Here is a 57671-nt window from a genome sequence, read left to right on the forward strand (position 1 = left end):
TTAGATTAACCTGATAAATTCAACTTTTGTGAAGTTATACACTTCATATTAATAAAAATTATAGAATAAATTGATCTTTGACACTTGAATATGTGAGTTACTTGGCCATTTTTGACCTTCAGGCCATTAATTTGGCTGCTTGCCGTAGATTATGGGCAAAGATACCCAGACCAGTCCACATTTGTGTTTTCCGGTATCCACTGAGCATGCTGCGATTTAAACCAAACCGACGCTTCAAACAACTGATTCGTCCTTCAATGCCTGAACGCCATTGTTTTAACCGTCGGAATGCTGATGTTTTTTCAAAGGCTTCCCGTTCCTTGGATTTTCTTCCGATTTTGGGTATACAGACATTTTTGACTCCTGCTGAATATGCCAACTTTTCGTTTCCTGAATCGTAATAACCTCGGTCAAGACTAATTTCCAAGGGGGTTTTCCCAAATACATCTACATGCTTTTTTAATGCATCGTTTACCAGGGTTTTATCGCAAGGATTGCCTTTGTATACTTGATAACCAGTTACTATGCCGCTTTCTGTTTCTTGTATTTGAAGCTTGTATCCAAACTCTACACGCTTGCCCAGCTTTCCTTTGACAATTGGTCGGGCATCAGGGTCCCTTAAACTGATGAGACGGTCTGAAAGTTTTGTATTGCCGTTGTTGACTGCTTCGCTTTGATTAATGATTTTCTGAACCTTATTGACGGTGTCTAGAAGAGTTCCTCTGAGTTTGATGTCTTTTTCTGTCTCAGGAATAAGCTTCTTTGCCAAGCTGGTTGCTTTGCTTAATACCTTGCGAGCTTCCTCTGCAATCATTCCAGTAATTTTACGAACTTCAGTGCGTGAATCCTCTGATCTTCGGCGAAGAACTTTGTTAATTGAAAGCATATGCTCCTTCATTTTACGGTTCGATTTCGTACTTTGTTGGGAAGCCTTTCCACATGCTCGTTTTATGCGGGTGACTGCTTTTGTTAGCTTTTTTACACCTTCGTAAAGCAGGCCCGCATCCGTGGGGTGGACGATATTTGACTCCACTACGGTTGTATCAATGCGAGTTTTTCTTCCTTTAAGAAGTTTTTTCTGTACTAATGATTTTAATAGTCGCTGATTCATTTCATCGATGACTTCTTCTCCATATTTGGTGGTGATTTTCATCAGTGCAGTTGCATCGGGCACCTTTTGTTCGATGGGTATACGGCAGAAAAAACGAAACATTAGATTATGAGTTACTTCCGGAACAATATCTTCATAACTCAGGCCTGTATAATGCTTAAGAAACATCAATCGAATATAAACCCTGACGGGAACCGTAGGACGGCCTCTTTGAGTATTAAAGCTGCCTACAATGGGTTCTTCAAAGGATTCGTCTTTGAGCAATTTGTCTATTTGTTCAAGTTCAGGGGTCAATTTATACGCCACTTTAGGAATAAAAACTTCTGCAACAGATGGCTGCGTCCATTCTGGATAATCGAGTATAAGCATAAGATATCACCTATTGTAAATTTTGTATTATGCTGTATATTTCGACATTCAGCATGCTAATTCCTGCCACAAACTCACTATATTCAAGCTTTTCAAGGAACAATTTATCAGGTGAATCTAGTTAATAATTAGTTTACAAATTTTGAATTTCAGGGCATATAAAAAAGGTTATGGTCAGATTTTTTTAATCTGTCCATAACCTTTTAATAAAAACGGCTGAAACCACGTCTTTAAGAGGTTTGTTTCTTATTCTGGATCCAGAGTCTTGTAATCCTGTTATTATTTACAGCCACGCTCCCGACTATGGTGCCGTCGGCGTCCTTTAAAGCTATGTATGCATCGCTGCCTGCAGGATCTGTGGTACCTGTATTATCTGCGTTACCTGTATTACCTGTGGCAATTATTTCACCATCTGCATCCTTTACGGTAACTTTTCCGTTTTGGCCGATTTCGGCACGGTACAAGGGGGGCCTGGCAGCCTTCCCGTATTTCAGAATCTCAGGAACGGCAACCTCCAGTTTCTTAATGACATTTCCGTCGGCATCGGTCAAATCAGCCTTGCCGTCACTGCCAAGAACTGCTGTGCTTACCACTTTGCCCCCGGCATTTTTCACGGTAATTCTGCCATTTTCACCAAGCTGGTAACTGTACCTGCCGCCTTCTGCAGTACTGAATTCTCCGTTTAATTTGAAAATGAAATTCGCCGTGCTCTTTATAAAAACAGAGGCCGCACCTGTAATCAGCAGCAGAGACAATATTATACTTATTACTGAGGTCTTCCGGAATTTCATAATTGAAATTATTCTTTCTTCTGTGGCATTTCTGCTGAAATTGCTGTAAAGCGGAGTAAACCCGGATTTCCTTTGGGCCATTTCAATTAATGACATGGCGTAGTCCGTTTTTTTATTCTTACCGTATATCCTGATTACCTTTTCATCGCAGGCAATCTCCATATCCCTGTTCGACATTACATACATAACCCATACCAAAGGGTTGAACCAGTGAAAGCAAAGCGTAAAAACAAGTACGAATTTCCACAGGGCATCAAACCGTCTGATATGTACCAGTTCATGGGTGAGTATAAAATTCAGCTGTGCTTCATTATTAAAGTCCATCCGCTTTGGAAGTATGATCCTGGGCTTTATAACTCCATAAGTAAGAGGTGTTGATATTTTATCGGATATTAAGATTCTTATTTTCCGCTTAAGCTTTTGCTTACTCAGCCACTTATCAACAAAAAACTTGTCCCTGGCAGGCAGGGCGGTTCTTACCTCCCTGTGGCCCCTGTAAAGGAAAAAGGCGAATATGACGGCTGTAACAGCTGCTCCCGCCAGCCACACAAATATATATGCATCAAACAGTCGGGCGGTATTAATACCAAAATGCTCGGTACCCTGGAAAAAAAACACCCTTTTAATTTGATCTCCATTTGGCAGTTCAGTGGGTTTAAGGAAAATTCCGGTCAGATATTTTTTTAATATATTATTAATACCAAAATTCAAAGGAATTGAAAAAGGGATGATCAGCCTTAGCAAAGCTATACCCCAGAGCATTATGAACATGGTTTTCGGCAGTCTGTTAATGGTAAACAGCCTGATTAAAACTATTAATATAATAAGAATTCCGGCCGAAGCACTCATTTGCAGTATATCCATAAATAACCTCACTTCAGCTTCTCAACAAGCTGCTTTAGCTTGCCGATCTGTTCTTTTGTAAAGTTTTTGCTGTTAATAAAGGTTGAAAAGAATAATTCAGGAGAGCCGGAAAACATTTTATTTATCAATTCGGCGGTTTCCTGTTCCTGAACTTCTTCCTGGGTAATCAGGGCCCTGCATGTGAAATTTGGCTCCAGCCTTTCAATGGCTCCTTTATCTATGCACTTTTTTATTACGGTATATGTCGTGTTCCTGTTCCAGCCTGTTTCTTCCTTTAAAACCAGTGCAAGCTGCCCGGCGGTTAAATTGCCTTCTCTCCACAGTACTTCCATAACTTTTAATTCTGAATCAAAGAGTTTTATTTTCATAAAATAATCTCCGCATGACTATCGTAATAGTTTATTTATAGATAAATAATATATCTTTAGCTACGGGCTGTCAATGACTAATTGAGCAGTTTGGCTTCAAAACATATGAATATTCTTTCATATGTATGTTGACATTTTTAAAGGAGGAACATATAATAATATATGAACAGTTATTCATATATTCATTCTACTTAACTAAAAAAGTAACCGGGAAAGAAGGGATTTTAAAATGTCTGCAACAATAAAGAAAGAACTGCTGCTGGAAGGACTGGACTGTGCAAATTGTGCTGCCAAAATTGAACATAAGGTTAAAAGTCTGGATTCGGTAAGCACTGCTACGATGAATTTCATGACCAAGACCCTGACAATTGAAACCGCCGCCACAGCAGAAGTTCATGATGTCATAAATGAAGCCGTATCCATTATAAAAAAACTCGAACCGGATGTTACGGTGAAAGAAAAAAGAATGGCAAATGCCGAAAAGAAAACCTTGATGCTGAACGGACTGGACTGCTCCAACTGCGCTGCCAAAATTGAAAAGGAAGTCGGTAATATTGCCGGTGTGAAATCTGCAAATGTGGATTTTGTTTCAAAAAGACTGATTATAGAGTTTAACAGCAAACATGATGAAAAAAGGATTGTTGATGAGGTTTCGAAAATTGCCAGGCGCATCGAATCAGGTATAAAAGTTGCCGAGGAGGATAAAAATAGCAAAAAAGGAGATGAAGACGGTATCAACAGGTTGGAAATAGTCAAGCTTGCAATAGGAGCCCTCTTTTTCGGAGTGGGAGTGATATTCAGCTTCCCCTTTTGGGCAGAGCTTTCCCTGTTTTTGATAAGCTATGTGCTGGTGGGCGGCCAGGTTGTATTAAAGGCTGTAAAGAATATAATACGAGGCCAGGTGTTTGACGAGAACTTTTTAATGGGTGTAGCTACCATCGGAGCCTTTGCCATCCGGGAATTTCCCGAAGGTGTGGCCGTTATGCTGTTTTACCAGATTGGAGAACTGTTTCAGAATATTGCTGTAAACCGTTCCAGAAGGTCCATTAAAGCGTTGATGGACATCCGCCCCGACTATGCCAATCTGAAAGTCGGCAGTGAAGAAAAGACAGTATCCCCCGAAGAAGTGAAAATCGGTGATATTATCATAATAAAACCCGGTGAAAGGGTTCCTCTGGACGGTAAGGTACTGGAAGGCAAATCCATGCTGGATACTTCGGCCCTCACCGGTGAGTCGGTTCCACGGGAGGTGGAAGCAGGCAGCGACATATTATCCGGCTTTATCAACAAGAATGGTTTGCTCACAGTTGAGGTTACAAAAGAATTCGGTGAATCCACAGTTGCCAAAATCCTTGATCTGGTGCAGAATGCCAGCAGCAAAAAAGCTCCTACCGAAAACTTCATAACCAGATTTGCAAGATATTATACCCCTGTGGTGGTTTTTGCGGCACTTGCACTGGCAGTAATTCCCCCGCTTATAATTTCCGGAGCAGCTTTTTCAGACTGGATTTACCGAGCCCTGGTATTCCTGGTTATCTCCTGCCCCTGTGCATTGGTTATATCTATCCCCCTTGGCTTCTTCGGAGGAATCGGCGGAGCTTCAAAAAACGGTATACTGATCAAGGGAAGCAATTATCTTGAGGCATTGAACGCCGTGGATACCGTGGTGTTTGACAAAACCGGCACACTTACAAAGGGTGTATTCAAGGTAACAAAAGTTACCGACCACGGCATTATACCGGATATGACCATTTTGGAAGCTGCCGCCTATGCCGAGAGCTATTCAAACCACCCCATTTCCCAGTCCATTCTTCAGGCATACAATAATGCCTATGATAAGGAAATCAACAAGGATGAGATAGAAAATTATGAGGAAATTTCAGGACACGGCATCAGTGTTAAAGTCCGGGATTGCATAATTCTGGCAGGCAATGCCGGATTAATGAAGAAGGAAGCTATCGCTTATGAGGAAGTTGACGCTGCCGGAACTGTCGTCCATGTTGCCGTAGACGGTAAATACGCAGGACATATGGTTATCTCAGACGAAGTCAAGGACGATGCGGCAAATGCATTGAAGTCATTAAAAACCATCGGGATCAAAAAGCTGGTCATGCTGACCGGAGACAGCAAGGCTGTGGGTACAAAGGTGGGCCAGGCCCTCGGATTGGATGAAGTTCACGCCGAGCTCCTCCCCCATCAAAAGGTTGAAAAGCTGGAGGAACTTGAAAAAAACAAGTCACCTAAAGGGAAGCTTGTATTCGTGGGTGACGGCATAAATGATGCTCCGGTACTTGCCAGAGCGGATATCGGCGTAGCAATGGGCGGACTGGGTTCGGACGCGGCCATTGAAGCGGCAGACGTGGTCCTGATGACCGATGAGCCCGCCAAGCTTGTCACTGCCATAAAGATTGCCAGGAGAACCAGGGTTATTGTATGGCAAAACATCATCTTCGCACTGGGAGTAAAAGGAATTGTGCTCCTGCTTGGTGCGGGAGGCATCGCCACCATGTGGGAAGCGGTTTTTGCCGATGTAGGTGTGGCTGTTATTGCCATACTCAATGCCATGCGGGTTATGAAGGCTGAAAAGCTTTGATTCCCCCTCCCTGATCACTTTATTGTTGACAGCCGCAGTATTAAACAATATAATAATTATTTAAAATACACACTTAGGAGGGATCAAATGGATAGTAATTACCGGGATGATGATAATCAGAATATAGTCAGATGTGATTGCAACATTATTCATAATGATATTGTCGATAGGGTAAAAGAAATTATCCCCCAGGAAGAAACCCTTTATGATCTGGCAGAGCTTTTTAAAACCTTTGGTGATACAACCCGGATAAAGATTCTCTATGCCCTTTTTGCTTCTGAAATGTGTGTGTGCGATATTGCAGCACTTCTCAACATGACACAGTCGGCAATCTCCCACCAGCTCAGAGTTTTAAAGCAGGCAAGGCTTGTTAAATTCAGGAAGGACGGAAAGGTTGTCTACTATTCACTTGATGATGAACATGTAAAACACATATTCGATCAGGGTCTTCATCACATTTCAGAATAATGGTTTTAGCACGTCATTTGAGTAAATTTATCATTTTTCATGCACCGGTACAAATAGCACTCAGGCTTCTTCTTTAAACTGAAAAAGCTGTTATTCTTGTATTGGGTGCCATGGGTATAGCCACCATGTGGGAAGCCGTATTCGGTGATGTGGGAGTAACGGTTATCGCAATTCTCAATGCCATGAGAGCTATGAGAGTTGTAAAATAAAAATGAGTATCTCCATTCAAACGCAGAATTCAACGGCTGATCATAAATTATTTGACCCTAACCGCAGCAGCCTCCTGCTCCGGCCGGAGGTGTATAATTTTCAACTTCACCCTTTACCTCCTCCATGTCAACATTATTTATGTCATCAACCACCTTTACATAGCCATGAAGCATTCCCATCCAGCACTGGAAGGTAAAATCCTGTTCAGGCGTCAATAAGGGAGTCTCCTTCTGATTCTGCAGATCAAGCTGCCCCTGGTACTCAGGAAATACTACAACGTTATTACAGGAATTTAACTGTTCGGTATTGAATTTAATTTTTGCGGGAACACCCTTTTGTAAAATTACAACTGCCGGGGAATATCCATAGTCATTTACGGTAACTGTTACTTCCTGCCGGTTATCGGTTATTTTTGCAAGCTGTATATCGTCAGTGGGGATTTTCCCTCCTGCAAACTTTGTGGCTTTGGAACCGGCAGCACAGCATCCGCCGCCCCCCAGGGCTCCCAGGGAATTATCACCGGCTGCAACATCACTTGCATCTGCACCCGAGATATCACTGACCACCTTTATGTTGCTGGTGATCATACCCATCCAGCAGGTATAAACAAAGGTACCCTCCTTGTCGGGTGTGAACTCTATAACATTTTCTCCTGCAGCAAGCTTCTTATTTTCAATGCCGTATTCCGGAATGTTTATGCTGTTATTGCAGCCGTTCAGTTCACTTTGAGCAGCAGAAATCGTCCATTTTACGGGTATGCCTTTCTGAACGATTATGGGGGCGTACCGTCCTGATTCAAGCTGGGTATTCACTATCTGCACATCGCCTTCTAGCTTTGCTATCCCACCGGTGGCAGGCGTTGCTCCAAAAACGATGTTTGTATTGAAGCCCGAAAGCGCCAGGCCCCTGTTCAGCATTACAATTCCCAATATCAGCACAAGAGCTGCGCTCACTTTCATCATTCTGTGCGTAAACTTGCCGCTCAAAAATGAACTGACTGCTCCGAAGCCGAACATGAGCGGAACCGTTCCAAGGCTGAACAGGAACATTGATAAAGCACCTGCCATTATGCTGCCTGTGCCGAGGGCATATATCTGCATGGCCTGCAGCGGTCCGCAGGGCATCAGTCCATTTAGCAGTCCAACTACCAGCGGACCGCGGCTCCCGCTGTTTTCGTGAACTTTTTTGGCAAATATCTTTGGCATTCTGGGGTTCAGTTTTCTGAGCGCAGGGAAAATATTCAGCATATTCAAGCCCATGATAACCATAAAAACACCTGACAATATGGCAACTATGCCCTTGGCTGTCCCCGAGAAGCTGATAACAGAACCAAGGCCGCCCACAATACCGCCTACCAGGGTATAAGATATTACCCTGCCTGCATTGTACAATAAACTTGGTTTTAGTTTCGCATATTTGGAATCCCCGCCTGAAGCCTTATACTGGACACAGACAGACAGGTTAATGCCCCCGCACATGGCTACACAGTGCAGAGAGGTCAGCAGCCCTATAAAAAACAATATGCCGTATCCCATGGATTGGTCAACCTGTGGGATAAAATTAAAACCAACGGTATTCTTAACAAGCATGTATAGAGCAAAAATAATTACTACAATACCGGCTATTTGTCCAATTCCCGTTTTGCCGGTGTTTTTGCCCGGCACTTTGGCACCTGCGGTATTTATAGTAATATCCTCCGGCTTGTTTTTTACACTGTAATCCAGTTTTTCAACAGCCTCGATTATTTTATTTAAATTGGTTATATTCAGATCATAAGTAACATACACGTTTGAACTGCTGTAAATAGCTTTTACATCAACTATTCCGTCAAGTTTTTTCAGGGTATTTTCTATCCTTGTTTCACAACCTGTACAGGTCATACCGCCAACTTGAAGAATCTTTCTCATTGTCTTTTGTTCCATACGGTACCTCCATTCCTTCCTGCTTACTTTAACTGTAATTATTTTAGCACTAAGTTATGAAGATTTTATGGAGAGAAAAGAATTTCAGTTTAAGACAGTTACAAAGCCTTGAATAAGGCCGTACCTCTTCCCTTTAAATAACTTAAAGCCGCCGCATCTGCCGCCGCAACCGCAATAAACCAAAAAGCCTGGAAAACAACCGGGTTTGCCGGATTTACCATTGCAAAAATACCGAATGGCAGCAATATTGACAAAAAACCTGTCGCCAATGCCAGCATTACACTGGCGCTCTGCTTCACCGCTGCAACCTGAGTGTTCCATTCCAGCTTCGGAAAGTGAAGATTGATTATAAGTCCGGCAACTGCTATGAATACACAATAGCTGCAGCCCACGGCAACTATGAGCAGGTACTCCAAAATGCTAAATCCCAATACTGCCGTAAACACTGTCGAGCAGATTACCAGTATTGGCGCCGTTATAACCAGATTCAGCAATATTTTGCTCCTGAATATATCCATAGCCTTTAACGGCAGTGATTTGACAATCCACAGGTTTTTTCCCTCCAGTGAGATTGAAGGAGCAGTTGTACAGGTAAGCGCCACACAAAACACCATTGCCATGGTCACTATGAGGTCCATGGACATGTTAACCGGCAGCGCTGCTGTTAATTCATCGAGCTTTGATCTGCTGAAAATAAACATTACCAGTATAAGAACCATCATTACAGCTCCAAAGCCTGTATTTATCACATATATATAAGATGAGAAATATAAACTCACCTCTTTTTTAAACAAAGCCATTGCGGTGGTCCGTACCTGCAAATCAGTCATTTTATAATCGGAGGCTTTATATTTCTCCTGCATTTGTGAGTTTACCGCTTTAAAACTCCGTGCAAACAGCCAGACAAATATTATAAAAACTATAATTGAAATCACGGCAAATACCAGAATTGAAATAATGTCCATGCGCAGGGCGGCAGTTATCAATCCAAAGGGATAATAAATTGCCTTTAATGAGCTGATAATGTTTACCATGTTCTCAATATTGGCAGTCGTCAATGAATTGAGTGAAAACATTCCTCCCATAAACAATATGAGCAGAACAAAGGTTCCGACAATTAAAAAAAGATTTGTATGTCTGGATCTGGAGGATAACCTGCCAATGAACAGCGACAGGACTGCTCCTGCAATCACCGGGATCAGGCTGGCTAAAATCAGCAGCAATATTGCTGCAAAATAATAAGCCATTCCCACCGAAGTTTTTATTCCATATACCATCAGATACGGAAAACCTAAAAGTACGGCTAATCCGGCATTTGTTGAAACTATCATAAACAGTTTGCTGACTAATACTGCCCCCTGTGATACCGGCAGTGACATGAGCATGTCAAAATCCCTGAATGCAAACAAATATCCCGGTGCCTTGTATATGGACATAAAGAGGCAAACCAGCATGGACAGGGCCGTACCTGCAATAATCAGTATATCCAGAGCACCCTTCCCGGTCAGGAAATCCGATGTTACCCAGGCATACATACTCATTTGCACAAAAATCATGAGTATTACAAAAATTACCAGTCCCGACAAAAGACCGGCCTTCAGCTTTTCACCCTTTGTGGAGCTTTTGAGCAGTTTATTTATGCCTGATGAATTTATCAATTGTGCTTTAATAAGAAGTATTGTCCTATTCATTGTCAATCAACTCCATAAATATTTCTTCCAGTGTGCTGTCCCCTTTTACTTCGGCTGTATCTCCGCAGGCTATGAGCCTTCCGGCCTTGATAATGGCTATTTTATTGCATAGCTTTTCGGCCACTTCAAGTACATGTGTGGAAAAGAATACTGCTCCGCCATTGTCGCAGAGCTCTTTCAGAAATCCTTTCAAGGTGTGGGATGCTTTTGGGTCAAGACCTACGAAGGGTTCATCCAGAACAAGCAGGCCTGGCCTGTGAATAAAAGCCGATATCAAAGCCAGCTTCTGCTTCATGCCATGGGAATAGGCCGATATGATATCCCCAAGGCTTGAGGTTATCTCAAAGGCATCGGCATATTCTTTAATTGCCTCTTCCCTTTCCTTTTTGGAAACTGTAAAAATATCCGCAATAAAGTTCAGATACTGGATTCCTGTCATATTTTCGTACAGGTCGGGATTGTCGGGTATAAATGCCATTGTCTTCTTGCACTCCAAATCCTCGGTTTTAATTGATTTGCCGTTGATGAAGATTTCCCCTTCATTGAAGTCCAGAAGGCCTGTGGCACATTTTAGGGTTGTGGTCTTGCCTGCGCCGTTATGTCCTATGAACCCGAATATATCTCCCGGCTTCACTTCAAGAGACAGGTTATCTACAGCCTTCTTTCCATTTTTATATATCTTTGAAAGCTTTTCTATCCTAAGCATTTTTACTATCCTTTCTATCGCGTCTGATGACTGCAAAATAATAGACTATAAGCGGTGTCGGAAAGTTGGATATACCCCAAATTCCCCAAAGCCAGGGAAACCTTCCTCTTTTCTGAGCGTCTCTGAAAATCCAGATCCCCTGGAAGAAAACAAATAAAACTATTAACAATATCACCCATAAGGGGGGATTATTAAAAAAATCATGCCAGTTCATCTCTTCCACTCCTCTTTATAATAAGCAGTATCGTAGGCACTGTGAAGAACAATCCCTGGATCAATGCAAATAACAGGGCAGACAGCTGATAAAGCATTATCAGAGCTGCTATAACTGCAAGTGCGGTACAGCTGAACCAGGCTAGCTGCCTGTTGTTTTTTGATGCCAGCCTGGTCTGTTCATCCGAAACAAAGTCAGCCATAGTCATCAAATCAGGTGTCCCCAGATCCAGTTCATCAATCATTTTTGAAACTTCCTTTAATCCTTCTAACCCTTCTAATCCTTCGGCATTACTTTCATTCCTTCCCATAACCTTCCAGCTCCTTTCCAATACTCCTTATTGCATTTGAAAGCCTTGATTTTACAGTTCCTACCGGCACCCCAAGAGTTTTTGCTATGGCCTCATAGGAATAGTCAAAGTTGTATTTCAGTACTACAGGTGCCTTAAGCTTTGGAGAAAGCCTGTTGACCGCCTGTATCAAATCATCATTATCAAACAGATTATCTATTTTATTGTCATAGTCTTCAGAAACAGCAAGTGTGCTGCAGTAGCTCTCAAACAGCCGCTTCCTTCTGAGCCCTGTCAGCCATATATTCTTTGCTATTGTTATCAGCCAGGTACTGAAAGCCGCCCTGCTCTCATTATAAAGCCTGATTTTTTCAACAGCCCTGGCCATTGCTTCCTGGGTGATGTCCCGGGCATCCTCTTTGTTCAGGGTAAGTTTCAGGCAGTATTTGTAAACTATTGCGTAATTCTCCTGCAGCAGTTGAGCCATTGCATGCCTGTTACCTTTCCTGGCATTTTCCACAAGGTATTCGGATGGGTCCCCCAAGTTTTTTCACCACTCTTTTCGAACGTTCTATTAATTGTACCTTTATCATATGGGTTTTGTTCACTTTTTAAAAGATATATTTTTTCCTGTACGGGTATATCAGAGATATAACGAATTTTTAGGACATTTATCGACGCAAACTTTACATCTTATACAGTCCGGGTTTGTAACAACACCTTCATCCTTATACTTCCATACATCAATCCCCATGGGGCAGTTCCTTGAACATATTTTACAATTGATACAGGTGTTGGGCTTGAAGCTCACATGCTTTATTTTATCTTTTACCTTTGTGATTCCTGCCGCATAGGAAGCCAGAGTCCCCATCGGACAAATCCTGCACCAGGTTCTTTGATTATAAACTGTTCCTAAAATGATTGTCAGAGCTGTTGTTATAATAATCATTCTTACGAATACCATTCCAACAGCATTTATATTTCCCCATGACATAAAAATCTGAATTGCAAATCCTCCCAAAAGCAGGCATAGAAACAGCAGTCTGAACCATTTCATTCTTAAAAGCTCCGGAATGCGGAGTTTCCTGCTGATTTTGGAAATTATCATATCGTTCATACTTCCCCTGGGACAAAAATTTCCGCACCAATACCTGCCTTTAAAAAAGGACATAATAACCGGAGCCAGCATGCATATAATTGCTGCCATCCCCACCGCCGGAAAGAATACACCTGCTATGCAAAAAACAAGTAAAATGGTCCAGGACCATTTATGAACAAACTTACTCAAATCAATCATTTACAACCTCCTCTTCTTAATATACCCCCTCCAGGTATATCGACATTATAAATTTTGGAATTATATTTGTCAATCCTAATATTACAATATATGAATATACTATAATATTAGTACCTGTTTTGAATTCCTTATATAATGAAAAACTCGAAAAAGCCACGGAGGAAAACCTTTAATAAGGCCTTCTTCGTGGCTTGATTCATCTATTTCACATTGATATGGCTTTTAGAAACACTGTAAAAACAGTAATTTTAATGTCCGCATTCATCAGCATGCTGATGTTCATGACAAACTGAACCGCTGGATTTCAGCTTACCCTCTATATAGTTCCTGGCAGCAGTTTCTGCATCGCCTGCCGCCCCGGTGATGACTTCTATATTCTTCTCCTCGAATATTTCAATTGCACCGGCGCCCATACCTCCTGAGATTATTACGTTTACACCTTTATCGTTTAAAAAGTTGGGTAAGAATCCCGGTTTATGCCCCGGATTTGAAATGAACTCACTGCTTACGATTTGTTTGTTCTGCTCATTAAAAATAGTGAAACCCTCACAATGTCCAAAATGTTCTGTTACCATTTTACCATCACTGGCTATTGCAATCCTCATTTTCTTTCACTCCTTTTATTATTAAAATAAAATACCTTCAATTATTCCTGAAGCATCAGCCAGATAATCATTGCTGAATTTTTCAAATTCACCCTTGTCGCACAGCATTGCCAAGTCCGGGTCCACCGGAAGCCGTCCCAAAACACATAAGCCCGATTCCCCTGCAGTTTCATCCAGCCTGCTTTCCCCGTACAGCTTTATCTCTTTGCCGCAATCGGGACATTTAATATAACTCATGTTCTCAATGACTCCTAAAACAGGTATATTCATTTGTGCTGCCATGTTATATGCCTTTTTAACTATTAAGGAGACAAGCTCCTGGGGTGAGGTCACGATTACTATCCCATCCAGAGGAATTGACTGGAACACCGTCAGCGGAACATCTCCCGTGCCGGGCGGCATATCGATGAACATTACATCCAGATTCCCCCAGACCACATCCGTCCAAAACTGTTTTACCGCACCTGCAATCATCGGCCCCCGCCATATAACAGGTGCATCCTCCTGATCCAGCAAAATATTCATGGACATTATATTGATGCCGTTATGTGTTTTTTCCGGAAAAATTCCCAATTCACTTCCCTGAGCTTTTCCGGTAATACCGAACATTTTGGGAATGGATGGCCCCGTAATATCGGCATCCAGTATTCCAACATTATACCCCTTCCTTCTCATTAAAACCGCTAACATGGAAGTAACCAAGGATTTACCCACACCGCCTTTTCCGCTTACAACTCCAATTACCTTTTTTATTGAATTGAGTTCATTGGATTTTTCAATAAAATCTGTCATTGTTTCATCTCCCGGGTTTGTTATTTAATTATGGGCTTATGCTCACAATTTTTATTTTAGTATCATTATGAGCATATGTCAATATCTATACGCATGAATAAAAAATAAGATCAGGAGAATGACACTCCTGACCTTTCAAGCTAATCTATGTTTCTTCCATGGCGCCGGCAATTTTTCCGGCATGATTTTTGATTACAGTTGGGTTCACAGATAATTTTTTCCGACCCGCAAACCGAACATGTAAAAGCTCCGCTTTTTATGGCTTCCAGGTTTTCTATACTTTCAGTCCATTCTTTACCGCACTCCACACATTTTACCGGGCATATATTACGGGTGAATTTTCCACCTTCTATATGAATAGTCTTACCGTTTATCAAACTGTCGGCTATTTTTTCCCGTGCCGATAACAATATCCTTTGAAAGGTTGGCCGGGACACCTCCATCTTTTGGGCACATTCCCCCTGCTCCAGGCCCTCCAGATCTTTGAGCCGGATGGCTTCCAGTTCTTCCAGCTTCAATATGTTCTCAGGAACTTCGGCCACATCTGTTTCAGATGGTATAAAATACGGTATTGTAGGAATGTTCTCAATTTTTCTCCACTTTATGGGTCTTGCCAATAATATCACTCCGTTTGCCAGCAGTCTGTAACATCTTTCTTAATCCTACAGCAAGTATATAAATATTAACTGCATATGTCAACAAACTCATTGGTCGGATTTATACGTATCTATCCCACTTTTCTGCTCAGCTTCTTATTTATAAATCTATATCCTTCTTTTCTGACACATTCAATATAGCAGTATTCATTATCCAATTCACACAATTTGCGGCGTATATATCTTATATGCACGTCAACCGTTCTTGTCCCCTCGAAAGAATCAGAGCCCCATATCTTCTCAAGCAGGTACTCTCTGGATAGTATCTTTCCCATATTTGAAATCATAAACATTAAAAGTTCAAACTCTTTTTTAGGGAATTTAATTTCCACATCACCTCTGTATATGGTTCTTCCCTGAACATCAAACTTTAAATCATTCAATTTTATATCATCAGACTGTTTTTTTTGAGAGAGTTTTGTTCTTCTGATCAGAGCTTTAATTCTGGACTGAAGCTCCCGGACGCTAAACGGTTTGATCATATAGTCGTCGGCCCCCACCTCAAGTCCCAGGACAATATCAAATTCTTCCTTTTTATCTGTAAGAAACAATATAGGTATTTCTCTTGTATTGGGCTCCTGTCTCAGCCTGCGGCAAACCTCCAGCCCGTCTATGCCATGGAGACTGATATCCATAATCAGTAAATCCGGTTTTTGTTTGTTGATTTCCCAAACCAGCTTTTCACCATTGTCAAAGGTTTTTGTTTTATAGCAGGAAGCTTCCAGATTTTGCTTTAGATATTGTTTTACATTCATATCCATGTCAGCAATATAAATAATTCTGTCATTCATTACAAGCACCTCAGTCGGTAGTAAAAGAACTTTTAATTTGTCCGAATTTTGTAGCAACATTTAATATGTTCTCAGAGTTTAGTATAACATCACCGGATATGCTATGGTGCCTTTCAACCTCTACTGCCATTTCCTGCGAGCTTGAGGCCATGTGGTTTATTTTATCTATGATCTTGTCAGAATTTTTTTCAAACAATTTTATATTGTCGGTAATTTGTTGAGCCTTTTCTGATATATCCATTACATTTTTATGTGTAAGTGTTACTTTATTTAATATTTCATTAAATGCGTTATTGGTGGTTTCGGCCATTTCCATGCCCTTATGCGAGATATGCCTGCCGCGTTCAGCCACTTTGAGGGCAGCCTCGGTATTGGATTGCATATCTTTAATTATATCTTCAACCTCAACGGCAGAATTTGCAGAGTTGTATGCCAGATTCTGTATTTCCTGTGCGACCACCATAAAACCCTGGCCGTATTCACCGGCTCTTGCCGCCTCTATGGACGCATTTAATGAAAGAAGCTTCGTTTGTCCCGATATATTTTTAATAGTACTGGTTATTTTAGTTATATCATTTGATCTTTTGTCTAAAATATTTACAAATTCCACCGTTTTATCGGAAACTTTCCCTATTTCAGAGATAAATTCACCCAGTTCCTTTAATGTATTCATACCCTCGCAGGCGGCATTAATCATCACTTCACTGAGCTCGGTGGTAAAATTCACTTTTTGGGTTACATTTTCTATGGTATCTATAAGCTGCCCTGCTGATTCTGCCATCTGGAAAGCAAAAGTATTCTGCTCTTCAGAGTCTTCCGACATCCTTTTAGTCAACCCATAGACGTAGGATGTACTGTCGTCTGTTTTTCTGGCAATTTCATTCAGCTTATTGCTTGAAGCCGTCAACTCTTCAATTGACACACTAATTTCTGAAAGCAGCTTTTGAAAGCTTGAAAGCATTAAATTTAAACTTTGTGACAAATTGGTTATTTCAGGACCTCCCTGATTTGCTCCTGAACGGATTGAAAGCTTTCCCCTGCCTGCCAGTGTAACTGTGGCATTTATTTCCCTGATGGAGTTGATTATTCCCCTGGTACCCAGCATGCTCAGAACCAGTGCCAGAATAATGCAAATAACACCTGAAATTATTGAAGCCATCTGTTGTTTATAAAGCAATTTCAGATACGATGCCTTCGTTACTGCAACGGCATAAATCCAATCCTTCTCCATAACATATCCATAGGCAATGGTAACACTCTGATCCTTTAAATCGGCTCCCACAGTTCCTTTTTTCTGCTTTAACATTTGGTCTATAATGCTGTCGGACAAATCCGACTTCTCAATTGTTTCTTTATTTACATTGTCTCTGTCGACAATTGTTCCGTCAGATTTCAATAAATATATTTGTGCATCAAAGCCGGCCTGTTTATAGCTGGATGCATCTTCGGTAAGAATATACTTTAATTTTCCGGAAAACTCCTTTGAGCTGTATGCACTGGTTAAGAGTGAAATCTGACGGACCAATGAGTGGACTGAATTATCCAATTGGCTGGAAATCAAATGTTCAAGATTGCTTTTGCCTATAGAATAAGTAATTCCTGTTGTGATGGAAATTGCTGCTGTTATGATTATCAAAAACAAAGCAAGTATTCTTGTTCTGATCTTAATCGACTTGTATTTTTTTGTAAAGAAAGCTATTAAATTTATAATTTTTGTAGATTTAAGATACATATTGGGAATCACCAGCCTATTTTAATTTTTTGAGCCTGAAAACCTTACATTGAGCACTCTTCCTAAAAAACGGGATATTATATTGAATAAAAAAACTGAAATAATCAATATTGACGAAGCTCCGTCGGCAATTTGCCTGCTGTCGGGAGCCAAACCTTCAGAGTTGACCTTCCAAATATAAACGGCCAGAGTTTCAGCAGGTCTGAAAGGATTTAAAGGGGATCTGGCATGAAATGGATTTAAATCATGAAAATTAAGATTCGGACTGCTCATACCGGCTGTATACAGTAAAGCCGCAGCTTCTCCAAATACCCTTCCGGAAGTCATGATAAGCCCCGTAACAAGACCTGGCAATGCCGTCGGCAATATTACCCTGTAGATTGTCTGCCAGTGTGTGGCTCCCAGGGCCAGGCTTGCTTCCTTTACTGTTTGCGGAACATTTCTGATTGCGTCTTCGCTTATTCTTGTAATGACCGGAAGGTTCAGAACTGCAACAGCCAACGCTCCTGAAAACAGTGTATACCCCCATCCTGTCATGGTGACAAAAACAAGGAGACCAAATAAGCCTATTACGATTGAAGGAAGAGAAGCCAACGCTTCAATACAAAAACGCACCATATTGGTTATACGTCCTGGTTTGGCATATTCAGCCAGGTATATTCCGGCTGATAATCCGATGGGAACAGTTATAAGCATGGATAGAAATACAAGATAAAGTGAATTGAACAGTTGAGGACCAATGCCGCCGCCTTCCTTCATAAATGTCGGGGCAGAGGTTATAAAATGTAGATTCAAGCGGTCTCTTCCCTGATATATGATATATCCTACGAATAACATCAGCAATAAAATGAATCCTGTAGCTATTATATAAAAAACAACCGTGGCTAACTTATCTGCTGTTTTTGATTTCATAATTATTTACTGCCTCCCTGGTTTCCTATTCTGTGAATTAAAACAATAAACAAAAATGACATTATCAAAAGCAGTAACGCCATAGACCATAAGGCATTATTCCACACAGTCCCCATAGCTGTATTTCCCATATCCATCGTTATAATACTTGTCATATTTATTGTTGAATCAAGCGGCGAGCGCGGAATTCTTATGGTATTGCCCAGGACCATCTGAACCGCCAGGGCTTCACCGAACGCACGCGCCAAACCAAGTACAATTCCGGTCAAAATACCGGGAGTAGCAGAAGGAATAATTACTCTTCTGATTGTCTGCCAGCGTGTAGCCCCCAATGCAAGTGAAGCTTCATAATAGTCCCTGGGAATTGCTCTTATAGCATCTGCAGAGACGCTGGCAATGGTGGGAAATATCATTATGCACAGGACAAGTGAACCGGCAAGCAGACTAAAGCCAAGTCCGCCAAGGTTTACTCTGATAAACGGTACCAGAACGCTTAAGCCGACCCAGCCATAAACTACCGATGGAATTCCGACAAATACCTCAATGGCCGGCTGTAACAACTTCTTACCTAATTTTGGCGATATCTCAGTCATAAATATGGCAACTGCCACACTGAAGGGTGTGCTCATCAACAAAGCAAGCATGGACACCAAAACAGAGCCTGTTATAAAAATCAGCGCACCGATGGCCGGACCTCCATTTGCCGGAGCTCTGTCAGGTTTCCATACCGTTGAAAATAAAAATTCTATCGGTGAAAAATGATTGTTAAAGAACGTGGCCAATCCTTTTGTAGCTATGAACACAACAAGACAAAGCGTCAGTATGATCAGAAACATCCCAAAAAAAGTTACTGCAAATTTACCGGAATATTCATGCTTGAAATAGTAATACCTGGATTTCATGTTTTTATTTTTCAACATATATAATCATCCTTAACTGGATAGTTGTTTGGTTAATATAAAAGGAAGCCGGTTAAAGCAACCAGTCTCCTTTTATATTTAATGTATTATTAATCTGAATTCCTAGTTATCTCTGGATACTTTCATTTCGGAATTTGGAATATATCCGAGTTCAGTTATTGTCGGCTTGAATTCATCACTTGTCATAAAGTCGAGGAATGCCTTCACAACGCCGGTTGGCTCGCCTTTTGTATACATATGTTCATAAGCCCAGATTGGATAACTGCCGCTGGTAATATTCTCAACCTTAGGTTCAATTCCTTCATATTTAAGTGCTTTAACAGTGGAATCAACATATGATAATGCAAGATAGGAAATTGCTCCGTCAGTATCGGCTATTGCCTTTTTAACGGTACCGGACTGGTCTTCTGTCAATGCCATACCTTCTGCTTCCTCAGCACCATCCAGGGCATATTTCTTAAAGGTTGCTCTGGTACCCGAAGAACTTGGTCTGTTTACGATAACAATCTTCATGTCATCTCCGCCGGCATCTTTCCAATTTGTGATTTTTCCTGTAAAGATATCAATCAACTGCTGCTTTGTCAGGTTGTCTACCTTTACCTTTGGGTTTACAACTGTTGCAAAACCTACAACACATACTTTGTGATCAACCAGTGCTTTTGCCTGATCTTCCGGAAGCTTCTCTTCTGCATATACATCTGAATTTCCAATGTCTGCTCCGCCTTCGGAAACCTGCTTCAATCCGGTGCCGCTTCCGCCGCCCTGAACTTGAATATTTGCTTCCTTATTTGTTTCCATAAAAATCTGAGCTGCTTTTTCTGCCAGAGGCTGAAGTGCTGATGATCCGACTGCCGTAGCTGATCCTGAGACACCTGCTGTTGATGACGGTGCTGCTTCGGTACTGCTGCTTGCCGAAGACTCAACCTGAGTTGATCCTGAAGCTGAGGAATCTGCGGCAGTTTCATTATTTGAGCCACAGCCGACCAAAGCCGTAGAAAGACTCATTGTTAATGCCAAAGATAAGATCACAGATTTCATAAGTTTTTTCATTTTTACTGACCCTCCAAATAGAAGTTATTTTGTTTACAAGATTCATTCTAATTTTTATTGATTAATTACAAATTAATGGTGTGTAAAATCAAAGTTAACTCTTATTCATATTGGTTAAATATTTTTAATAAAAATTTTTTTAATATAAAACATTTAATATCATTTATCAAAATCCTTCTTGCAAATCCGGTCTAATCATGATAGACTGTACCCAGTCTAATAAGTTTAGATTGGAGAGAATGCCATGACTAAAAACATAACGCTTACTGACGCAGAAGAAAAACTCGCAGCTTTGGTTTGGCGGGATGCGCCGTTGACCTCGCCGGAGTTGGTCGCGCTTGCGGAGCGAGAAATGGGTTGGAAAAAATCAACGACTTACACGGTGTTAAAGAAACTTTGCGACAAGGGCGTATTCAAAAACGAAAACGCAAATGTGTCTGTTGTGCTTACTCGTGACGAGCAAATAGCCCGCCAAAGCCGCCGCTATGTAGAAGATACTTTCGGCGGGTCGTTGCCGAAGTTCATCACTTCATTTTTCGGCGGCAGGAAACTAACGCCGGAACAAGCGGCAGAATTAAAACGTCTGATAGAAGAATATGAAGGGGGCGGTAATAATGGATAAACTGTTCCTCACAATTCTAAATATGAGCCTGACCGGGGCATTTGTTATCGGGGCAATATGCCTTGCGCGGCTTCCACTTAAAAAAGCCCCTAAAATAATTTCTTACTGCCTGTGGGCGGTAGCAGGATTTAGACTCGTTTTCCCGTTTTCCATTGAGAGCATATTTAGCCTGATTCCATTCAAGGCGCAGACAATACCGACGGATATAGTCATGCAGCCTGTGCCGCGCATTGACAGCGGCATACCCTTTGTAAATAATGCTGTCAGTAGTATTCTTCCCGCCGCCAAACCAACCGCGAGTGTAAACCCTTTGCAGATATGGATGGCAACCGGCGCGTGGGTTTGGTTTGGCGGCGTAGCCGTATTGTTCATTTACGGCGTGGTGTCTTTCTTTATCCTTAAACGGAATATGAGGAAAGCAGCCCACATCGAGGCCAATATCTACGAAGCGGAAAATATTAAATCGCCTTTTGTATTGGGCGTTTTCAAACCGAAAATCTATCTGCCCGTTGGCTTATCCGGGCAAGAAAAAATCTTTATTATCTTGCATGAACAGACGCATATCCGGCGGCATGACCATATCATAAAATTCGTGGCGTATTTCATTTTGTGTGTGCATTGGTTTAATCCGCTGGCATGGGTGGCGTTCCTACTGATGGGCGTGGATATGGAAATGTCCTGTGACGAGCGTGTATTGAAAGAAATGGGTGGAGAAATAAAAAAGGATTATTCGCTGTCGCTGTTATCGTTGGCAACGGAACGGCGTATCATTGGCGGCAGTCCTCTTGCTTTCGGAGAGGGCGGCGTGAAAGGGAGAATAAAAAACGTGCTGAATTTTAAGAAACCGTCCCGGGTGATTATCGTCGTGTCAGTTGCGTTGGTTGCTGTATTGAGCGCGGGGTTTGCGGCTAATCGTGCCACGGATGGAAATATCTTAAATTCATTCATACCAATGTCCATGAAAAATGTTGATAAAGAGCCGCATTTTGCCGGGACTGTAACCGAAGTGCATGATAATGCCATCCTTGTAAGTGTCAACGAGGGTGAGGACGCACGCAGAAGCAGCGACCTGATCAGTGTTTCTCTCAGCGTGAAATTGAAAGACAGCATGACCCATTTTACCGTTGGCGATAAGGTTATTGTCTATTATAACGGCGAAATCGCGAAGTCCTATCCGGCACAGGTAAATACCGTTTATGCCATTATACTGACAAACCCGGATATGCAGATAACGTCATCGGATGAGAATATCTCTGACATTGCTCAAAGAGTCGAAGATGGTCTGCTTGTTATAATGTCATCGCCACTTAGTTCATCCAATCCGCAGGACTATATCAACGAGCACTGGGAGGAGTATGAGAACCTTACGATGAAATATCCGGACGGTGTTTTGGAGTACCTGCTTTCTCAATTTGAAGCAGGCAATTCCAGCGGTCTGCGCGGACAGATTATGATGCGGATGTGCAAAGATATGCTGGGTGTCCAAAATAACGTAACCGATGAATCACTTTCGCCGCAAGAATGGTATAGACAGTTATCCATCATCAGCGAAATAAAACTCCCTGATTTCAAACCGGAAAATCCTTCTGGTGTCTATGATGGAGAGGTTGATGGTAAAGTATACGGCGGCATTTTCAATTCAGCTATCTTGCAGCAATACGGCGGTTCCGAGAGCGGGTTTCTTATGTATGCACCCTCTATTTATGGCGCTTATGAGGAATCCGGCAAGCTAAAAGTGTTTGTCACGGTATATTATGAGTATTACCGTTTATACGGTAGTACCTTGGAGAGCACAGGCGGCGCTGTGATTCCGGGTGCAATCATATTTCGGAGCGGCGATTACAGTGGCGGATGGGAATTTGAGGAATTTCTCGAAGTCGGTTCTGCAAATTTACCGGACGGCGCATATTTTGGCGACTCCATCCGTAAACTTTGTGTAATGCCAGTTTCGGGAAATGAAATAAAAGGACTCGCAGAAAAAATGACCTCTGATTATGCAAATGACGCTCGGCGGGAAATGCTTATGCAGAGTTTGAAAGAACATTTAACGGCACATGGGCAGACTGGCGTATCTCTGAAAAAGCCGGACGGCAGTATGATTGAATTGAATTAATGGGTAGTCCTCCCCCAGTGACGGTTAAGCCATATGGCTCAACTTTATTTACCGCAAAATTTTAAAATTATCTTATTAAAACTATCTTATAATTATAATAATACAGGGGAATCTTATTTTGTGTTGTTGCAAATGCAACATTAGTAAAATTTTCATTTTGATACCGGCAATTTCAGCCTTTCATCGGCGTTTGGTGACTGTCGTAAAAGCAATGTCATAAGCCCTTTTAAAGCCTTGAAATGACAGGATGATCAAAATAGGATAGACGGGATAAATATATCTGGACTTTATCTCCCAGATTATATAAAAGGCAATAATCCCCAGAATAATTAAAACCAAAAGCAAGCCTTCAAACTTACCTGCCTTTACTCTTTGTATCAATCCAAATAAAATAAATAAGTACATTAAAAAATTAATTACATATAGTATCCAGTTCATTGCACTTCTGTACATGGAATCATCCTTGAATAAATTGGTGGCAAAGGTCCTGTACTCATATCCCCCATGCCTTGGACATTTTTTTGCCGATGTGTCCATATCATTTCCAAAGCCATATCTTTCGATCTGATAGGTGCCTTCTGTCCATGTCCAGATAAGTTTTCTATAATAATGCGATAACAGTCCCCCAACAGTTGAATTCGAAATTTTTTCCTTAATATCCTCTTTAAATAATTTGATACTTAACTGTTTATTGTAACTTGCATCAATTCGGTATATGCTATAACTTTTAAAGTCGTCCCAGAATCCGAGCTTTTCGAAATTCATTCCCATATTCAGCCACATGTGGACGGGAGCCGAGTTCTCCTTAACAGATCCGCTTATAATATTTGCCTTCTGCAAATAATAATTTTGGGCCAGTCCCGGGATATTTACCGCAAGAATCAGAATAAATACCGAAGCTGCCGCCAGTCCGGCCTTCAGCACATTCATATTTAAAACAACATAAATAATAGCTGCTATTAAAAATATCAAGCCTATATTTCTGAAATAATTGCCTATGGATAAAAAAAATGCTGAGGCCAACAGGTCTTTAACAGCCCGCTTCTTGACAAATTTTATCAGGAAATATACCGAACAGGTGAAAAAGGCTGTGGCCATAACATCGTTATAAATAAAATTGCTCATGAATATTCCCGGAATGTACGTTGCTGCGAAAAATAATATTCCGTAATCCTTACGGGCAGATTTGCAGTCAAGTAATCCGTTTATTTTATATATCATTATTGTTATAACAAGAGAAAACAATATGTTAAAGCTTTTAATAACCACATAGCTGTCGGGAAACAGCTTCAGTAATGCCATGATATACAGCACTGTGCCGTAATTAAAGGGAAACATGTGAAGGTAGCCCCCTTCCCCGAAGGAGGAATAATCCTTGTGGTAGAACATATTTAATGCCAGTGTATAAACAGTTTTCGAATCATCGGTAGGCAGCCTTGGAAATGCAAAAATAAAGCCTGTTTGCAGTAAAAATGAAATTAGGATGGAGATGGGCAAAATCAAGCTTTTATCATATCTGTCAAGTTTAAGAGATATTTTATAAAACAGGAAACCCATTGGCAATATAATAAAAATGAGTATGAAAAATATGCCAGGTTCTTGTTTTGTCAGAATGGGCCTGTCCCCATAGATAAAATAATTATACTTTGCCCTGACAAAGAATGAAGAAAATATAAAAAGCGCTGTAAAAAGCATTAATATTATATAAATTGTTTTTTTAACGTTCTTCAGCATGGCCCTCTCCTTAACATTTTTCTAATATGCGTTGATTTAAAAATTAAATTCAAAGAATTTTAAGGTAAAATGCTGAACTCCATGCTTCAGATAAAAAAATTGCCGGACGAAAATATGTCCGGCAATTTTTTAAGAGCTATTTTTTTACTGCGTCCGGCTTTTGAAGTTTCACCTTGCAGTATTGGCCCACAATCCTGTTTTGTTCTTCAACAACTTTATTGTTCTTTATTAATAAATATGCAGCTATACCTGTAACAATGATAATTGAAATCATACAGACAATAATGGCCCAAAGCGGAAGCTGAAGCATATCACCGGCCACCTGGTAACAGCCTATCAAACCGAAGAAAATAAATACTCCGGCCGATATAAGTTTAATAGTTCTCTCAGGTATTTTCCTGCACATGACCACCCCGACTATAATGCCGATCCCATCTGCAATTAACATTCCGGTGGTGGTTCCTGTCAAAATCCCAATGGGGCTGGCAGGGAACTTTGCTGCAAGGGCAATAGTGGCCAGCTGGGTTTTGTCACCCATTTCGGCAATAAAAAATGCTATTGCAACCGTCACTACCGCTCCAAATTTTGTTGTCCTGTTCTCCTCGCCCTCCAGTCTGTCACCTCTGATTGTCCACAATCCAAAGAATATGAAGGATAATGCAGCAATTGCCTGTATCCAGATTTGAGCCGCTTCAAAACGTGTTATAAAATTACCTACTGCAACAGCTAAAGCATGGTTTAAAACGGTAGCTATAAATACGCCTGCCAATACTTTTGCCGCTTTGTACCTGGTGGCAAATGCCATTGCCAGCAGCTGCGTCTTATCCCCCATTTCAGCCAGGACAACAGTCCCGGTTGAAAACAGAAATGCAATTAAATTAGAATACATTTTTACACCCTCTCGGTTTCTCCATAATAAAAAAATATATTAAAAAAGACTTTTAACATAACCCCTCTAGAAAAGGTTATGTCAAAAGTCTCGTTACCCATCGGTTACAAAGCCAGGCATTTACGCCAGTATGTTGACTTTGTATTAAAAACTACTCCCTTTTAACATGTTCAATGATAATATATTAATTGATGGCTTGTCAATACAATATTCATATTTACATCCTTTTTGCCGCTTCATAGGCAAGCTCCGAGCGTTCACATTCTTCATCGGTAAGAGTAATCTGGTAACACAGGGGACTTCCCTTCATTTTTTCGGCTGCGTAACTCAGTCCGTTTGTCCTTATATCGAGAAAAGGATGGTCTATCTGCTCGGGGTCACCTATCAATATGATTTTTGTGCCCCTTCCGGCACGGGTAATAATCCCTTTTACCTGCTTCGGAGTCAGATTTTGCGCTTCATCGATGATTATCCACTGTTTTACGATAGACCTGCCTCTTATAAAGGCAATAGCCTCGGTATTGATTATCTTCCGGTCAAAAAGTTCATCTATTTTATCCTTCAATTCTTTTTCACTTTTATACCGTTCGTTTTCGTCATTGTCAATCAACACCTCCAGATTGTCTATTACAGGCCTGAGAAAAGGTGCTATTTTTTCCTGCTCGGTGCCTGGCAAAAAGCCTATATCCTCATCGAATTTCACATTGGGCCGGCATACCAGTATCTTCCGGTAGGACTTGTTGTTCTCGGCAACCATTTTATGAAGGCCTACAGCAAGTGAATAAAACGTTTTTGCAGTGCCGGCCGAGCCCTTTATTATGACAAGCGGTGCTTTATCGGCATCCAGCATCAAAGCTTCCTGTATAAATTTTTGTCCCGCATTTCTGGGAGATACACCAAAGGGGTGCTCATGCATGAAGTTGAGGGGAACGACCTCCTTGCCGTCAAACCGTGCCAGAGCAGTGTGTTTTTCATTTTTGACTGAGTGGATTATCAGGAACTGGTTTGCAAAAAGTTCGACTTTTTCCTTTTTTTCCGAATTATTGGGGAAATAAAACAGATCCTCTGCTAAAAGCTTTGAGTTCTTGTAAAAATCATTCAGTTTCTTCTCGGTAGTATAAGCTTCTACACGCCCTCTGTACTGTTCATCGTATACAGGCACCTGTTCTGCAAAAAAGTCCTGGGCGGCAATTCCCAGAACATCGGCTTTGATTCTGGCAAAAAAATCTTTTGTAATCAGAAATACTTTTTCTCCATTTTCCTTTAAGCCCTTGCATACTTTCAGTATCCTGTTATCGTTCACACTGCCTATCCAGCTCTCGGGAAGCTTTACCTCGTGAAAATTCATCTCTATACGCAGGAGACCTCCGTTATCAAGCTTGACACCCTTGTTCAGATTTCCTTTTTCCCTGAGTCCGTCAATAAGCCTTGCTACATGCCTTGCATTTGCTCCAAGCTCGGTATTGTCCTTTTTAAATTTGTCCAGTTCCTCCAGTACCACCTCGGGTATAACAATGTTATTATCGGCAAATGAATATAGTGCATACGGAGTATGCAATAAAACGTTAGTATCCAGAACAAAAGTCTTCTTCAATTTCTTCATTAGTTACCGCCCCTGTCCATATTTTTTTAATTGCATGGTAAACCGCCTGCTCTGTGAAAATACATCAGGCGTATTGCTTGTTGTAACCACCAATAGAAGCTTTCCGGGATATTTTTATCATAGAGGGCTGCCTGTTCACATAAACGGTTATATAATCAAATCCTGCCTGCTCAATCATTTCTATTCCTTCCCTGATACCTTTTCCCACATCCTCTGCCGTATGCGCATCAGAGCCTACCGTAATTATCTCTCCTCCCAGCTGCCTGTACAGGCTCACTATGTCAAGGTCGGGCAAACAGGCTTTTGCAAACTGTCTCAAGCCTGATGTATTCACCTCAATTCCCTTACCGTTCTGAATGATTTTTCTCAGAATTTCTTCAAGTCTGTCTCTGTAATCAATTAAATTGGCCTTGATTTTATAAATGGAGGTATACCTTTTGATAAGATCCAGATGGCCTACGCAGTCAAATTTGTTCCAGCTGACCAGCGCCTTTAGTTCTTCAAGATATCTGATGCAATAGTATGGTGTATTATGTTCATTATACGTTATTTCCCCAAAATCCAGGTTATCGCTCATTTTATGGGCCGAAGCCAGAACATAGTCATACTTGTGTGCCCCAAGCAATTTTTCGGAATACTCCGGATATATGTGCGGTTGTCCAAGTTCAACCCCTCTTTTTAGTTTAATATCTTTTGCAAAAACCGACTCAGCACTTGAAATCTCCTCAAAATACCTGTCGGCATCATAAAATGGATATTTTTCATTTCCTAAAGAAGGCTCGAAATGGTCAGTTACGGCGATTTCCTTTAAACCTGAATCAACAGCTTTTACGCACATATCATATATTTTGTTCTTTCCATCACTTGAATTATCCGAATGCGTGTGGTAATCAATTAGATACATATATAATTCCTTTCTTGATCCAGCTGTTTTTTTCTTTACAATTATAGAATAATGCCTTAATATTAATAATACATTAAAGCCTCCTTAATTTATGGTAAATTCTAAAGAAGTTTAAATTATCTCAAGCTCAGTCTTCTGCAAAATAATCGAAATCAAAATGCTCTTTCTTACTGCTGTGTTTTATACCATGGGTTTCACTATCCTCGAAGCCAGCATAATGTTCTTTTACATTATATTCCTTCTCTTTATTTGATTTATGTTTTGAGTTTATGTTAAATTCTTTATATTCATTTTCATTAAATCCATCAAATTCATCGGTTTCAAGCAATTCATCCAGGATGCCCTTTTCCTTTAACAGCAATAATAAAATGAGCCCCTCCCATAAGGTTAATTTTTGATTTTTACATTTCTTCTTATGTTTTCTCGTTTCTTCTTCATAATATTGCAGAATAAGTTCCTTAAGTATCTGATCATTGTTAGCATGCATATCAGGAGCCTTGTTTTTATCTTTAAATGTTGAATTATTGACTTGTGTATGCGGCCTTTTTCTGCCATGTCTTCTCATACATATCGCTCCTTACCCAAAATAGTGCCATAATATTATATGAATAGTTAACATAAATTGTAACAAAAAACCAGATCCACAAACTTTGAATAGATCTGGCCAAAGATTTAAGTTGACTTTATTCCAAGGATATTTAATCCCTATATACTGAAGTTCTCCCTGAAAAACGATGGGTGTGCCTGTCTGCGACTTGGGTTTCCCCCATATAATTATGATAATGTCCTCCGTCAATATATACTGCAGGACCTGTATAATCTGTGTAATAATGGATATGTCCATTGTTATAGGAGGTAACGCCCTCCAAATAATGATATGGCCTTCGGTGTCTGGATTAATACTTGTTCTACCCATATAATTGTGAACATGCCCGTCGGTATATGAGGTTTCACCGCCATATCTGTGGTTGTGTGGCCCGTTTGGCATATTTATATCACCTCTGTATATTTTATGTCAACTTATAAATGTTTGTTACAAACTTTTACACTAAATTAATGCGTTGGGCTAATTAAAATACGGAAGTTACCATTTGATTTAAAAAAATTACACAGGTAAAGCAAACATTAAATTAACTGGCACAACGTGTTAATTTTACTCTATGCCTCTCCCGTTTTCCGGCTAATCATCACCGATGCCACAATGCTAACGGTTAAAATAGAAACAATCACAGCCAGGGAAAGTCCAACGGGTATGTGTACACCAAACATTAACAGTGCCAGCTTAAGACCGGTAAACGTGAGAATCAGGGCTACACCATACTTCACGTATTTGAATTTTTCATGAAGATTTCCCAGTACGAAGTACATACTTCTGAGCCCCAAGATTGCAAATATATTTGATGTATAAACTATAAACGGATCAAGTGTTATTGAAAAAATAGCCGGTATGGAGTCCACCGCAAATATTATGTCTGTGAACTCAATGACAATAAGAACTGCCAGCAGAGGTGTAGCGTATAATACTTTGTTTTTTCTCACAAAAAACCTGTCGCCCTCCAGACTGTCACTGACCGGAATAAGCCTGCCAATAACCTTTAGTATCCTGCTGTCCTTGACATTGTTATCCTCATGTCCGAACATCATTTTGATACCGCTGAAAATAAGGATGGCTCCGAATATGTAGAGCATCCAATGGAACTTATTAATAATTGTTACTCCCAACAGCACAAATACCAGCCTTAAAACGAGAGCTCCGGCAATTCCGTAATTCAGTACCCGCCTTTGATATTCCGGTTTTATTCCGAAGCTGCTGAAAACCATAATAAAAAGGAATAAGTTGTCAATGCTCAGGCTTTTCTCAATTACAAAGCCTCCCATGAACTCCAGAGCCTTTTCCTGTCCCATGAAGAAATAAACTCCCGCATTAAATACCAGCGCCAAACCGATCCAGAATGCCACCCAAATCAGGGCTTTTTTTGTTGACATAAATGTACCTCCAGTTTTTTTATTTATATAAAAAGACTCTGAGACAAAACCTGATGGTTTTGTCTCAGAGTCTCACGAATTGTGGATATACCGGGCAAATTGCCGTAATGACGGTTAATCCTCTGTCGTTGTTACAGACCGTTACTCCCTCTGTTTGCTGCTTTAATACAATTAGTTCAGCCAGTTATATTTTAGGATTTGTTTCTTCTGTTTGCCATCCACGTAAAAACAACCGGCAATAGGGAAATACCTATTATAGCAAGTATAACCAATGTAAAATTCTCACTCACTACCGGAATGTTCCCAAAAAAGTAGCCTGAAGCCACGCAGATGGATACCCATGCTATTCCCCCTGTTATATTGTAAAGTATGAATCTGCCGTAGGACATACTGCCCATTCCCGCAACAAAGGGTGCAAAAGTCCGGATAACAGGGATAAACCTTGCCATAATAACGGTTTTCCCTCCATGCTTACGGTAGAATTCATGAGCTTTGTCCAAATGTTTTCTATTTAAGAATCTGACATTTTGCTTTTTAAAAATCCTGGGCCCCAGGAACTTGCCGATGTGGTAATTCACCGTGTCACCTATGACAGCCGCCGCAATCAGAACGCCGGTTATCAACCATATATTCATGGCCCCTGATGCCGATAGGGCACCAACTACGAAAATCAGAGAATCACCCGGCAGAAAGGGAGCCATAAACAGGCCTGTCTCGCAAAAAATAATCAAAAATAAAATTACATATGTGAACCCTCCAAAATTGTTTATCAATTCTGTCAGATGTTTATCCAAATTAATTATGAAGTCAAGCAGCGTGTAGATTATGTCCATTCTTCCTCCGTGTTTTATAAGTATATTCAAAATGTATCCATCTATTAAAATACTATTCTAATAAAAGCTGTAAATCAAAAAAGATACTTATAGAAGTGTTTAAAGATCAGCTGTTTGGCCACTGTATCAAGATTGTAATATGTTAAGTGTGATTTTGTCAATTAAAATAATGTTAATTAATTGTAAAGAACTTCTTAACAAACGCTTTTAATGCATAATATTTCAATTTTTTTAAAAATTTGTTGGTCATATTATTGCAACAAACACAAATAATAGTCATTGAGGTGATATAATTTTGAAAAAAATATTGATTATAGCAACATTGGTTTTCAGCTTGCTGACAGTAGGAGTTTTTGCTCAAACCTATACTTGCAAGCGCGGTGACACCTTGTCCGGAATAGCTGCCAAGCACGATACCACCATAAGCAGGTTAAAGTCCTGTAATCCACAGCTTAAAAATTCCAATGCCGTTAAGCCGGGACAAAAGCTGACAATACCTGATCAAGGCAGTATCTCTGATTATGAAAAGGAAGTGGCAAGGCTTGTTAATGTGGAAAGATCCAAAAGAGGCCTGCAGACTCTAACTTTAAATGCGCAGATATCAAAGGTAGCCAGATTAAAGAGTCAGGACATGGTTAACAAGCACTATTTCTCCCATACCTCACCAACCTACGGATCTCCTTTTAAAATGATGGAATCCTTCGGTATCAGGTTCTCAACAGCAGGCGAAAATATCGCCTATGGACAGAAAACACCCGCTGAGGTTATGAATGGCTGGATGAATTCACCAGGACATAGAGCAAATATTCTGAGCTCCACCTACACAAATATCGGTGTCGGTCTTGCTAAAACAAGCACCGGCGTCAAGTATTGGACTCAAATGTTTACAAAACCTCTAAAGTAGGTATTGTATTAATTCCAATCAGTTTCCAGGTATAAAATAAAAGCAGTGTCCCTGAGCCGGCTCATTGGATACTGCTTTTATTTATGCTTTTAATTCTCAAGATGTTTTATGAAGCGTTAAGAAGCTTGTCTATATATTCCTTATCATAACCTACAATTATGTTACCATCAATGTCAATTACCGGTACTGCCCGCTGACCTGACTTTTTTATCATTTCCAAAGCCCCTTTGGTGTCCTTTGAAACGTCAACGTCCACGTACTTTATATTGTTGGAATCCAGGTGTTCCTTAAGTACGTTGCACCATTTACAGGTCGGTGTGGAATAAACCTTTATTGCCATACAAATCCCCCCTTAATCAGCAAAACATTTCCATTTCTCCTTTTGCCAAAATAGTGTAAATCCGTATATTAATAGTAATACTATAATGATACCTCATAATTGGACTTGTAAACACAAATTTAAGTAAATATTTTCCATATACAAATGTTTATAACTCCGACGAATCGGACTGCTTTTTCCTGGATTTACGGGATTTATAGATAATATAGCCTATTATTGCTATAACGGCAATAACGGCCACCGAAGCCATATTGAACACAGACAGGAAACGTTTGACCTGCTGAATGTTTTTACCTATTACACGTCCTATCAAAAGATAAATGACCTGCTGCAAAATAATTGAAAACAAAATATAAGTAAAATATATTCTTTTCTTTACCTTAAATACTCCTGAAAACAAAACCATGATTGTACTGGTACCCGGAATAAATTTGCTCAGAATCAAACCATACTTGCCATACTTATGAAATACTTTTTCAGACCGTTTGATATGCTTTTCATCGATATATTTCAATACAAGCTTGTATTTGAGTACTTCATCACCCTTTTTATATCCGAACCAGTATACCAGGATAGAACCTATAAGACTTCCCATTACAGATACAAATAAAACCATAAGAAAATGGAAATTGGGTCCAATTGTCGTCAGATATCCTTCAAAAACTATAATAACATCTGATGGATATGGAGGAAAAACCAATTGGAGTATACCTGAAACTAAGAAGAATATATATGTAACTACCGGATTTCCGTTGATAATGCTGTGTATAGAGTTAAGAATAAAATCCTCCATTAAAAATAGCTTCCTCCCTTGTTTAATTACAACCAATATTCAATTTATTATACCCTTCTTTTTATAATATGTCTGAATATGAATAAAAACAGCCCATAAATAAAACAAATTTATAAATGAGCTGCAAATAATTTATCCATAAATATAGGATAACCGGTTTCCAATATTTTATTTAAAGTTAATTTATTATTTTGCCTGTACAGGTGTTTCTGCTGCATATGCCTCTTCAAAGTCAAATATCTTTTTGGAAAGTGCGGCTATATTGTTGCAGGCTGTTCCGAAATCCACATCTTCGGTCATTACAGAAAGAACATACGGGTGCTTTCCGAATACTATACCCACATCATTGGCTGTTTTGGTCTGATTTCCGATTTTATGTGCAACCTTCACACCTGTCAGCTTTGCACTGATTCTGTCATTCCAGTCGGTATTTTCAAGATTGTCTATCAGCTCCCCGTAAACAGCTTCATTGTCCAGGTAATGACTGTACATATCCCGGGCTACAAGAGCCATGTCATAGGGACAGGAACGGTGGGTCTTACCGTAATAAACCTTTCCTCCAAGGTCGGTCAGATACTTGCGGACGTTTTCTATACCTACCTGACGGATAATCATGTTGACACCGCAGTTATCACTCTTGCGGATAGCGAGCTTTGAAGTCTCACGGACAGTGTATTCGGTCCCGTATGGTGAATTTTGTATGATTCCGGTACCGTACTCCAGATCCTCCTCCTTATACACGAGCTTGTCCTCAAGGGATACCTTGCCTGCCTCAATGTCCTTGAACAGAACCATATTAATGGGGAGCTTGGAGGTACTTGCCGCAATATACTCAACCTGGTCGTTGACATTAACCATTTCACCCGTAGCCAAATCAATATAGGTTACGCCGTACCTGCCTGGAAGCTTTGAGGTATAGTCGGTAATAATTTTTTTCAGTTCGTCCATCCTGCCGCTTTTTGCCGCCGTGCCGATTTTTGGCAAATATCCGTGTGCCTGGGTAGTAACACCATTAAGGTCGGAATTTGATCCATTGGCCGTACTATCCGATGGCTGCCCGGTCGAACCTGCCAAACCGGAATTTGTTGCGGCAGAGTTTGCAGCAGTGCCCGGCCCTGTTTGAGACGCAGCAGTCTGACTGCTGCCGGTATGGGTTGAATCTCCGGCCTTTGATGCTCCTGTTACATTATCCCTGTTTAAAAACAGATATACTGCCATAACAATTGCAACTATAAATAAAACCGTTGCAGCAACAACGAGTGCTCTTCTTTTTTTATATTTCCTTCCGTTTTTTAAATGATACCTGCTCATCTTTCCTCCTATTATGCTTATGCTCAGTACAAAGTTGAAATTAACTTTATGCAATAAAAACATTTTTTCCAAATCAACAGCATCTAATTTTAACACTATTGGTCCATTGGATTCAAATACATTTGAATTAATATTTTCTTAAATACAGTTTAATTATTGACATTTCCACTGCATTCTGTCCTTTCTTACTGTTTGCTGTTTTCAAACATCAATCTGCAATTATCGGCCCTGTATTTGGAAATTATATACTCCACTGCCTGTCCGCTCTTTGAAAACAGGGTATTCTGAAGCTTTATGAGGGGCTGGCCGGGTTGGACCCTCAGCAAAGGCGAATCGTTGTTATCGGCAAATACTATTTCCAGAATGCTCTTGCTTTTTTCAGGAATAAGAGGATATTTTCCTCTCAGAATATCTATTGAGGATTTCCCGTCTTTAAGCTGGTTGACAATATCCGGAAACAGATTTACTGGGATATAGGACTTATTCAGCAAATAAACTTCATTGGCCTGATTATTTATAAATGATAAATAAGTGATTACGGTTACCGGCATACTGCTGTTATAGTTAAAAATACGGTTAAGTATGTCAATTGACGAACTCTCTATTACAGATATGTCTATTATATTTTTCCCGGCGGGAGCCTGGCAGTCAAGAATGGAATCTGTGAATCCGGTATAGTTTTTGATATCTATAACATTCTTGCGGCCATAAACAAAAGTTCCTTTTCCCTTTTCCTTGTATAGATAACCGCTGTTTGTCAGCTCGGTTATGGCCTGTCTCACCGTAGGCCTGCTGATATCATACATCTGACAGAGGTCCTGCTCGGAGGGAATCTGGGTGTTGGGGGCATATTCATTGCTTTCGATCTTTTTTATTATCATATCCTTAAGCTGCAGATACAGAGGAATGCTGCTGAACTTGTTTATCATATGTACTCTCCAATCCGGTCTAATCAAAGTTAAACCCAGTTATACTTTTCTCTTGTGTGTTTAAATCCTAACAAAAAAATAAAAGATGGGATGATGTATTGACATCCTATCTTTTATTATATCAAACTTGAATCCAACATCAATAGGTCTCCGAATCTATACCTTCAATTCAACCTTTATGTCGGCAAGCTCACTGCCGGCAAGCACCGGCCTGACTTCATTTTCAATGAATTCCACAACCTGCTCGGGGCTTCTGCCGATGTAGTTCTTTGGCTCAAGTACGGCTTTAAGTGCTTCCAGAGACATTCCGAACAGCGGATCGGCAGCAATTCTCTCAATAAGGTCATTGGACTCGCCATCCACTTTAACACGCTTGCCGGCCTCCATTGAGTGCATTCTGATCTGTTCGTGAAGCTCCTGCCTGTCTCCCCCGTGTTTTACAGCCTCCATCATTATGTTTTCGGTGGCCATGAATGGCAGCTCATCCATAACATGTTTCAGTATGACCTTAGGGTAAACTACCAGGCCGCCTGCCACATTTATATATATGTTAAGGATGGCATCAATGGCAAGGAAGGCCTCGGGCACTGAAATTCTCTTGTTTGCGGAGTCATCCAGGGTTCTTTCGAACCATTGTGTGGAAGCGGTTATTGCAGGATTTAATGCATCCACGATAACATATCTTGCCAGGGAGGAAATTCTCTCACATCTCATGGGGTTCCTTTTATAAGCCATTGCAGATGAACCTATCTGCTTTTCCTCAAAAGGTTCCTCCATTTCCTTCATGCTCTGGAGAAGTCTCATATCGTTGCTGAATTTATATGCGCTCTGTGCGATCCCGCTGAGAACATTTAAAACCCTGCTGTCCAGCTTTCTGGGGTAGGTTTGGCCCGACACGGCAAAAACCGCTTTAAAGCCCATTTTGTCGGCGATGAGCTGTTCAAGCTTTTTAACCTTTTCATGGTCACCGTCAAACAAATTCAAAAAGCTTGCCTGAGTTCCGGTTGTTCCCTTTGAACCCAGCAGCTTCATATTTTCAATTGCATGCTCCAGGTCTTCCATATCCATCAGGAGCTCCTGGATCCAGAGTGTGGCTCTTTTTCCCACCGTCACAAGCTGGGCCGGCTGGTAATGGGTAAAACCCAGCGTGGGCATATCCTTGTATTCCAGGGCAAAATCCGAAAGTTTCTTTATAAGAATGAGCATTTTACTTTTAACAAGCTTCAATGCCTCGGTCATGACTATAATATCGGTGTTGTCCCCGACATAGCAGGAGGTCGCTCCAAGATGAATGATAGCCCTGGCATCGGGACACTGCTCACCGTAGGCATGCACATGGGACATGACATCGTGCCTGAATTGTTTTTCATATTGTTCGGCGGTTTCATAATTGATGTCATCCTTCATTTTTTTCATCTGTTCCAGCTGAGCATCGGTAATATTCAGGCCCAGCTCCTTTTCAGCCTCAGCCAGTGCTATCCAGAGCTTTCTCCAGGTCCTGAACTTCATATCTGGTGAAAATATCTGCTGCATTTCGCTGCTTGCATATCTTGCATTAAAAGGACTTTCATAAACATTTTTCATCATTCTAATCTCCCTTCGTCACCGGATATATTATACAACAAAAACCGAATATTTGCATCAAAAATATTAAAAATATTCGGATTATTTCTTTTCAAAAAAAAGTGCGGGATACAAATCCCGCTTTAGACATTTATGAATATTAGAACGTATACGGAATACTTTCTAAACTCATGTAAAATTATATGCTTAATCCCTTATTCGTTCAAGCCATTTCTAAAAATTTCTTTGCAGAAACCAGCCGTATACTGATACAGAATATCTCTATGGCCTTCTTAAGCTCTTCTACAGGCGGCAGCGTGGGAGCTATCCTTATATTTCTGTCCTTAGGATCTTTTCCGTAGGGATAGGTCGCTCCGGCCTTTGTAAGTACCACTCCTGCTTCAAGTGAAAGCTTTTCAACCTCTTTGGCACAGTTGTCGAGAGTGTTGAGGCTGATGAAATATCCGCCGTTGGGTTTGTTCCAGGAGGCTATTTCCTTTCCTCCCAGTTCTTTTTCAAGGATCTCATTTACTATATCGAATTTAGGCTTCAAAATATTTGCATGTTTTTTCATATGCAGATTGATGCCGTCAAGATTTTTAAAATATCTGACATGTCTCAGCTGGTTTATTTTATCATGGCCTATGGTCTGAATGGTCATGCTTTTCCTGATGCCGTTGAGATTCTCAACACTTGCTGCCATCGCTGCTATTCCGGCTCCCGGGAAACTGATTTTTGAGGTGGAGCTGAAAATGTACACCATATTATCATTTCCGGTGGCCTTGCAGGCAGTCAGTATGTTTTTCAATTCATCAGGCTTGTCGGACAAATGATGTACGCAATAGGCGTTATCCCAGAATACTCTGAAATCCTTTGCTTTCGGTCTTAAAGCCGCAATTCTGTCAACCACCCTGTCGGAATAGGTGATTCCATCCGGATTGCTGTACTTTGGAACACACCACATGCCCTTGATACTGTCATCTTCTGAAACAAGTTTTTCCACCGTATCCATGTCAGGACCGTCCTGCCTCATATCAATGGTGATCATTTCAATTCCAAACAGCTCGCAGATTGCAAAATGGCGGTCATATCCGGGGCTTGGACATAAAAATTTGACCCTGTCCAGCTTTGACCAGGGAGTGCTGCCGAGAATACCAAGCGACATGGCTCTTGCAACCGCATCATACATCAGGTTCAGACTTGAGTTTCCGCCGATGATGACTTCACTTTTATCTACGTCAAGCATTTCTGCAAAAAGTGCCTTTGCTTCCGGGAGACCGTCGAGAACACCATAATTGAAGGTATCGGTGCCGTCAGCCGCCTTGCGGAGTTCCTTCGAAGGAATGTCAAGAATCTCCATACACATGTCCAGCTGTTCCGAGCATGGTTTGCCCCTTGTCATATCAAGCTTTAGCTTTTGCTCTTTAAATGCATTATATCTTTTTTCAAGTTTTTCTATCTCATTTTGAAGTTCATTTTTGGATAATTTACTGTAGCTATTCATTATCTTCTCCTCTCAAAAACAGTATAACCAATAATAATTCTAATACATATTATTCTTGTTTGCAAGTTTATTGATCTTTTTATTCAAAAAATTATTTACCAGCAGACAAAATAAAATTTAAAAGAAAAATTATGCAAGTATAGCCTGGTTAAGTTGCAGTTATTTTGGAGAAAGTAAAAAAGTCAATTACCTATCGGCTGAAAGCCCATAGCAATTGACTTTGGTAAGCAGCATTCTTTTTATAGTATTTGTCAAAGTACGCTTTTAATAACCCTGATAAAGTTTTCCCCGGCAATTTTTTTAACCAAACCCTCGCTATAGTTCAGCTTGAGAAGTTCATTGAGGAGATTGGAATAGCATTGTACGCCTTCCAGCCCTTCAGGTGTGGATTCAATACCGTCAAAATCGGAACCCAGACCAAGAGTGTCCTCACCGGTAAGTGCCACAATGTATTCAATGTGAGAAAGCGCATCCTTTATTGAGGCTTTTCCCCCGTCATTGAGGAACAGAGGATAGAGGTTCAGTCCCGTAACGCCGCCGTTTTTCTTCAGGGCAAGCAATTGCTCATCGGTGAGGTTCCTGGGATGACTGCACAATTTTTTTGAATTTGAATGGGATGCAATGATGGGAGCAGCGGTCAGGTTTATCACATCCCAGAAACCGGCCTCCGATATATGTGAAACATCTACCAGCATTCCAAGCCGGTTCATTTCCGGGATCACTTCACGCCCAAAAGGTGTCAGTCCCCCTCCCGATATCCCGTCAATAACTCCGTCGGCTATCTGGTTTCTGTAATTCCAGGTAAGCGTCATACCCCTCACACCCATTTTGTAAAGCATCCTTAAAGAAGCCAAACTTCCCTCCAATGCTTCACCGCCCTCAATTGTGAGAACGGCTGCAATTTTTCGGCCGGCAAATGCGTCTTCCATATCGTTGTAATTACAGCATAACATTATGTCCTGTTTATTGTCTTCTATCTCCTGGTACAGCCTGTCGATGATACTCAGAGTTCTCTTCAGCGCTCCCATTTTAGCGTGCTCAGGTGAAATAAACGCCGCAAAGAACTGGACATAGCTGTCGTAATTCTTTAGTCTGCTTATATCAATGTGGCAGTTGTTTTTGCGGAGTCCCTCCCCGCATTTCATTATGGTGGTTATGGTGTCGCAATGAGCATCAACAATAAGCATATCAGTCTCCTTTTAAAAAAATTCTAAAATGCATTCTTTATATGGTTTATACTTTTGATAACGGAATTGAAATTAACATCTTTTGTGAGTATGATTTCAATGACATCAAACCGTACACATGCGCATGTACTTCCTGTATTTGAAAGATAGATGGCGGCAATCCGGTGTATTTTTCTCTGCTTTGCTGCTGTTACCGCCTCTCCGGGAGAACCCCAGGTGCCGGTGCGTCTGGTCTTAACCTCTATAAAACAAATATATTCGGCATCTCTTGCAATTATATCTATTTCACCCAAACGACCGACTCTGTAATTGGTTTTTAAAATTGCATAATTTTTCTCAAGAAGGTACTGAACTGCCTTTTCCTCACCGTCAGCACCCAGCTTCCTGGTGTTTATGCCGGTCATATGACTCACCTTCTTTTAATGTTATGGCAGCCTGCCGTTTGATCCGGATCCGATTGTCTCAGACACCTTTTGAAAAGCCTAATCCTCGTAATCCTGACCGTAGCTTTTGTCCACGCTTCCTATGAATATAAGGATTTCGGCAACAACGTCATAAACCTCCGGCGGTATCTGGTCGCCGATTCCAAGCGCCGAAAGAGTTTGAGCCAGCTCAGTATTCTGATATACAGGTATATCGGCCTCTTTGGCCTTTTCGATCATTTTTTCGGCCACGATTCCCTTGCCTGTGGCAACCACTTTCGGGGCGGCATCGGTCTCGGGAGAATACTGCAGTGCTGCTGCATGCCTTATGCCTTTCCTGTTTTTATCCTTGTCCTGCAAATTCCCACCGCCTATAGTAAGTATGAATTAAATAGAAATATCAATGTTATTGGGGCTTTTAATAAATTCCTTTTTTGCCTCTGCTTCAAAATTGACTATATTAATGGGTTCATCCATGAGCCTGTAGGTAAAGTCCACAAGCCTGAAGCCTTTTTCAAGCAGACCGTTGTAAAGCTGTTTGTGGTGTTCCTTCAGCACAGGAAACACCTCACTGTTTTCAAGTCTGAAATTTGTGCTTATATTTCTCCTGTCAACACTGAGGAGGGTATCTATCCTTCCGATATTATTGCTGTCCAGAGATATAAGCACAGTCATATTGGAGGGGTCAAGCTTTTTGGATCTGGAGCCCTTTTTCAGCATATACAGTTCACCGGTGGTATTCTGATTGAATATGCTCAAAGGGAGCTGCACATACGAACTGTAATTGTTGAGCTGATTAATAAAATTCACATTGCTTTCCAGATTGTTCACTATTGTGCCGGCAGCTTCCCTTATCCCCTGGGGCAGCAGCTGCAAAGTACTTTTGAGAGTCTGCAGGGCACCGTCCATTTCTTTATACAGCCTGACAGGATCAATATTCTGGCTGGTTTCATCAATCCTGACAAACAGACTTTCAAGGGTTTTTACAGCTGCTGCGGATACTCTTTCCTCCCCGGCAAGCTGCTTTGCTGCCGCCAGCTCTTCACCCGGCAGTTTTCCCGAGTTCATAAGCGCAGTCAGTTCCTTATTAAATGCGTTTAATAAGGTCAGTTCGGATTTGCCGGAGGGCGTTTCCCCCTTTAGCATGTTAAGGAGCTTTTCAGCAGTTGAGTTTAAGCCTGAGTTTTCCGTTTGGGCGTGGTTGCGGGCAATGTCTGCTTTATCACCTGTTTCTGCAGATAAATTTCCCGGTCTGGGGGCTGTGTCAATCTCTGAGGTATTTGCCTTAACCGGTGAACTTACCTGGTCATTGACCGCTTTACCGGCCCCTTCCGCGCCCGATTGGGCCGGCTTGGCTGTTTGTCCCGTTTCACCGCTGTTTGTCTTATTATTAACAACTGCTTCTCCTGCTTCTCCCTGACCTGCCGTCCCGACAGCCGGCCGTGTGTTTGCCGAAATATCCGGCGCCCTGCCGTTTTCAGCAGTATTTGCTGACGCCTTGGCCTGATCTTGGCCTGCGGCAGCCGGAGTACCGTTATTTTGAACCGCCTGATTTTTGATTTCTTCCCCGGCTTTTGCAGTCAGTTCACCTTTTTCGGCCAGTGAAGCCGCTATTTTCTGCACCAGCCTGTTTACGGCAGAAGCGTCTGCCGGCAAATCAGCGCTGCCTTTCATCCGTGAATCCACCAATTTTGCAAGTTCCGAGATATCATTGCTGAGCTTCAGCCTTCCGGCCAAAAGACTCTGCAGCTTATCTATATTGTTTGTATCTTCCGACAGCTTTGAAGCTGTCAGGAATGCTGCTTCATTTGGCTTTAAACCGGCATTTTCCTTTAACAGCCCGGTCATTTTAGCCATATTCTCTTGGGTAACTGGTAAATTTTGCCGTGTCAATGCCTGGGCAATCTGCAGGTTCTGTTCTGTAAGAGGCAGTTTAAGTGCGGTCAGTACATTCCTGATATTTTCAAAAGCCTTATCGGTTTGAGGCTGAGTTGCTTTTTCAGCAACATCAAAGGCCGGCCGGCCGTCAACAAAACCCTTGAAGGTCAGATTTACAAATTCGCCTTCGGCTGCTTCGACCGGCGCCGCCGCTGCACCTGAAACCACCGTGCCGTCAGAAAATTTCAAAGTCAGCTCGCTTCCTGAATTCTCAAGGATCTGAACCCTGACATTATCGCCCGGCTTTAATTTGCCCATTATATCAGAACCATTATAGGTCGTGTTTGCTGCGGCAGAAGTAAAGCTGTCTATTCTCAAACCATATCACCCCACAATATATCAATCGGTAAAGTTTTTTACAAAGCTTAATCTATGTATCGGACAAAGTCCGAATTTTTTAATAGCTGAAATATGCTGGGGTGTTGCATAACCTTTATGTACTGCAAATCCATATTCCGGATATATGTTGTCATATTCCTTTAAAAGCCTGTCCCTGGTCACCTTTGCCAGAATTGATGCGGCAGCTATAGAAAAGCTAAGGCTGTCACCTTTGATTATGGGGACTTGTTTTGTCTTAATGTTTTCAAGCCTCACTGCGTCGAGCAGAATGCAGTCAGCCTGCGGCTTTAGCTGTTCAAGGGCTCCTGTCATGGCGCTTTTTGTAGCATTCAATATATTTATGTTGTCTATACACTTTTCATCAATGGCCTGAATGCCATAAGCAAGTGCCTTTTCCTTGATTATTTCAAACAAGGCTTCTCTTTGGGCCTCACTCAATTTCTTTGAGTCATTTACACCTTCTATGGTCACACCTTCCGGAAAAATCACCGCTGCCGCAACAACCGGACCTGCCAGCGGCCCCCTGCCGGCTTCATCCACACCCGCTATATAACTGAACCCTTCTTCCCGGGCCTGTCTTTCAAAGGACAGCAGCTTTTCAAGCCTCTCTGCTTCGGCTCTCTGCTTTTCCTTCAGCCTGTAATATCTTTCGAGCAGCTTTGCCACTCCCGAGCCTTGATTCCCAAAGGATAAAAGATAATCAATTGCTTCATCCACCGACTTTTCCTGAATCTGTTCCTGTATTTCCTTAAGGGATAATTTTACCATACTTCCTCCCTGACTGAATTTTTGCTTTATTTTATCAATATTTATACTTTACTACAGAATTAAGGTGTTGGCTAGTGTCATAATATATTGGATTTGGTTGTATTTCGCCATTGGAATAGAAGAACAAATATGTTACAATTTCTATAATTTGGATTTAAAGATCGGAGACAAAAAATGAAAGAGTTAATGAAAATTCCTTGTAACAAGCTAGTTCTTATTTTTTCCTTTCTGTTTATTATGACTTTTAATTTAGGTAATCTTCAGACTGTTAACGCTGAAACCGCTGGAGATATTGCAGACATTTCGGAACAGGTTAATCTGAAATGGATTGTAACCGGAAGCGGAGACCAGAAGGATATAGGCCTGGTTGAAGAGGAAATAAATAAATATCTGGAGGATAAAATCAATGCTACAGTGGATATCACTACGTTTTTCTGGGGCGATGATTTTGACAACCGTATAAAATTAATGGTAGCTGCCGGTGAGCCTTACGACATTAATTTTACTTCCAACTGGACTGCGTACTACAGCGATCTGACTTCAATAGGAGCCTATAAGGATATTACCGATATGCTTGACACCTATGCTCCCAAAACCAAAGCCCTCCTTGGAAAAAACATATTAAAGGGCGCAGAAGTTAATGGCCGTATATACGCCATACCTGTCCGACTTGTCCTTTGGAAAAGTCGATCCGGCTGCTACCCTTTCCAAAATGAACAGTGAAATGAAGAAAGCCGGCTTGCAGAATGTATTGAGCGAAATGCAAAAACAGGTGGACAAGTTTAAACGTCAAAAATAACAATACTCCGGCCAAAATACTTGTTTTTTACCTACAAATTTCAGCAGGCACAGCTATATTTCCGGGGCAACTCCATTAGCTGCCCTGGTTTCTTCCCTGTCTCCCGGCTTTTCAAGGGTTATCCTGCCGATTTTTCCGCCTCTGAACTCATCAAGAACTATAGCCGCTATCCTGGAATAGTCGATCTGTCCTTTTGAAATAATACAGCCCCTTTTCCTGGCAACCGTTTCCAGCAGCTCAAGAGGCTCAATATCCTTCAGTACATCCGGCTCAAGCTTGAATCTGGTGCAAAGCTCGGCCGGATAATTTTTCGAGAGTCTGACAAGCAATTCCATGGCAGCTTCGGCAATATCCATTATGTCGTCTTTTATGGCGCCCGTAAAGGCAAGATTCAAACCAACTTCCTGATCTTCAAACTTTGGCCACAATATACCCGGAGTGTCCAGCAATTCTATTTCGGAATTGATCCTTATCCACTGCTTTCCTCTTGTGACACCGGGCCTGTCCCCTGTTACGGCAGTTGCCCTGCCCACTATCCTGTTTATAAAAGAAGATTTCCCCACATTTGGAATACCAACTACCATGAGTCTTACCGGGGTAAAGAGCTTGCCCTTTGCCCTGTCTCTTTCAATCTTTTCCGACATGAGCTCTCTGGCACGGGCTTTTACTTCATTCAAACCCTTTCCGCTTATTGAGTTTATCAGAATGCAATTTATTCCCTGTTCAGCATACCATTTTACCCATTGTCCGGATATCTGCTCGTCTGCAAGATCGGATTTATTAAAAGCAACAAGCCTGGGCTTGTTATTTATCAAAGTATTAATTTCGGGATTTCTGCTGCTGAAGGGTATTCTGGCATCAAGCAGTTCTATGATGACGTCGACCAGCTTTAAATTTTCGGCAATAAGCCTTCTGGTCTTGGCCATATGTCCCGGAAACCACTGTATATTCATTTAATTCTCCTTTGTGTAATAATTGCCGCTTTAATTAAAACTACTTTAGTCCGCCGAATTTTCCTAAAGGCCAGATTCTCAATACGGCCCTTCCTATAACCGAATCAACGTCTATGGGGCCAACCTCGCTGGATCTCGAATCCAGACTTTGTTCTCTATTATCACCCATTACAAACAACTTATTCTCAGGAACAGTAAAAGGCAGCTGCATGCCTTTGGATTCTGTAATGCCTTTTACATAAGGTTCTTCAAGCTTTTTATACTCACTTTCCCCGGCAGCTTTTCTATATACAAAACCATCACGTATGTCTATCTGATCACCGGGCAGTCCTATAACTCTCTTTATATAATCCACTTCACCCGGATTTCTTATGGGCAGATATTTAAATATACTTTTAAATTGTCCTTCCTCATGCATAAACACGATTATGTCGCCCCGCCTGGGTTCACTGAAGAAATACCCTGTTTTGTACACTATGACGTTATGTCCTTCGAACAGGGTATTTTCCATTGACACCATATTTACCTGGTAGGTCGAAAAAATAAAGGCCTTTATCAGCATGGATATCAATACTGCTGCAACAATGACAACGGCCCACTCAAAGATTTCTCTGCCTATAGAATTTTTTTTCTTTGGTTTTATATCGGAAGACTGCTTGTCTTTATTTTCAGTATTTAATTTTTCAAGTTTTTCTTCATTATTCTCATAGTTTTGATTCTCCATAGGAAAACACCTCGTAGACTTTTATTTATTTAATAAATATCAAACCGTTTCTATTATATATAAAAACACAAAATTATACAAATTACATTTATTTAACATCAAAAACAACATAAGCAACAGTCAAGCATTCATGCATACACTCCCGGAACAGACTAAAAACCCAGAGACGTCACGCCCCTGGGTTTTCCGCTGTGTTCATACAAACACTTATGACTTATTTAGTCTGAAGTTTTTCCTTAACCTTGGCAGCCTTACCCACTCTGTCACGCAGATAGTAAAGTTTGGCTCTTCTAACAACACCTTTTCTAACTACATCGATATGATCGATTCTTGGTGAGTTAACAGGGAAAATTCTTTCAACACCAACACCGTAGGATACTCTTCTGACAGTAAAAGTTTCCTTTAAGCCGGAACCTTTCAAAGCTATGACAGTACCTTCGAATACCTGGATTCTCTCCCTGGTTCCTTCTTTGATCTTTGCATGAACCTTAATAAAATCACCAATTTCCAATTTAGGAAGGTCAGTTCTTATCTGTTCATTTTCAATTGCTTTCAATATATCCATTTTCAAATTCCTCCTTCCTCTCCTAGATGTTCGTGCATCCTGTACAACCTTTGTGCAGAGGACCATCCGTATTACATACGCAGTGTATTATAGCACAACCTTTAAGTACTGTAAAGCTCTTTTTACTTTTTTGTGTCTTTTTGATTTTCTGCTTATAATTTGCTCATATTTTGCTCATATTTATCAGTTTTCAAGTCAGGTGCTATTTGTTAAAGTCCCTGTATAAAAGGCTTGGCTGAATACCGGTATTGTTCTGGTATTTGCCGCTGGTGTATTTTTCGTATTCTCCTTCAATCGAATGATAGTAAATCTGGCATATATCAACACCGGCATAAACTCTGATGGGCTGGATGCAATAAATCTCCAGGGTCCAATAACCTGAAAAGCCTACATCGCCAAACCCGGCCGTCACATGAATAAAAAGTCCAAGCCTTCCGATTGAAGATCTGCCCTCCAGCATGGGCACATATTTTTCGGTCCTTGTATACTCTTTTGTTCTGCCCAGATAAAGCCTGTTGGGTTCCAATACCAGACCTTCATCAGGTATGACAAGGTTTTTCGCTTTGTTTTCCTTCTTCATATCCAAAATTTCATTCTCATATACCAGCAGTTCATTGTGCAGTTTCAGATTGTAACTGTTGGGATTCAGCTGAGCCGGGTTAAAGGGTTCAATAAAAATATCCCGTCCCAGCCTGTTTTGTATTTCCTTGCCTGATAAAATCATATTCTTCCCTCCTGATTGCAGCTTATTCACAGGCAATACACGGCAAACAGCCTGTTTATCCGCCAGAGTACTATTTATATCATGTCTGCGCTTTATCGGCAGCAAATACCACTCCCGCATCTTTTCTGGCTTTTACAGCCGTTTCAATGACTGCCACCGAGTGGTCGAACAGGCCGTAACATCTTTTATAGTCCCTGTTTTCATATATATCCGCAAACTCCTTTATTTCATAAACAAATCTATCGGAGTTTGCGTGATAATTATACGTTTCAACGCTGCCACCCATTCCAACTTCAAATGATGTACAACTGTTAACCGGACCATTTACCCTTATATACCCCTTTGTTCCCTGGATAATTGCAAAACTGGGACTATTGCTGTCCTTTGCCCCGGTGCACTCACATACGAAATCATCATATTTAAGAAGGGCGATACCCGAGGTATCAATGCCGTTACCTGCAAGGTTGGCCGCATATTTTACTTCCTTCGGCCGGCCGAACAAACCGATTGCAAAGTGCAAATTATAAATGTTAATATCCGTCAGAGCCCCTCCCGAAAACTCCGGGCTGAAAATATTTGTTACTTCACCCAGCAGAAATTTGTCATATCTGCTGGAATACTGTGAATAATTGCACTGAACCAGCTTCAAATCTCCTATTGCTCCAATATGTTCTTTTACCTTCTTATAGTTCGGGAAATGTATGGTTGTAACCGCCTCAAATAAAAACAATTCCTTCTCCCTCGCCAGGTCAGTCAAGGTTTTTACTTCCTGTACCGTAGATGTAAACGGCTTTTCACATATTACATGCTTTCCCTTCTGCAGGGCCTGCAAGGCCTGCCTGAAATGAAGGCTGTTCGGAGATGCTATATAAATAAAATCAACATCACCGTCACAAAGTAATTCATCGTAAGCTGTGTAAAATTTCTTTACATTGAATTTATCCGCCAATGCCCTGGCCGTTTCTTCACTTCTTGAAAAGACAGCCGTACATTCAACATTTTCCACCTGTTCCATTCCTGTTAAAAAATCCTCTACAATGGCTCCGGTCCCCACAGTACCTATTCTCATCGTCTTACCTCGTCTTTAAAGTATTTTTGCTGCAATATTTGATCCCACTGATTTATATTATAATACAATTGTCCTGCTTTGAGACAGCCCCAAAACCAGGTGTTTTTACTTCCGATCATTTATTTTTCATTGTGTCATGAATTATCTTTTTGAGCAATAACGGCTATCCATTCTCCATCCCCGGTATACACACTGCCTGTGAGATCGTTCCATACAGTCTTCAACTTAAACCCGGCCTTACTTAATAATTCCTCCACAGCTTCCAATGAATAGTCATGAAACCAGTTTCTGTACACCTTGCAGCCACTTTCATCAATAATTATGTACTGATTCAGCCACAAGTCCCTGTCAGGGTAATCAAAGCACATTTCAAGCACCATATGCCGGCCCGGCCTCCAGAAGCCCTGATCACTATAATACCAATTGTTGTGAATTTCGCTCTTACTTCTGAGTTTCCGGGTCGAAACATCGAAAATAAAGACGCCATCCTCCTTCAGTGCTTTTCTTACTGCCGCAAGCAACTGTACCAGGGATGCCTCCGGAAAAGTATTAAGCTCACCGTAAACCTGAATTACGGCATCAAATTCATTTTGAAACTCCAAATCAAAGAAGTTCACACAGTGATATTCGACAGGCAGGTTTAACTCCTCAGCTGCTGCTCGTGCATAACCTATTGAACGTTCTGAAATATCCACTCCCACAACCTCCATACCGGCCATAGCCAGCCTTTGAGCATATAAGCCGGGACCGCAGCCAAGATCCAACAGCCTCATTCCGGGTTTGAGGGCACCTGCCTTAAACAGGTTATCTATAGTCCGGTCTATGGTCTCAGCTTTTCTGCTGGCAGCATCATGGTTTTGGCTGAGATGGGCTTCCAGCATGCTCCGGGATATATGGGGATGGTCCCAGAAGGTCTTTTCACCCGGCTCAAAGGGTTCCGGTTTTTTAGAATATCTGTTTATGATATCAAGAGTTTCTTTATATATATGCAATTATTCCACCCTCCCGTCCTCAATGTCAAACATATCTGATTTTGATATTCATACGCATCCTCCCAATTTAGAACCCTAAAACTTCCCTTTTGCAAAATTCTTCTGGTACTTTGACAGCTGGCGCCCCCACTGCTTCTCCTGAAGTCTCTGCTTTCCGTCCTTCTTTGATTCCATAAAGGCAATTTCCTTCTGCAGCTTCAGCCAGCTATCCCATCTTTTCTTCTCAAGTTTTTCGGTCTCCAGTGCCTCCCTTACTGCACAACCCGGCTCATCCCGGTGTTTGCAGTCGTGAAAGCGGCATTTCAGAACAAGTTCTTCAATGTCTCCGAACATAATGTCCATACCGGTGTCGGAATCCCACAGGGAAAGTGTTCTCATTCCGGGAGTATCCAGAATCAGCCCTCCTCCCGGCAAAAGTACAAGTTCCCTGTGGGTGGTGGTATGTCTGCCCCTGCTGTCGTCCTCACGTATTGACTGCGTCTTAAGAATTTTCTCTCCGGACAGGGTGTTTACCAGTGTAGACTTGCCCACTCCCGACGACCCCAATAACGCCACTGTTTTGCCGGGCAGCAGGTATTTCCTTATATCCTCGATACCCTGTCCCGTCACAGAACTTATGGCGTAAACCTCAACACCGGGAGCTGTGCCGTATACCATACCCAGCTTATCAACCGTATCCCCACAGCAGTCGGCCTTTGTCAGCACCACCACAGGCACAGCACCGCTGTCCCAGGCAGCAATCATATACCTTTCCAGCCTTTTCATGTTAAAATCCCTGTTAAGCGACTGTATTATAAAAACGGTATCGGCATTTGCTGCAACAATCTGCTCCTTAACCTCAATTCCGGCTGCTGCTCTCGAAAACTTGGTTTTTCTCGTGAGAACAAATCTGACCAAAGTATCTGCCCCCTGTACCGTTTCAAGGCCGACCCAATCCCCGACAGCCAGTTGAAGGCTGTTTCCCTCTTTCTGCAACGGTCTGCCGACCGTAAGTTCACCTGAATCGGTCATAACCTTCAGCTGCTGCCCGAAGTCAGCAGTGATACGGCCCGGGAACATTGCTGCAGCCGCCCTTTCTTTCCATTGGATTTCAAAAAAATCATTCCATCCATAATCTTTTATATTCATCAGTAATCATCCTTTATAAATTTCTTTTCGTCCTGTCTGCGTTTCTTTTTGTTCTTCAGACTGTTTTCCTGAACTCTTGTCCTGGGATTTATAACCCAGTTGTTCCGTATTTCCTTCATATAATCAAAAGTAGTTTTCCTTTTATCCATAGTTGCCCTCCATTCCACGTGGTATCCACGTAAACAAAAAATTTAAATACTGGCGTCACGAGCAAATTTCTGATATTTTAGTGTCCCAAACTGAAAATGGACATAAAAAATCCGCAGATAGCGACCACCTGCGGATATGATTGAAAAATTCATACTTTCCCGGACAATAAAAAAACACGCTACTAATGCGTGCCGACAACTACTCAATAATAAAACGGCTCTGTAAATAAATTATTTACAAGCTGTTCATTACTGTCGTATTTAATTGCATCCACCATACAGTTGCTCGAAAGAAGCCGCACCGGAACAAAGCATATAAAAAACTCCTCTGCACCGTGCCATTATTCAGTTAGCAAAGAGCCACCCCAACAATTAATTTTAATGACATACAACAACAACTCCTTTCTTCTCGTATTAAAATTATATCCTTTTTAATTATAAAATATATTTCCATTCAATGTCAATAGCAATACCTGTTATTATTTAGAAATAAATTAACGCTATAACCGTGAAAAAGCATACTCTATAGCTGCTTTGGTTTCAGCAATATCCTTTTCAGTATGGGCATATGAGACAAACAGTGCTTCAAACTGTGAGGGAGCAATATAAATGCCTCTATCCAGCATAAATGAGAAATATTTTTTAAATTTATCCAGGTCTGACTTTACCGCACTGCTGTAATCCACAACCTCCCTGTCGCTGAAAAAAACACTTAAAAGTGAGCCCACCCTGTTAATACTTATATCGGTTCCGTACCTGTTTGCAGCCTCTGTATATGCATTTTCCAGGGATTTGCCCAGGGAATCCAGCCGGCTGTAGAAGTCCCCGGTCTGCTTTATGGTCTTCAAGGTACTGATGCCGGCAGCCACTGCAACAGGATTGCCTGAAAGGGTTCCTGCCTGGTATACAGGGCCCAGCGGAGCTATTTTCTCCATTATTTTCCTTTTTCCGCCGTATGCGCCAACAGGCATTCCTCCGCCGATAATCTTTCCCAATACGGTCAGGTCGGGCCTTATGCCATACAACTCCTGAGCTCCTCCATAGGAAACCCGGAAGCCTGTGATCACTTCGTCAAAAATCAAAAGCGCACCGTGATTTTCGGTCAGTGTACGCAGCTGCTTAAGAAAATCAATATCCGGAAGCACCAGCCCCATATTGGCGGCAATGGGCTCAATTATAACTGCTGCCATTCTGCTGCCATATTTTTTGAACAGCTCCTGCAAACCTTCCAGGTCATTGTACACGGCTACAAGGGTGTTCCTGGAATAATCCGCCGGTACTCCCGAACTGTCGGGCACTCCGGCCGTCAGGGCGCCTGAGCCGGCTTTGACCAGCAGGCCGTCACTGTGTCCGTGGTAACAGCCTTCGAATTTAACTATCAAATCCCTGCCGGTGTAACCTCTTGCCGCGCGTATGGCACTCATGGCAGCCTCTGTTCCCGAGCTGACAAGTCTGAGCATTTCCATGGAAGGAATGGCCTCACATATTAATTCGGCCAGCTGCAATTCGTTCTCAGTGGGCGCCCCGAAGCTCGTTCCGTTTTCGGCGGCTTCCCTTATGGCCGCAATGACGGCAGGCTGCGCATGTCCCAAAATCATCGGACCCCAGGAGCAAACGTAATCAATATATTCATTTTCGTCAAGGTCAAAAAGCCTGGAACCCTTTCCTTTTTTTATTACCGGCGGCTTGAGTCCAACCGATCTGAAGGCCCTGACAGGACTGTTTACTCCTCCGGGCATATAATTGCAGGCTTTATCAAACACTTCCTGAGATTTTATGTTATTCATGGGACAATTCTCCTATAATATAGACTTACTATGTTTTATTTCAGCCAGGCTGCCGCATCAATGGCAAAATAGCTGATAATTATATCTGCACCGGCCCTTTTTATTGCCGTCAGGAACTCAAGTGCCGCGCCTTTTTCATCAATCCAGCCTTTCTCAGCAGCCGCCTTGATCATGCAGTATTCGCCGCTGACATTATAGGCCGCCAGCGGATAGTCATATCTGGAAGCTGCCTCATGAATAATATCCAGATATGCAAGGGCCGGTTTTACCATTATTATGTCGGCACCTTCATCTATATCCAGCTCTATTTCCTTCATGGCTTCCTTCCTGCCGTGATAGTCCATCTGGTAGGTTTTTCTGTCTCCAAATGCCGGAGCAGAGCCGGCCGCATCCCTGAAAGGGCCGTAAAAGGCAGAGGCATATTTGGCACTGTAGGCCATAATTGCCTTATCGGTGAAAGAACTGCCGTCAAGATCTTTCCTTATGGCAGCCACTCTGCCGTCCATCATATCGGACGGAGCAATTATATCGGCACCTGCATCAGCCAGGCTGACAGCTGCCTTTGCTAAAACCTCCAGGGTCAGGTCATTATCTATCTTGTTGTCTTTTATAATCCCGCAATGCCCGTGACTGGTGTATTCACACAAGCAAAGGTCAGCCGACAGAACAAGTTCGGGGAACCGCTGTTTTGCCTGCCTGAGAGCCTTTTGAACAATACCGTCACTGCAGAAGGCACCGGTTCCGACCTCATCCTTCTCATCGGGTACACCAAACAGGAGCACACCGGGAATCCCCGCCTTCTCCACCTTTTCCAGCCGGAAGAGCAGCCGGTCCACCGAGTAATGATTTATTCCGGGCATTGAGGATATTTCCCTCTCTATGCCCGTACCTTCTGTAACAAACATGGGATAAATAAAATCTTCCACACTTATATTTGTCTCTCTCACAAGTTTTCTCAGCCCGGGACTGTTTCTCAGTCTCCTGGGTCTTTTTATCAAATCCATTTTTACCTCCGGAAGCCTATTGCTGAGTATTTAACCTTCTATTTTCGGAAAGTTCGATTATTTTATTTATTATTCCTTCTGAATTATACTGTTCAGCCACTGCGGTTACGGTGATTCCTTCCTCTGCGGCGGCACCGGCGGTAACCGGTCCGATACATACAATCCGGGCAGGCAGTTCCTTTACTCTTTCCTTCCCCAGTATGGTCACAAAGGCCTTCACTGCCGACGGGCTTGCAAAGGTTATGATATCGGCCTTTTCCAGCTCGGGAACTAAATAATCCAGCCTGCTTACCAGATTACTGGTTTCCGCTGTGTAGACAGCTATTTCGTCATAATCTATACTATTATCCTTAAAACCCCGGGTCAATTCAGGCCTTGAAAGCTCCGAATCAATCAGCAGTATTTTATCCCTGCTGTCTATTCTTTCAAGCAATCCCGATAATAACTCTTTGGATGTGTATTTCTCAGGAATATAATCCGGATACAGGCCCTTTGAATTAAGTGCCTTTTCAGTGGCTGAGCCCACCACTGCAAGCTTGATGCCATAAAGCCTGCGGATATCCGTTTTCAGCTGGCTGAGCCGCCTGAAGAATACCTCAACACCGTTTGCACTTGTAAATATCAGCCAGCTGTATGAGTCAAGCCTGTTCAAAGCCGTATGAAACCGCTCGTTTTCCTGCACTTCGGTTATTTTGATAACAGGAAATTCAGTCACATGGGCTCCATGTGCTTCCAGCCCTTTAACCAGAGTATCCGACTGTTCGGCAGGTCTGGTAACAACTATCCTATTGCCCGAAAGTACTCCTCTTCCATACCACCCAAGGCTTTCACCAAGTTCCGCGACCTTGCCTGCAACTATAACCGCAGGTGATTTTACCCTGTAATGCACACACTTTTCGGCAATATCGGCCAATGTGCCGTTAACCACTCTCTGCCCGGGCCTTGTTCCCTTCTCAACAACAGCAACAGGTGTCCGGGGTTCTTTTCCAAACTTCATAAGACCGCTGCAAATTTCGCCGATATTTTTTACACCCATGAGAAAAACCAGGGTGCCTTCCTGCTTTGCAAGTGTTTCAAAATCACATAGGGGCTTGTCTTCACCATCCCCCGAAATTTTATTTTCAGCCGAATGGTGCCCGGTGATGATATGAAGTGATGAGGCATGCTCCCTGTGTGTGACAGGTATTCCTGCATATGCAGGAACAGCTATGGCGGAGGTTATGCCGGGCACAACTTCAAATTCTATCCCGTTTTTATGAAGGTATTCACATTCCTCTCCGCCCCGTCCGAATAAAAACGGGTCACCGCCCTTCACCCGGGCTACCGTCCTGCCCTCATTTGCATATTTCAGAAGCATTTTATTTATCTCCTTCTGCGGCACCTGGTGATGCTGAGGCTGTTTTCCCACATAGACAAATTCCGCCCCATCTTGGGCAAACCCCAACACATTGCTGTCAATAAGCCGGTCATATACAATGACATCGGATTGCTTGATGGCCTCTGCGGCTTTTAAGGTCAAAAGCTTGTAATCCCCGGGCCCGGCCCCTATAATATATACTTTTCCGGCCATAATCAGCAATCCCCCATACTTCTTTGATTTTGCACCATAAGGTCGGCAAGCCTTTCTCCAAGGGTGGGGGCCTGCCGCTTATCCCCTTCAACCGCTGCCCGTAAAACAGTCTTACCGTCATTTGCAGCCAGCATTCCCATTATTTTCATTTCATTGCCGCTGATGACGGCATGTGCCGCGACAGGTGTACTGCAGCCGCCGTTAAGCCGGACCATGAAGCTTCTTTCGGCCTCCAGGGCCAGCCATGTGTCCGGACTGTTTACGGAATTTACAAGCTCCTGCATTTTTCCGCCCTTCCTGACCTGAACACCTAATATACCCTGTCCTATGGCGGGAATCATCTCTTCAACAGAAAAACAGCGGCCGCATTTTTCATGCAGCCCCAATCTTTTCAGTCCCGCTGCCGCAAGAACTATGGCATCGTATTCACCTGCCCCAAGCTTATCCAGCCTGGTAAGAACATTGCCCCTCAACTGCCGTACATTGAGATCAGGTCTTAAAGCAAGGAGCTGTACCTCACGGCGGATACTGCTTGTCCCCACTACCGCTCCATTCCTCAGCTCCTTCAGACTTTGGCCGTTTGTTGTTACTAAAACATCACGGGGATCTTCCCGCTCTGAAACAGCCGCGATTGTCAATTGGCCTGGCATGACGGCAGGCATATCCTTCATACTGTGAACTGCCATATCTATTTTGTCTTCAATGAGCGCATTTTCTATTTCGTTGACAAACAAGCCTTTTCCGCCTATCAAATCAAGTCTTGTATCCAGAAGGACATCCCCCCTGGTTTTCATTCCCACAAGTTCAAACTTGAGTCCGGAGAACCTGCTTTCCAGCAGATTTACAATCAACCTGCTCTGAGCCATCGCAAGTGCACTTTCACGGGTGCCCACCCTTATGGTTCCATTCATAGTCCAGCTGCCTCCATTAAATAGTTTATCCTGTAAATAATTTATTTTTCAAATAGTATTTACCGCCCAAAACCCGGCAATGGGCTACATCTAAGCCCTGATTTTTTCTTCGTGCCGCTGCAGCACCTCATTTAATGCCAGGGGTGTAATTTCTCCCTTTGAATAAAACTCCTCAAGAACATTCCGAAGTTCGTGCTCTTTTTCAGGCTGGGTGAGGCAGCTTTTGCGGACTCTGCTTCTAAAACCGGCAAGCATCTCCACAATTTCGGAAAAATCTTCGGGAAATATCTCCTCCGTGATTTTTCTGATTTTTTTTGAAAGTGCCGGATATACCCCTGATGTTGATATTCCAATAGTTAAAGGTCCTCTTTTAACTATTGACGGAAATATAAACGTACATTTTTCAGGATCATCCACAACATTAACAGGTATATTCATATTTACCGCATCTTCATATACCCGTTCATTTGTTTCCATTGACGAAGTGGCAGCCACAACCAGGTAGGCCTCATTAATATCATTTTTTGTATACGTGCTTCTTATAATTTTTAATTTATCCTGCTTTTCCAATTCAACTAATGAACTGCATGTTTCAGGAGCAATAATAATTATATCAGCTTCAAACCTCAATAATATTTCGGCTTTTCTGTATGCAATTGCGCCCCCGCCCACTATTAAACACCGCTTTCCCTTAAGGTCGACATACATCGGGAACATGGCCATTATCAATTACCCCCGTTTGAAAACACATATTTTCATACCTTCGCAAAATTATTTCTCTTATTGTACCATCTCATAAACTCCCGGATATGGCAGTTGATTTGCTCGTTAATATATTCTAAATCAAACGGCTTTTCCTTGTCTGCACCTGATGGATTTGCATTCTTAAGCTGATCTATGTTATACAGTTTCACGTTATCCAGTTGTTCCATTGCCTGGTCAAAGTCCCTTGGTACCGCCAGGTCTATGAATAAATAAGGTTTTTCCTTATCTTTCATTGTTTCCTCCAGCATATCCAGGGTAACTGTATAATGAGGGCTTAAGGTGGCGCCAATAATAACATCCGACTGATGAATATACGAATACCTGTCATTATAATCCACAGTCATAAAGATATTATCGTTTTGTGCCCGCCCATCAGTATCAGCCGCACTCCTCTTTGTCATGAGGATATTACTGCAGCCTGTTTCAAACAACACTTCCCGCACTGCTTTTCCTATTTCTCCGGAGCCTATGATGAGAACTTTTTTACCGTTCAGCTCCTGTTTATACAGCGCTTCAAGCAGCTGTCCCACCTGTCCTGCAACTGAAGAAGCTTTTTTGATCTCTATTCCTCTGGTTTTGATTTTTTTTGAGGAAGTAACAGCAAGCCTTGACAGGGTATTTAAAATTGCCCGGGAGGTTCCGTATTTCATTGATATTTCATAGGCTTTTCTGAACTGCCCCAATATCTGGTCTTCTCCAAGTATCATTGAGTCCATACCTGCTGCGACCTTCATAATATGCCTGATTGCATTGATTCCTTCATATATGTAAAAGTACTTCTTCATTCTGTGAAGGTCAAGTCCCTTCAGAAGGCAGAAGTTCTTTTCAATATTTGCCACATCCAACCGGGAAGCTTCTGAAAAAACATGTATTTCAGTCCGGTTGCAGGTTGAAAGAATAGCGCATTCCGAAATGCCCTCCGACTTTTTTATTCCGGAAAGCATTTTTTCATATTCGTCCGGCCCCATACTGAATTTTTCCCGTATTTCCACCGGTGTCGTTTTGTAATTGACTCCAACAACGTATATTTTCATTTAATCTCCATGTTCCCAATGTACCAAATAAATTTTATCTGTGGTCTTGCCAGCTAAAAAATATTTAACGGCTGAATAATATAATCAGTGGAGACTTGATACCCCCACTGATGCATATTTATTTTTTTAAATTTGTCCAGCTGTAATTGTTGTTCAACTTATAATATAACTATTATAACTAATTACCTTTAAAATTCAAAATATTTAAATTAACTCGTTGTATTGGTTAAAGTTACTTCCAATTTTGCAATTAACAGAATTATGTTGATTATACTGGTACGCGAGTACAACTTCAAGCAATGATTAGCACGTTAAATTTGCCATTAATATGTCAATAAGCAAAGTTTATTATTTAACATCTATTTTGCTTCTGTTCTTGCATTTTTTTCTCTTACAAGTTCAATTATTTTTCTTGCGGCCATCGCTCCCTGCCCCACGGCAGTAGATACCTGCTTGAAGCCTCC

Annotated in this window: 59 protein-coding genes (1 of these 59 running past the window's edge); 7 read left to right on the forward strand and 52 right to left on the reverse strand. The window is 41.7% G+C overall.

The genetic code is table 11. From position 1 onward, the window contains the following. Positions 1-118: 118 nt before the first annotated feature. The 3 genes from T344_RS0105595 to T344_RS0105605 form a co-directional block, all read right to left on the reverse strand. The gene (locus T344_RS0105595) at positions 119-1480 is read right to left on the reverse strand and encodes an ISNCY family transposase (protein ID WP_027627333.1); all 1362 of its coding nucleotides are present in this window, start codon (positions 1478-1480) and stop codon (positions 119-121) included. Positions 1481-1710: 230 nt separating this feature from the next. Further along, entirely contained in the window at positions 1711-3135 is a 1425-nt protein-coding gene (locus T344_RS0105600) for a M56 family metallopeptidase (protein WP_027627884.1), read from the reverse strand. Positions 3136-3143: 8 nt separating this feature from the next. Next, the gene (locus T344_RS0105605; RefSeq protein ID WP_027627885.1) at positions 3144-3503 is read right to left on the reverse strand and encodes a BlaI/MecI/CopY family transcriptional regulator; all 360 of its coding nucleotides are present in this window, start codon (positions 3501-3503) and stop codon (positions 3144-3146) included. Positions 3504-3732: 229 nt separating this feature from the next. On the opposite strand from T344_RS0105605, the gene T344_RS0105610 reads away from it, so the two are divergent. Then, complete coding sequence (locus tag T344_RS0105610; protein WP_027627886.1) at positions 3733-6096, forward strand: heavy metal translocating P-type ATPase; 2364 nt, start codon at positions 3733-3735, stop codon at positions 6094-6096. A gap of 87 nt (positions 6097-6183) precedes the next feature. Beyond that, complete coding sequence (locus T344_RS0105615; protein WP_004623672.1) at positions 6184-6564, forward strand: ArsR/SmtB family transcription factor; 381 nt, start codon at positions 6184-6186, stop codon at positions 6562-6564. Between the two features lie 266 nt (positions 6565-6830). Here T344_RS0105615 and T344_RS0105620 read toward each other — a convergent pair whose 3' ends face one another. The 15 genes from T344_RS0105620 to T344_RS0105690 all read right to left on the reverse strand — a co-directional run bounded on the left by T344_RS0105620 (position 6831) and on the right by T344_RS0105690 (position 20351). Beyond that, positions 6831-8696 (reverse strand): urease accessory protein UreH domain-containing protein, encoded by a 1866-nt coding sequence (locus tag T344_RS0105620; RefSeq protein WP_027627887.1) that lies wholly within the window; start codon positions 8694-8696, stop codon positions 6831-6833. Positions 8697-8794: 98 nt separating this feature from the next. Continuing rightward, the gene (locus T344_RS27660; RefSeq protein ID WP_051571602.1) at positions 8795-10387 is read right to left on the reverse strand and encodes a putative ABC transporter permease subunit; all 1593 of its coding nucleotides are present in this window, start codon (positions 10385-10387) and stop codon (positions 8795-8797) included. Continuing rightward, entirely contained in the window at positions 10380-11093 is a 714-nt protein-coding gene (locus tag T344_RS0105630) for an ABC transporter ATP-binding protein (RefSeq protein ID WP_027627888.1), read from the reverse strand. Before T344_RS0105630 ends, T344_RS27660 begins: the two co-directional genes overlap by 8 nt. Beyond that, positions 11086-11307, reverse strand: coding sequence for a hypothetical protein (locus T344_RS0105635; RefSeq protein WP_027627889.1), 222 nt, complete (start codon positions 11305-11307; stop codon positions 11086-11088). Before T344_RS0105635 ends, T344_RS0105630 begins: the two co-directional genes overlap by 8 nt. Continuing rightward, complete coding sequence (locus tag T344_RS0105640; RefSeq protein WP_027627890.1) at positions 11294-11617, reverse strand: DUF5345 family protein; 324 nt, start codon at positions 11615-11617, stop codon at positions 11294-11296. The genes T344_RS0105635 and T344_RS0105640 overlap by 14 nt, the downstream gene beginning before the upstream one ends. Then, the gene (locus tag T344_RS0105645) at positions 11604-12140 is read right to left on the reverse strand and encodes a sigma-70 family RNA polymerase sigma factor (protein WP_027627891.1); all 537 of its coding nucleotides are present in this window, start codon (positions 12138-12140) and stop codon (positions 11604-11606) included. Before T344_RS0105645 ends, T344_RS0105640 begins: the two co-directional genes overlap by 14 nt. 99 nt (positions 12141-12239) lie before the next feature. Next, positions 12240-12893: a 4Fe-4S binding protein gene (locus tag T344_RS0105650; RefSeq protein ID WP_027627892.1), complete on the reverse strand. Its 654-nt coding sequence runs from the start codon at positions 12891-12893 to the stop codon at positions 12240-12242. Between the two features lie 248 nt (positions 12894-13141). Continuing rightward, positions 13142-13498: a NifB/NifX family molybdenum-iron cluster-binding protein gene (locus T344_RS0105655; protein ID WP_027627893.1), complete on the reverse strand. Its 357-nt coding sequence runs from the start codon at positions 13496-13498 to the stop codon at positions 13142-13144. Positions 13499-13519: 21 nt separating this feature from the next. Further along, positions 13520-14290 (reverse strand): Mrp/NBP35 family ATP-binding protein, encoded by a 771-nt coding sequence (locus tag T344_RS0105660; protein WP_027627894.1) that lies wholly within the window; start codon positions 14288-14290, stop codon positions 13520-13522. Positions 14291-14430: 140 nt separating this feature from the next. Continuing rightward, positions 14431-14907: a DUF134 domain-containing protein gene (locus T344_RS0105665; protein WP_027627895.1), complete on the reverse strand. Its 477-nt coding sequence runs from the start codon at positions 14905-14907 to the stop codon at positions 14431-14433. Between the two features lie 110 nt (positions 14908-15017). Beyond that, on the reverse strand, positions 15018-15737 hold the full coding sequence (locus T344_RS0105670) for a response regulator transcription factor (RefSeq protein ID WP_027627896.1): 720 nt from the start codon (positions 15735-15737) through the stop codon (positions 15018-15020). A 10-nt stretch (positions 15738-15747) separates the two neighbouring features. After that, the gene (locus tag T344_RS0105675; protein ID WP_027627897.1) at positions 15748-17469 is read right to left on the reverse strand and encodes a methyl-accepting chemotaxis protein; all 1722 of its coding nucleotides are present in this window, start codon (positions 17467-17469) and stop codon (positions 15748-15750) included. Between the two features lie 21 nt (positions 17470-17490). Then, positions 17491-18381, reverse strand: a complete 891-nt coding sequence (gene pstA / locus T344_RS0105680; protein WP_004623653.1) for a phosphate ABC transporter permease PstA — start codon at positions 18379-18381, stop codon at positions 17491-17493. Positions 18382-18383: 2 nt separating this feature from the next. Beyond that, positions 18384-19301 carry a phosphate ABC transporter permease subunit PstC gene (gene pstC, locus T344_RS0105685; RefSeq protein WP_027627898.1) on the reverse strand — a complete coding sequence of 306 codons (918 nt, stop codon included), beginning with the start codon at positions 19299-19301 and terminating at the stop codon, positions 18384-18386. 102 nt (positions 19302-19403) lie between these two features. Next, on the reverse strand, positions 19404-20351 hold the full coding sequence (locus tag T344_RS0105690) for a phosphate ABC transporter substrate-binding protein (RefSeq protein WP_027627899.1): 948 nt from the start codon (positions 20349-20351) through the stop codon (positions 19404-19406). A gap of 244 nt (positions 20352-20595) precedes the next feature. Between T344_RS0105690 and T344_RS0105695 the strand changes: the two genes are divergently transcribed. Together T344_RS0105695 and T344_RS29620 are read left to right on the forward strand one after the other, a co-directional pair. Beyond that, positions 20596-20973: a BlaI/MecI/CopY family transcriptional regulator gene (locus tag T344_RS0105695; RefSeq protein WP_004623673.1), complete on the forward strand. Its 378-nt coding sequence runs from the start codon at positions 20596-20598 to the stop codon at positions 20971-20973. Next, entirely contained in the window at positions 20966-23086 is a 2121-nt protein-coding gene (locus T344_RS29620; RefSeq protein WP_051571604.1) for a M56 family metallopeptidase, read from the forward strand. The genes T344_RS0105695 and T344_RS29620 overlap by 8 nt, the downstream gene beginning before the upstream one ends. Positions 23087-23266: 180 nt before the next feature. On the opposite strand, the gene T344_RS0105705 is transcribed toward T344_RS29620, so the two are convergent. The 8 genes from T344_RS0105705 to T344_RS0105740 all read right to left on the reverse strand — a co-directional run bounded on the left by T344_RS0105705 (position 23267) and on the right by T344_RS0105740 (position 31035). Next, positions 23267-24820 (reverse strand): glycosyltransferase family 39 protein, encoded by a 1554-nt coding sequence (locus tag T344_RS0105705; RefSeq protein ID WP_027627900.1) that lies wholly within the window; start codon positions 24818-24820, stop codon positions 23267-23269. A 136-nt stretch (positions 24821-24956) separates the two neighbouring features. Next, positions 24957-25709, reverse strand: a complete 753-nt coding sequence (locus T344_RS0105710; RefSeq protein WP_027627901.1) for a TMEM165/GDT1 family protein — start codon at positions 25707-25709, stop codon at positions 24957-24959. A gap of 217 nt (positions 25710-25926) precedes the next feature. Then, a complete protein-coding gene (locus T344_RS0105715) occupies positions 25927-27303 on the reverse strand; it encodes a PhoH family protein (RefSeq protein WP_027627902.1) in 1377 nt (458 codons plus the stop codon). Positions 27304-27376: 73 nt separating this feature from the next. Next, the gene (locus T344_RS0105720) at positions 27377-28216 is read right to left on the reverse strand and encodes a histidinol-phosphatase HisJ family protein (RefSeq protein WP_027627903.1); all 840 of its coding nucleotides are present in this window, start codon (positions 28214-28216) and stop codon (positions 27377-27379) included. Positions 28217-28343: 127 nt separating this feature from the next. Beyond that, complete coding sequence (locus T344_RS0105725; RefSeq protein WP_027627904.1) at positions 28344-28781, reverse strand: hypothetical protein; 438 nt, start codon at positions 28779-28781, stop codon at positions 28344-28346. Between the two features lie 133 nt (positions 28782-28914). After that, positions 28915-29085: a YmaF family protein gene (locus T344_RS31895; protein ID WP_084331129.1), complete on the reverse strand. Its 171-nt coding sequence runs from the start codon at positions 29083-29085 to the stop codon at positions 28915-28917. Positions 29086-29374: 289 nt separating this feature from the next. Beyond that, a complete protein-coding gene (locus T344_RS27675) occupies positions 29375-30202 on the reverse strand; it encodes a TerC/Alx family metal homeostasis membrane protein (protein ID WP_051571609.1) in 828 nt (275 codons plus the stop codon). Positions 30203-30393: 191 nt separating this feature from the next. Further along, positions 30394-31035, reverse strand: a complete 642-nt coding sequence (locus T344_RS0105740) for a DedA family protein (protein ID WP_027627905.1) — start codon at positions 31033-31035, stop codon at positions 30394-30396. Between the two features lie 295 nt (positions 31036-31330). On the opposite strand from T344_RS0105740, the gene T344_RS0105745 reads away from it, so the two are divergent. Next, complete coding sequence (locus tag T344_RS0105745; RefSeq protein ID WP_004627158.1) at positions 31331-31939, forward strand: CAP domain-containing protein; 609 nt, start codon at positions 31331-31333, stop codon at positions 31937-31939. A gap of 106 nt (positions 31940-32045) precedes the next feature. Here the strand turns inward: T344_RS0105745 and T344_RS0105750 are convergent, their stop codons facing one another. The 11 genes from T344_RS0105750 to T344_RS0105800 form a co-directional block, all read right to left on the reverse strand. Beyond that, positions 32046-32279 (reverse strand): glutaredoxin domain-containing protein, encoded by a 234-nt coding sequence (locus T344_RS0105750; RefSeq protein WP_027627906.1) that lies wholly within the window; start codon positions 32277-32279, stop codon positions 32046-32048. Between the two features lie 148 nt (positions 32280-32427). Beyond that, positions 32428-33072 carry a DedA family protein gene (locus tag T344_RS0105755; protein WP_027627907.1) on the reverse strand — a complete coding sequence of 215 codons (645 nt, stop codon included), beginning with the start codon at positions 33070-33072 and terminating at the stop codon, positions 32428-32430. 186 nt (positions 33073-33258) lie between these two features. Next, positions 33259-34383, reverse strand: coding sequence for a serine hydrolase (locus T344_RS0105760; protein ID WP_027627908.1), 1125 nt, complete (start codon positions 34381-34383; stop codon positions 33259-33261). Between the two features lie 185 nt (positions 34384-34568). Then, positions 34569-35312: a GntR family transcriptional regulator gene (locus T344_RS0105765; RefSeq protein ID WP_027627909.1), complete on the reverse strand. Its 744-nt coding sequence runs from the start codon at positions 35310-35312 to the stop codon at positions 34569-34571. Positions 35313-35468: 156 nt separating this feature from the next. Then, positions 35469-36896, reverse strand: a complete 1428-nt coding sequence (purB, locus tag T344_RS0105770) for an adenylosuccinate lyase (RefSeq protein WP_027627910.1) — start codon at positions 36894-36896, stop codon at positions 35469-35471. Between the two features lie 202 nt (positions 36897-37098). Then, positions 37099-38379, reverse strand: coding sequence for an aspartate aminotransferase type Ic (locus tag T344_RS0105775; RefSeq protein WP_027627911.1), 1281 nt, complete (start codon positions 38377-38379; stop codon positions 37099-37101). Positions 38380-38630: 251 nt separating this feature from the next. Continuing rightward, a complete protein-coding gene (locus T344_RS0105780) occupies positions 38631-39566 on the reverse strand; it encodes a dipeptidase (protein WP_027627912.1) in 936 nt (311 codons plus the stop codon). 23 nt (positions 39567-39589) lie between these two features. Further along, positions 39590-39970 (reverse strand): YraN family protein, encoded by a 381-nt coding sequence (locus tag T344_RS0105785; protein WP_027627913.1) that lies wholly within the window; start codon positions 39968-39970, stop codon positions 39590-39592. Between the two features lie 78 nt (positions 39971-40048). Beyond that, the gene (locus T344_RS0105790; RefSeq protein ID WP_004627073.1) at positions 40049-40348 is read right to left on the reverse strand and encodes an EscU/YscU/HrcU family type III secretion system export apparatus switch protein; all 300 of its coding nucleotides are present in this window, start codon (positions 40346-40348) and stop codon (positions 40049-40051) included. Positions 40349-40375: 27 nt separating this feature from the next. Continuing rightward, positions 40376-42244 (reverse strand): flagellar hook-length control protein FliK, encoded by a 1869-nt coding sequence (locus T344_RS0105795; protein WP_027627914.1) that lies wholly within the window; start codon positions 42242-42244, stop codon positions 40376-40378. Between the two features lie 21 nt (positions 42245-42265). Further along, a complete protein-coding gene (locus T344_RS0105800; protein WP_027627915.1) occupies positions 42266-43033 on the reverse strand; it encodes a ribonuclease HII in 768 nt (255 codons plus the stop codon). A 174-nt stretch (positions 43034-43207) separates the two neighbouring features. Here T344_RS0105800 and T344_RS31125 point away from each other — a divergent pair, with 174 nt between their 5' ends. Together T344_RS31125 and T344_RS31900 are read left to right on the forward strand one after the other, a co-directional pair. Further along, complete coding sequence (locus T344_RS31125; RefSeq protein WP_027627916.1) at positions 43208-43756, forward strand: hypothetical protein; 549 nt, start codon at positions 43208-43210, stop codon at positions 43754-43756. Then, positions 43704-43832, forward strand: a complete 129-nt coding sequence (locus T344_RS31900) for a DUF3502 domain-containing protein (RefSeq protein WP_162178024.1) — start codon at positions 43704-43706, stop codon at positions 43830-43832. Before T344_RS31125 ends, T344_RS31900 begins: the two co-directional genes overlap by 53 nt. A gap of 53 nt (positions 43833-43885) precedes the next feature. Here T344_RS31900 and ylqF read toward each other — a convergent pair whose 3' ends face one another. From ylqF to T344_RS0105880, 15 genes are all read right to left on the reverse strand, one after another. Then, entirely contained in the window at positions 43886-44785 is a 900-nt protein-coding gene (gene ylqF / locus T344_RS0105810) for a ribosome biogenesis GTPase YlqF (protein ID WP_027627917.1), read from the reverse strand. A 40-nt stretch (positions 44786-44825) separates the two neighbouring features. Then, on the reverse strand, positions 44826-45509 hold the full coding sequence (gene lepB / locus T344_RS0105815; RefSeq protein WP_027627918.1) for a signal peptidase I: 684 nt from the start codon (positions 45507-45509) through the stop codon (positions 44826-44828). 214 nt (positions 45510-45723) lie between these two features. Then, the gene (gene rplS, locus T344_RS0105820; protein ID WP_004627168.1) at positions 45724-46074 is read right to left on the reverse strand and encodes a 50S ribosomal protein L19; all 351 of its coding nucleotides are present in this window, start codon (positions 46072-46074) and stop codon (positions 45724-45726) included. A gap of 202 nt (positions 46075-46276) precedes the next feature. Next, positions 46277-46798: a dCTP deaminase gene (gene dcd / locus T344_RS0105825; protein WP_027627919.1), complete on the reverse strand. Its 522-nt coding sequence runs from the start codon at positions 46796-46798 to the stop codon at positions 46277-46279. Positions 46799-46877: 79 nt separating this feature from the next. Beyond that, positions 46878-47867, reverse strand: coding sequence for a Gfo/Idh/MocA family protein (locus T344_RS0105830; protein WP_027627920.1), 990 nt, complete (start codon positions 47865-47867; stop codon positions 46878-46880). A gap of 134 nt (positions 47868-48001) precedes the next feature. Next, on the reverse strand, positions 48002-48859 hold the full coding sequence (locus T344_RS0105835; protein ID WP_027627921.1) for a class I SAM-dependent methyltransferase: 858 nt from the start codon (positions 48857-48859) through the stop codon (positions 48002-48004). A 75-nt stretch (positions 48860-48934) separates the two neighbouring features. After that, a complete protein-coding gene (gene rsgA, locus T344_RS0105840) occupies positions 48935-49987 on the reverse strand; it encodes a ribosome small subunit-dependent GTPase A (RefSeq protein WP_027627922.1) in 1053 nt (350 codons plus the stop codon). Continuing rightward, positions 49987-50136, reverse strand: coding sequence for a hypothetical protein (locus T344_RS31225; protein WP_169738694.1), 150 nt, complete (start codon positions 50134-50136; stop codon positions 49987-49989). Before T344_RS31225 ends, rsgA begins: the two co-directional genes overlap by 1 nt. A gap of 500 nt (positions 50137-50636) precedes the next feature. Beyond that, a complete protein-coding gene (gene hemL / locus T344_RS0105850; protein ID WP_027627923.1) occupies positions 50637-51923 on the reverse strand; it encodes a glutamate-1-semialdehyde 2,1-aminomutase in 1287 nt (428 codons plus the stop codon). A 35-nt stretch (positions 51924-51958) separates the two neighbouring features. Beyond that, a complete protein-coding gene (gene hemB / locus T344_RS0105855) occupies positions 51959-52921 on the reverse strand; it encodes a porphobilinogen synthase (protein ID WP_207641825.1) in 963 nt (320 codons plus the stop codon). Positions 52922-52943: 22 nt separating this feature from the next. Continuing rightward, positions 52944-54497: a uroporphyrinogen-III C-methyltransferase gene (cobA, locus tag T344_RS0105860; protein ID WP_027627925.1), complete on the reverse strand. Its 1554-nt coding sequence runs from the start codon at positions 54495-54497 to the stop codon at positions 52944-52946. A 2-nt stretch (positions 54498-54499) separates the two neighbouring features. Beyond that, positions 54500-55408, reverse strand: coding sequence for a hydroxymethylbilane synthase (hemC, locus tag T344_RS27680; protein ID WP_034860657.1), 909 nt, complete (start codon positions 55406-55408; stop codon positions 54500-54502). A 90-nt stretch (positions 55409-55498) separates the two neighbouring features. After that, positions 55499-56131 carry a precorrin-2 dehydrogenase/sirohydrochlorin ferrochelatase family protein gene (locus tag T344_RS27685; RefSeq protein WP_051571611.1) on the reverse strand — a complete coding sequence of 211 codons (633 nt, stop codon included), beginning with the start codon at positions 56129-56131 and terminating at the stop codon, positions 55499-55501. Positions 56132-56163: 32 nt separating this feature from the next. Beyond that, positions 56164-57207, reverse strand: a complete 1044-nt coding sequence (hemA, locus tag T344_RS0105875; RefSeq protein WP_027627926.1) for a glutamyl-tRNA reductase — start codon at positions 57205-57207, stop codon at positions 56164-56166. A 359-nt stretch (positions 57208-57566) separates the two neighbouring features. Next, positions 57567-57671, reverse strand: the final stretch of a protein-coding gene (locus tag T344_RS0105880) for an NAD(P)/FAD-dependent oxidoreductase (protein WP_207641824.1). The gene runs 792 nt beyond the window's last position; only the last 105 of its 897 coding nucleotides appear in the window; its start codon lies beyond the right edge, outside the window — the gene reads right to left on this strand; it ends in the stop codon at positions 57567-57569.

The sequence above is a fragment of the Ruminiclostridium cellobioparum DSM 1351 = ATCC 15832 genome (assembly GCF_000621505.1).
GTDB lineage: Bacteria > Bacillota > Clostridia > Acetivibrionales > DSM-1351 > Ruminiclostridium > Ruminiclostridium cellobioparum.

Excerpts from the sequence above, each read along its gene's own strand:
- T344_RS0105635 (WP_027627889.1), bottom strand. The coding sequence starts at position 11,307 with ATGAACTGGCATGATTTTTTTAATAATCCCCCCTTATGGGTGATATTG.
- T344_RS0105760 (WP_027627908.1), bottom strand. The coding sequence starts at position 34,383 with ATGAGCAGGTATCATTTAAAAAACGGAAGGAAATATAAAAAAAGAAGA.
- T344_RS0105630 (WP_027627888.1), bottom strand. The coding sequence starts at position 11,093 with ATGCTTAGGATAGAAAAGCTTTCAAAGATATATAAAAATGGAAAGAAG.
- T344_RS0105800 (WP_027627915.1), bottom strand. The coding sequence starts at position 43,033 with ATGGTAAAATTATCCCTTAAGGAAATACAGGAACAGATTCAGGAAAAG.
- T344_RS0105775 (WP_027627911.1), bottom strand. The coding sequence starts at position 38,379 with ATGAATAGCTACAGTAAATTATCCAAAAATGAACTTCAAAATGAGATA.
- lepB (WP_027627918.1), bottom strand. The coding sequence starts at position 45,509 with ATGGAGAATCAAAACTATGAGAATAATGAAGAAAAACTTGAAAAATTA.
- T344_RS0105615 (WP_004623672.1), top strand. The coding sequence starts at position 6,184 with ATGGATAGTAATTACCGGGATGATGATAATCAGAATATAGTCAGATGT.
- T344_RS0105650 (WP_027627892.1), bottom strand. The coding sequence starts at position 12,893 with ATGATTGATTTGAGTAAGTTTGTTCATAAATGGTCCTGGACCATTTTA.
- T344_RS0105740 (WP_027627905.1), bottom strand. The coding sequence starts at position 31,035 with ATGGACATAATCTACACGCTGCTTGACTTCATAATTAATTTGGATAAA.
- hemC (WP_034860657.1), bottom strand. The coding sequence starts at position 55,408 with ATGAATGGAACCATAAGGGTGGGCACCCGTGAAAGTGCACTTGCGATG.
- pstC (WP_027627898.1), bottom strand. The coding sequence starts at position 19,301 with ATGTTGAAAAATAAAAACATGAAATCCAGGTATTACTATTTCAAGCAT.
- hemL (WP_027627923.1), bottom strand. The coding sequence starts at position 51,923 with ATGAATAACATAAAATCTCAGGAAGTGTTTGATAAAGCCTGCAATTAT.
- dcd (WP_027627919.1), bottom strand. The coding sequence starts at position 46,798 with ATGATTTTATCAGGCAAGGAAATACAAAACAGGCTGGGACGGGATATT.
- T344_RS27685 (WP_051571611.1), bottom strand. The coding sequence starts at position 56,131 with ATGGCCATGTTCCCGATGTATGTCGACCTTAAGGGAAAGCGGTGTTTA.
- T344_RS0105610 (WP_027627886.1), top strand. The coding sequence starts at position 3,733 with ATGTCTGCAACAATAAAGAAAGAACTGCTGCTGGAAGGACTGGACTGT.
- T344_RS0105750 (WP_027627906.1), bottom strand. The coding sequence starts at position 32,279 with ATGGCAATAAAGGTTTATTCCACACCGACCTGTAAATGGTGCAACGTA.
- rplS (WP_004627168.1), bottom strand. The coding sequence starts at position 46,074 with ATGGATATATTGAAAGCAATTGAAAATGAACAGATAAGAACTGACCTT.
- pstA (WP_004623653.1), bottom strand. The coding sequence starts at position 18,381 with ATGAAATCAAAAACAGCAGATAAGTTAGCCACGGTTGTTTTTTATATA.
- cobA (WP_027627925.1), bottom strand. The coding sequence starts at position 54,497 with ATGGCCGGAAAAGTATATATTATAGGGGCCGGGCCCGGGGATTACAAG.
- T344_RS0105725 (WP_027627904.1), bottom strand. The coding sequence starts at position 28,781 with ATGAGAAGACATGGCAGAAAAAGGCCGCATACACAAGTCAATAATTCA.
- T344_RS0105785 (WP_027627913.1), bottom strand. The coding sequence starts at position 39,970 with ATGACCGGCATAAACACCAGGAAGCTGGGTGCTGACGGTGAGGAAAAG.
- T344_RS0105660 (WP_027627894.1), bottom strand. The coding sequence starts at position 14,290 with ATGACAGATTTTATTGAAAAATCCAATGAACTCAATTCAATAAAAAAG.
- T344_RS0105705 (WP_027627900.1), bottom strand. The coding sequence starts at position 24,820 with ATGCTGAAGAACGTTAAAAAAACAATTTATATAATATTAATGCTTTTT.
- T344_RS0105595 (WP_027627333.1), bottom strand. The coding sequence starts at position 1,480 with ATGCTTATACTCGATTATCCAGAATGGACGCAGCCATCTGTTGCAGAA.
- T344_RS0105605 (WP_027627885.1), bottom strand. The coding sequence starts at position 3,503 with ATGAAAATAAAACTCTTTGATTCAGAATTAAAAGTTATGGAAGTACTG.
- T344_RS29620 (WP_051571604.1), top strand. The coding sequence starts at position 20,966 with ATGGATAAACTGTTCCTCACAATTCTAAATATGAGCCTGACCGGGGCA.
- T344_RS0105755 (WP_027627907.1), bottom strand. The coding sequence starts at position 33,072 with ATGGAGGATTTTATTCTTAACTCTATACACAGCATTATCAACGGAAAT.
- T344_RS0105670 (WP_027627896.1), bottom strand. The coding sequence starts at position 15,737 with ATGAATGACAGAATTATTTATATTGCTGACATGGATATGAATGTAAAA.
- ylqF (WP_027627917.1), bottom strand. The coding sequence starts at position 44,785 with ATGAATATACAGTGGTTTCCGGGACATATGGCCAAGACCAGAAGGCTT.
- T344_RS0105695 (WP_004623673.1), top strand. The coding sequence starts at position 20,596 with ATGACTAAAAACATAACGCTTACTGACGCAGAAGAAAAACTCGCAGCT.
- purB (WP_027627910.1), bottom strand. The coding sequence starts at position 36,896 with ATGAAAAATGTTTATGAAAGTCCTTTTAATGCAAGATATGCAAGCAGC.
- T344_RS0105655 (WP_027627893.1), bottom strand. The coding sequence starts at position 13,498 with ATGAGGATTGCAATAGCCAGTGATGGTAAAATGGTAACAGAACATTTT.
- T344_RS0105780 (WP_027627912.1), bottom strand. The coding sequence starts at position 39,566 with ATGCTTATTGTTGATGCTCATTGCGACACCATAACCACCATAATGAAA.
- hemA (WP_027627926.1), bottom strand. The coding sequence starts at position 57,207 with ATGAAAATATACGTTGTTGGAGTCAATTACAAAACGACACCGGTGGAA.
- T344_RS0105720 (WP_027627903.1), bottom strand. The coding sequence starts at position 28,216 with ATGTATCTAATTGATTACCACACGCATTCGGATAATTCAAGTGATGGA.
- T344_RS0105620 (WP_027627887.1), bottom strand. The coding sequence starts at position 8,696 with ATGGAACAAAAGACAATGAGAAAGATTCTTCAAGTTGGCGGTATGACC.
- T344_RS27675 (WP_051571609.1), bottom strand. The coding sequence starts at position 30,202 with ATGTCAACAAAAAAAGCCCTGATTTGGGTGGCATTCTGGATCGGTTTG.
- T344_RS31225 (WP_169738694.1), bottom strand. The coding sequence starts at position 50,136 with ATGGATAAAAGGAAAACTACTTTTGATTATATGAAGGAAATACGGAAC.
- rsgA (WP_027627922.1), bottom strand. The coding sequence starts at position 49,987 with ATGAATATAAAAGATTATGGATGGAATGATTTTTTTGAAATCCAATGG.
- T344_RS0105765 (WP_027627909.1), bottom strand. The coding sequence starts at position 35,312 with ATGATAAACAAGTTCAGCAGCATTCCTCTGTATCTGCAGCTTAAGGAT.
- T344_RS0105675 (WP_027627897.1), bottom strand. The coding sequence starts at position 17,469 with ATGTATCTTAAATCTACAAAAATTATAAATTTAATAGCTTTCTTTACA.
- T344_RS0105600 (WP_027627884.1), bottom strand. The coding sequence starts at position 3,135 with ATGGATATACTGCAAATGAGTGCTTCGGCCGGAATTCTTATTATATTA.
- T344_RS0105830 (WP_027627920.1), bottom strand. The coding sequence starts at position 47,867 with ATGAGAATAGGTACTGTGGGGACCGGAGCCATTGTAGAGGATTTTTTA.
- T344_RS0105690 (WP_027627899.1), bottom strand. The coding sequence starts at position 20,351 with ATGAAAAAACTTATGAAATCTGTGATCTTATCTTTGGCATTAACAATG.
- T344_RS0105710 (WP_027627901.1), bottom strand. The coding sequence starts at position 25,709 with ATGTATTCTAATTTAATTGCATTTCTGTTTTCAACCGGGACTGTTGTC.
- T344_RS27660 (WP_051571602.1), bottom strand. The coding sequence starts at position 10,387 with ATGAATAGGACAATACTTCTTATTAAAGCACAATTGATAAATTCATCA.
- T344_RS31125 (WP_027627916.1), top strand. The coding sequence starts at position 43,208 with ATGAAAGAGTTAATGAAAATTCCTTGTAACAAGCTAGTTCTTATTTTT.
- T344_RS0105640 (WP_027627890.1), bottom strand. The coding sequence starts at position 11,617 with ATGGGAAGGAATGAAAGTAATGCCGAAGGATTAGAAGGGTTAGAAGGA.